The 57,671-nt window shown below is 70.0% G+C and carries 30 protein-coding genes (1 of these 30 running past the window's edge); 21 read left to right on the forward strand and 9 right to left on the reverse strand.

The window, feature by feature from the left end; translation table 11 throughout:
• The first annotated feature begins 6 nt into the window (after positions 1 to 6).
• The 6 genes from EV148_RS15410 to EV148_RS15435 all read left to right on the forward strand — a co-directional run bounded on the left by EV148_RS15410 (position 7) and on the right by EV148_RS15435 (position 12,129).
• Complete coding sequence (locus EV148_RS15410; RefSeq protein WP_277871163.1) at positions 7 to 8,217, forward strand: DUF7507 domain-containing protein; 8,211 nt, start codon at positions 7 to 9, stop codon at positions 8,215 to 8,217.
• A 76-nt stretch (positions 8,218 to 8,293) separates the two neighbouring features.
• The gene (locus EV148_RS15415; protein WP_131999744.1) at positions 8,294 to 8,929 is read left to right on the forward strand and encodes an alpha-ketoglutarate-dependent dioxygenase AlkB family protein; all 636 of its coding nucleotides are present in this window, start codon (positions 8,294 to 8,296) and stop codon (positions 8,927 to 8,929) included.
• A gap of 105 nt (positions 8,930 to 9,034) precedes the next feature.
• Positions 9,035 to 9,718, forward strand: a complete 684-nt coding sequence (locus tag EV148_RS15420; protein ID WP_199222803.1) for a response regulator transcription factor — start codon at positions 9,035 to 9,037, stop codon at positions 9,716 to 9,718.
• Between the two features lie 198 nt (positions 9,719 to 9,916).
• Entirely contained in the window at positions 9,917 to 11,110 is a 1,194-nt protein-coding gene (locus EV148_RS15425) for an ATP-binding protein (RefSeq protein WP_131999861.1), read from the forward strand.
• Between the two features lie 22 nt (positions 11,111 to 11,132).
• Positions 11,133 to 11,651, forward strand: coding sequence for a response regulator (locus EV148_RS15430; RefSeq protein WP_131999745.1), 519 nt, complete (start codon positions 11,133 to 11,135; stop codon positions 11,649 to 11,651).
• A gap of 112 nt (positions 11,652 to 11,763) precedes the next feature.
• Positions 11,764 to 12,129, forward strand: a complete 366-nt coding sequence (locus tag EV148_RS15435) for a hypothetical protein (protein ID WP_131999746.1) — start codon at positions 11,764 to 11,766, stop codon at positions 12,127 to 12,129.
• 356 nt (positions 12,130 to 12,485) lie between these two features.
• On the opposite strand, the gene EV148_RS15440 is transcribed toward EV148_RS15435, so the two are convergent.
• The 6 genes from EV148_RS15440 to EV148_RS15465 form a co-directional block, all read right to left on the reverse strand.
• The gene (locus EV148_RS15440) at positions 12,486 to 16,781 is read right to left on the reverse strand and encodes a PAS domain S-box protein (RefSeq protein ID WP_131999747.1); all 4,296 of its coding nucleotides are present in this window, start codon (positions 16,779 to 16,781) and stop codon (positions 12,486 to 12,488) included.
• A 95-nt stretch (positions 16,782 to 16,876) separates the two neighbouring features.
• The gene (mgtE, locus tag EV148_RS15445) at positions 16,877 to 18,319 is read right to left on the reverse strand and encodes a magnesium transporter (RefSeq protein ID WP_131999748.1); all 1,443 of its coding nucleotides are present in this window, start codon (positions 18,317 to 18,319) and stop codon (positions 16,877 to 16,879) included.
• A 163-nt stretch (positions 18,320 to 18,482) separates the two neighbouring features.
• A complete protein-coding gene (locus tag EV148_RS15450) occupies positions 18,483 to 19,115 on the reverse strand; it encodes an ABC-type transport auxiliary lipoprotein family protein (protein WP_131999749.1) in 633 nt (210 codons plus the stop codon).
• Positions 19,112 to 20,056 carry an MlaD family protein gene (locus EV148_RS15455; RefSeq protein WP_158287497.1) on the reverse strand — a complete coding sequence of 315 codons (945 nt, stop codon included), beginning with the start codon at positions 20,054 to 20,056 and terminating at the stop codon, positions 19,112 to 19,114. Before EV148_RS15455 ends, EV148_RS15450 begins: the two co-directional genes overlap by 4 nt.
• A gap of 4 nt (positions 20,057 to 20,060) precedes the next feature.
• The gene (locus EV148_RS15460; RefSeq protein WP_131999751.1) at positions 20,061 to 20,888 is read right to left on the reverse strand and encodes an ABC transporter ATP-binding protein; all 828 of its coding nucleotides are present in this window, start codon (positions 20,886 to 20,888) and stop codon (positions 20,061 to 20,063) included.
• Positions 20,885 to 21,994, reverse strand: coding sequence for an MlaE family ABC transporter permease (locus tag EV148_RS15465; protein WP_131999752.1), 1,110 nt, complete (start codon positions 21,992 to 21,994; stop codon positions 20,885 to 20,887). Before EV148_RS15465 ends, EV148_RS15460 begins: the two co-directional genes overlap by 4 nt.
• 97 nt (positions 21,995 to 22,091) lie before the next feature.
• Between EV148_RS15465 and EV148_RS15470 the strand changes: the two genes are divergently transcribed.
• Together EV148_RS15470 and EV148_RS15475 are read left to right on the forward strand one after the other, a co-directional pair.
• Positions 22,092 to 23,354, forward strand: coding sequence for a threonine/serine exporter family protein (locus tag EV148_RS15470; RefSeq protein WP_131999753.1), 1,263 nt, complete (start codon positions 22,092 to 22,094; stop codon positions 23,352 to 23,354).
• Positions 23,354 to 24,028 (forward strand): YoaK family protein, encoded by a 675-nt coding sequence (locus tag EV148_RS15475; RefSeq protein ID WP_131999754.1) that lies wholly within the window; start codon positions 23,354 to 23,356, stop codon positions 24,026 to 24,028. The genes EV148_RS15470 and EV148_RS15475 overlap by 1 nt, the downstream gene beginning before the upstream one ends.
• 46 nt (positions 24,029 to 24,074) lie before the next feature.
• Here EV148_RS15475 and EV148_RS15480 read toward each other — a convergent pair whose 3' ends face one another.
• On the reverse strand, positions 24,075 to 24,542 hold the full coding sequence (locus EV148_RS15480) for a Dps family protein (RefSeq protein WP_131999755.1): 468 nt from the start codon (positions 24,540 to 24,542) through the stop codon (positions 24,075 to 24,077).
• A gap of 141 nt (positions 24,543 to 24,683) precedes the next feature.
• Between EV148_RS15480 and hrpA the strand changes: the two genes are divergently transcribed.
• Entirely contained in the window at positions 24,684 to 28,775 is a 4,092-nt protein-coding gene (gene hrpA, locus EV148_RS15485; protein ID WP_131999756.1) for an ATP-dependent RNA helicase HrpA, read from the forward strand.
• Positions 28,776 to 28,914: 139 nt separating this feature from the next.
• Here hrpA and EV148_RS15490 read toward each other — a convergent pair whose 3' ends face one another.
• Positions 28,915 to 29,382 (reverse strand): hypothetical protein, encoded by a 468-nt coding sequence (locus tag EV148_RS15490; protein WP_131999757.1) that lies wholly within the window; start codon positions 29,380 to 29,382, stop codon positions 28,915 to 28,917.
• A gap of 261 nt (positions 29,383 to 29,643) precedes the next feature.
• On the opposite strand from EV148_RS15490, the gene EV148_RS15495 reads away from it, so the two are divergent.
• The 4 genes from EV148_RS15495 to EV148_RS15510 all read left to right on the forward strand — a co-directional run bounded on the left by EV148_RS15495 (position 29,644) and on the right by EV148_RS15510 (position 36,700).
• A complete protein-coding gene (locus tag EV148_RS15495; RefSeq protein WP_131999758.1) occupies positions 29,644 to 30,843 on the forward strand; it encodes a hypothetical protein in 1,200 nt (399 codons plus the stop codon).
• A gap of 45 nt (positions 30,844 to 30,888) precedes the next feature.
• A complete protein-coding gene (locus EV148_RS15500) occupies positions 30,889 to 33,198 on the forward strand; it encodes a RelA/SpoT family protein (protein ID WP_131999759.1) in 2,310 nt (769 codons plus the stop codon).
• A 144-nt stretch (positions 33,199 to 33,342) separates the two neighbouring features.
• On the forward strand, positions 33,343 to 35,904 hold the full coding sequence (locus EV148_RS15505) for a serine/threonine-protein kinase (RefSeq protein ID WP_131999760.1): 2,562 nt from the start codon (positions 33,343 to 33,345) through the stop codon (positions 35,902 to 35,904).
• Positions 35,905 to 35,908: 4 nt separating this feature from the next.
• On the forward strand, positions 35,909 to 36,700 hold the full coding sequence (locus tag EV148_RS15510) for an NRDE family protein (RefSeq protein ID WP_158287498.1): 792 nt from the start codon (positions 35,909 to 35,911) through the stop codon (positions 36,698 to 36,700).
• Positions 36,701 to 36,705: 5 nt separating this feature from the next.
• Here EV148_RS15510 and EV148_RS15515 read toward each other — a convergent pair whose 3' ends face one another.
• Positions 36,706 to 41,091 carry a glycosyltransferase gene (locus EV148_RS15515; protein ID WP_158287499.1) on the reverse strand — a complete coding sequence of 1,462 codons (4,386 nt, stop codon included), beginning with the start codon at positions 41,089 to 41,091 and terminating at the stop codon, positions 36,706 to 36,708.
• 272 nt (positions 41,092 to 41,363) lie between these two features.
• Between EV148_RS15515 and mrcB the strand changes: the two genes are divergently transcribed.
• The 8 genes from mrcB to EV148_RS15555 all read left to right on the forward strand — a co-directional run.
• Positions 41,364 to 43,649 (forward strand): penicillin-binding protein 1B, encoded by a 2,286-nt coding sequence (gene mrcB / locus EV148_RS15520; protein ID WP_131999763.1) that lies wholly within the window; start codon positions 41,364 to 41,366, stop codon positions 43,647 to 43,649.
• 62 nt (positions 43,650 to 43,711) lie between these two features.
• The gene (locus tag EV148_RS15525) at positions 43,712 to 44,227 is read left to right on the forward strand and encodes a tetratricopeptide repeat protein (RefSeq protein WP_131999764.1); all 516 of its coding nucleotides are present in this window, start codon (positions 43,712 to 43,714) and stop codon (positions 44,225 to 44,227) included.
• Between the two features lie 143 nt (positions 44,228 to 44,370).
• Positions 44,371 to 46,278: a DNA repair helicase YoaA gene (yoaA, locus tag EV148_RS15530; RefSeq protein ID WP_131999765.1), complete on the forward strand. Its 1,908-nt coding sequence runs from the start codon at positions 44,371 to 44,373 to the stop codon at positions 46,276 to 46,278.
• 81 nt (positions 46,279 to 46,359) lie between these two features.
• On the forward strand, positions 46,360 to 47,964 hold the full coding sequence (locus EV148_RS15535) for a tetratricopeptide repeat-containing sulfotransferase family protein (protein ID WP_131999766.1): 1,605 nt from the start codon (positions 46,360 to 46,362) through the stop codon (positions 47,962 to 47,964).
• Between the two features lie 243 nt (positions 47,965 to 48,207).
• A complete protein-coding gene (locus EV148_RS15540; RefSeq protein ID WP_158287500.1) occupies positions 48,208 to 51,951 on the forward strand; it encodes a S8 family serine peptidase in 3,744 nt (1,247 codons plus the stop codon).
• A 494-nt stretch (positions 51,952 to 52,445) separates the two neighbouring features.
• Complete coding sequence (locus EV148_RS15545) at positions 52,446 to 54,329, forward strand: hypothetical protein (RefSeq protein WP_131999768.1); 1,884 nt, start codon at positions 52,446 to 52,448, stop codon at positions 54,327 to 54,329.
• 128 nt (positions 54,330 to 54,457) lie between these two features.
• Complete coding sequence (locus tag EV148_RS15550) at positions 54,458 to 55,570, forward strand: hypothetical protein (protein ID WP_131999769.1); 1,113 nt, start codon at positions 54,458 to 54,460, stop codon at positions 55,568 to 55,570.
• A gap of 76 nt (positions 55,571 to 55,646) precedes the next feature.
• On the forward strand, positions 55,647 to 57,671 hold the beginning of the coding sequence (locus tag EV148_RS15555; RefSeq protein ID WP_131999770.1) for an RHS repeat-associated core domain-containing protein. The gene runs 3,126 nt beyond the window's last position; only the first 2,025 of its 5,151 coding nucleotides appear in the window; it begins with the start codon at positions 55,647 to 55,649; the stop codon falls past the right edge of the window.

A 57,671-nucleotide genomic window follows, 5' to 3' on the forward strand; every position in this document is an offset into this window, starting at 1 on the left:
GGCGGGATCGCGGCCGGTGACAGCGTGACGCTGCAGATCGTCGCGACGGTGACGATGCCGGGCGACATCACGAACACGGCGACGGTGGATGCGGATGAGCACGACCCGAACCCGGCGAACAACACCGGCGGCGTGACCTTGAACGGCCAGTCGGCGGACATCCAGGTGCTCAAGGTCGTGAACAACCTGAACCCGGTGCGCGGCGACACGGTGACGTTCACGATCACGGCGACGAACAACGGCCCGAGCAATGCGACGGGCGTGGCGATCGACGACGTGCTGCCGGCGGGCCTCGGCTTCGTCTCGGCGACGCCGAGCCAGGGTACGTACGACAGCGGCACCGGCACGTGGACGATCGGCAACCTCGCCGCGAGCGGCGCGGGCGCGACGGCGACGCTGACGGTCGTGGCTGACATCGATACCGACGCGGGCTTCACCAACACGGCGAGCCTGTCCGCGATCGACCAGACCGACCCGAACCCGGCCAACAACAGCGCAAGCGTCGTCGTCACGCCGATCGCGAGCGCGGACCTGTCGATCACCAAGACCGACGGCAGCGCGAGCGCGACGCCGGGTGCGCCGATCACGTACACGATCGTCGTCGCCAACGCGGGCCCGAGTCCCGCGATCGGGGCGACGGTGCTCGATACCGTGCCTGCGGCCATCGTCGGCGCGAGCTGGACCTGCGCCGCCACCGGCGGCGCGAGCTGCACGTTCCCGAGCGGTGTAGGCGACATCAACGCGCAGGTCGACATCCCGGCAGGCGGCAGCGTCACGTTCACGCTGACGGGCACGGTCGCGTCGAATGCGAGCGGCACGCTCGTCAACACCGCGACGGTGGCGCCGCCAGCGGGCACGACCGATGCCGATCCGGCCAACAACAGCGCGACCGACACGGATGCGTTGAACGCGAGCGCCAACCTCGCGATCAGCAAGAGCGACGGCAGCGGCACCGCGACGCCGGGTGCGCCGATCACCTACACGATCGTGGCGAGCAATGCGGGCCCGAGCGACGCGAACGGCGTGCTCGTCACCGACGCGATCCCGACCGGCATCACGGGTGCGAGCTGGACCTGCGTCGCGAGCGGCACGGCCGCGTGCACGACCACCAGCGGCATCGGCAGCATCAACACGACCGTCGACCTGCCCGCGGGCACGACGGCGACCTTCACGGTCGCCGGCACGGTCGCGCCGGACGCGACCGGCACGCTCGCCAACACCGCGACGATCACGCCGCCGGTCGGCACGAGCGACCCGGATCCCGACGACGACACGTCGACCGACACCGACAACCTCACGCCGGGCGCCGACCTCGCGATCACCAAGACCGACGGCGCGACGAGCGCGACGCCGGGTGCGCCGATCAGCTACACGATCGTCGCGAGCAACGCGGGCCCGAGCACGGCGACGAATGCGACCGTCGTCGATGCGCTGCCGGCAGCGATCCTCGGCGCGACCTGGACCTGCACCGGCAGCTCGGGCGCGACCTGTCCGGCGAGCGGCAACGGCAGCATCAACGCGAACGTGACGATCCCGCCGGGCGCGAGCGTGACGTTCACGGTCACGGGCACGGTCAGCGCAGCCGCGAGCGGCACTCTGGTCAACACGGCGACGGTCACGCCGCCGGCCGGCACGACCGATCCGAACGCAGGCAACAACAGCGCGACCGACAGCGACGCATTGACGGCGAGCGCGGACCTCGCGATCAGCAAGACCGACGGTGCGACGAGCGCGACGCCGGGCGCGCCGATCATCTACACGATCGTCGCCGGCAATGCGGGCCCGAGCGATGCGGTCGGCGCGACCGTCGCCGACGCGATCCCGGCGGGCATCACGGGCGCGGCCTGGACCTGCGTCGGCGCGGGCGGCGCGACCTGTCCGGCCGGCGGCAGCGGCGACATCAATGCGATCGTCGACATCCCGGTCGGCGCGAGCGTGACGTTCACCGTGAGCGGCACGATCGACGCGGCTGCGACCGGCACGCTCGCGAACACCGCGACGGTGGCGCCGCCGGTCGGCACGACCGATCCGGTGCCGGGCGACAACAGTTCGACCGACACCGACAGCCTGGCGCCGAGCGCGAACCTCGCGATCGGCAAGACCGATGGCAGCACGACTGCGACGCCGGGCGCGCCGATCACCTACACGATCGTCGCGAGCAATGCGGGCCCGAGCGCCGCGATCGGCGCCCTCGTCAGCGATGCCTTGCCGGCGAACATCAGCGGCGCAAGCTGGACCTGCGTCGGTGCCGGTGGCGGCGTATGCCCGCCGTCCGGCAGTGGCGGCATCAGCGCAAGCGTCGACCTGCCGGTCGGCGGCACCGCGACGTTCACCCTGAGCGGCACCGTTGCCGCGGCTGCGACCGGTTCGCTGGTCAACACCGCGACGGTCACGCCACCTCCGGGCACGGCCGATCCCACGCCGGGCGACAACAGCGCGACCGACATCGACACGCTGAGCCCGAACGCGGACCTCACCGTCACCAAGACCGACGGCAGCGCGAACGCGACGCCGGGCAGCGCGATCACGTACACGATCGCGGTCGGCAACAACGGCCCGAGTGATGCGGTCGGCGCGACCGTCCTCGACACGATCCCGGCCGCGATCGGCGGCGCGACGTGGAGCGCCGCCTACGCGGGTGGTGCGAGCGGACCCGCGTCGGGCAGCGGCGACATCGCCGCGACGATCGACGTGCCGGTGGGCGGCAGCGCGACGTTCACGGTCAGTGGCATCGTCGGCGCGAGCGCGACGGGCACGTTGTCCAACACCGCGACGGTCCTCGCGCCGGCGGGCACGACCGATCCGGTACTCGCCAACAACAGCGCGACCGACACCGACACGCTCACGCCGAGCGCGAATCTCGCGATCGGCAAGACCGACGGCAGCGCGAGCGCGACGCCGGGTGCGCCGATCACGTACACGATCGTCGCGAGCAACGCCGGACCCAGCGCGGTCACGGGCGCGACCGTCGCGGACGTGGTTCCGGCGAACATCACCGGCGCGACCTGGACCTGCGTCGGAGCAGGTGGCGGCACCTGCCCGCCATCGGGCAGCGGCGCCATCAATGCGAGCGTGAACCTGCCGGTCGGCGGCACCGCGACGTTCACGCTGAGCGGCACCGTTGCCGCGGGCGCGACCGGTACGCTGGTCAACACCGCGACGGTGACGCCGCCGGCGGGCACGACCGATCCGACGCCCGCCGACAACAGCGCGACCGACACCGACACGCTGGCGCCGAATGCGGATCTCGCGATCACCAAGACAGACGGCGCGACGAGCGCGACGCCGGGTGCGCCGATCAGCTACACGATCGTCGCGGGCAATGCGGGCCCGAGCGACGTCACGGGCGCGACGATCGCCGACGTGGTGCCGGCGTCCATCACGGGTGCGACCTGGACGGCCGTCTACACCGGCGGCGCAAGCGGCCCCGCGTCGGGCAGCGGCAACATCGCGGCGACCGTGGACATCCCGGTCGGCGGCACGGCGACGTTCACGCTCGCGGGCACCGTGAGTGCGGGCGCGACCGGCACGCTGTCGAACACGGCGACGATCGCCGCGCCGGCAGGCACGACCGATCCGACGCCGGCCAACAACAGCGCGACCGATACCGACACGCTGAACCCGCAGTCCGATCTCATGGTGAGCAAGACCGACGGCAGCGCGACGGCGACGCCGGGTTCGCCGATCACGTACACGATCGTCGCGAGCAACGCGGGCCCGAGTGCGGTCATCGGTGCGACCGTCGCCGACGCGATCCCGGCGACGATCACGGGCGCGACCTGGACCTGCGTCGGCGGCGGCGGCGCGACCTGCCCGGCGGGCGGCAGCGGCAACATCGCGGCGAGCGTGGACATCCCGGTGGGCGGCAACGCGACGTTCACCGTGACCGGCACGGTCAGCGCGAGCGCGAGCGGCACGCTGTCGAACACGGCGACGATCGCCGCGCCCGCGGGCACGACGGACCCGACCCCGGGCAACAACAGCGCGACCGACACCGACGCGTTGAGTCCGAACGCGGACCTCGCGATCAGCAAGACCGACGGCAGCGCGAGCGCGACGCCGGGTTCGCCGATCACGTACACGATCGTGGCGAGCAACGCGGGCCCGAGTGACGTCACGGCGGCGACGATCGCCGACGTCGTGCCCGCGGCGATCACCGGCGCGAACTGGACGGCCGCCTATGCGGGCGGCGCGAGCGGCCCGGCCTCGGGCAGCGGCAACATCGCCGCGACGGTGGACGTCCCGGTCGGCGGCACCGCGACGTTCACGCTGACCGGCACGGTCGGCGCGGGCGCGACCGGCACGCTCGCGAACACCGCGACGATCGCGGCACCCGCGGGCACGACCGATCCGGTGCCGGGCAACAACAGCGCGACCGACACCGACACGCTGTCCGGCAGCGCCGACATCGAAGCGCACAAGACCGGTCCGGCCAGCGTGACGGCGGGCGCGGCGATCGCGTACAGCGTGGTCGTCACCAACCACGGCCCGAGCGACGCGAACGCGACGACGTTCAGCGACGTGGTGCCCGCCGGCATCACGGCGGTCAGCGCGAGCTGCGGCACGCCGACCGGAGGTGCCGTCTGCGGCACGGTCGGCGTCACCGGCAACAACGTGACGAGCATGATCACGACGCTGCCGGCCGGCGCGAGCGTGACGTTCACGATCGACGGCACGGCGCCGGCGGATCCGGGCACGCTCGCCAACACCGCGACCGCGCAGCCGCCTGCCGGTGTCACCGACCCGGCGCCGGCGAACAACAGCTCGAGCGTGTCGACCGCGGTCGATGCCTCGGCTGACCTCGCGATCGCGAAGACCGGCCCGACGACGCTCGCCTCGGGCGCGTCGATCAGCTACACGCTGGTCGTGTCGAACGCCGGCCCGAGCGCGGCCGACGGCGCGACCTGGGCGGACAGCGTGCCCGCGGCGATCACCGGCGTCACCGCGACCTGCGGATCGGCGACGGGCGGCGCGACCTGCGCGGCGCCGACGATCGCCGGCAACGACGTCACCGGCACCGTGCCGACCCTGCCGGCGGGCGGTTCGGTCACGATCACGATCAGCGGCATCGCACCGTTCGGCGCGCAGTCGTTCACCAACACCGCGACCGTCACGGGACCCGTCGGCGTGCCGGATCCGAATGGCGCGAACGACCAGTCGAGCGTGACGACGTCGATCGGCGCGGCGGCCGACATCATGCTGACCAAGACCGTCGACAACGCCGAGCCGAACGTCGGCCAGACCGTGACGTTCACGATCACCGCGGGCAACGCGGGCCCGAACGACGCGAGCGGCGTCGCGGTGACCGACAGCCTGCCGTTCGGCTTCGGCTTCATCTCGGCGACGCCGTCGGTCGGCACCTATGCGCCGGCGACCGGCCTGTGGACGATCGGCGCGCTCGCCGACGGTGAGACCGCGACCCTGCTCATCGTCGCGAGCGTCGACGTGCCGGGCGCGTTGACCAACACGGTCGCGGTCAGCGCATCCGACCAGCCTGATCCGGACACGAGCAACAACTCGGCGGGTGCCTCGGTCAATGCCGGCGCGAGCGCGGACATCGCGGTCGCGAAGACGGTGGACGACGCGACGCCGAACGTCGGTGCGATGGTCACCTACACGATCACCGCGAGCAATGGCGGTCCGAACGACGCGACCGGCGTCGAGATCACCGACAACCTGCCGGCCGGCACGACGTTCGTTTCCGCGACGCCGTCGCAGGGCACGTACGCGGGTGGCGTGTGGTCGGTCGGGGCGCTCGCCAACGGCGCGAGCGCGACCTTGTCGATCAGCGCGACCGTCGACCAGCCGGGTTCGATCGTCAACACCGCGACGATCACGCACGAGGACCAGTTCGATCCGGTCGGCGCGAACAACCAGACCGGCACGACGATCAACGGCCAGCAGGCCGACCTCGGCGTGACGAAGACCGTCGACGACCCGGCCCCCGATGTCGGCGACAGCGTCACGTTCACGGTCACGGTGCACAACAACGGCCCGTCCGACGCGACCGGCGTCGCGCTCTCCGATGCGCTGCCGCCGGGACTCGTGTTCATCTCGGCGACGCCGTCGCAGGGCAGCTACGACAACATCGCGGGTGTCTGGACCGTCGGCACGCTGGACGCGGCCGGCCCGGGTTCGAGCGCGACGCTGACCGTCGTCGCCGAAGTCGCCGCGGCCGGCGCGATGACCAACACGGCGAGCGTGAGCGCTGCCGACCAGCCCGATCCGAACGGTGCGAACAACAGCGCGAGCGCGTCGCTCAACGGCAATCCGGTCGCCGACCTCGCCGTCACCAAGAGCGGCCCGGCCACGGTCACGCCGGGTGACGACGTCGTCTACACGATCGTCGTCCGCAACGACGGGCCGAGCGATGCGAGCAACGTCGTCGTCGTCGATCCGACGCCGGCCGGGCTCGTGTTCGTGTCGAACGCGGGCGCGTGCACGACGACGTATCCGTGCATGCTCGCCACGCTCGCCAGCGGCGCGAGCGCGACGATCACGACGACCTACACGGTGCCGGCCGACTACGCGGGCGCCAATCCGATCGTCAATACCGCGAGCGTGAGCGCGACCGAGCCCGATCCCGACTCGACCGACAACCAGAGTTCGGCGAGCACGAGCGTCGGTGCGGGCAACGCCAACCTGTCGATCGTCAAGACCGGCCCGGCGACGGTCGCGTCGGGTGGCGCGATCGCCTACACGCTGCTGGTCACCAACAACGGCCCGAGCCCGGCGAACGGCGCGAGCTACAGCGACGACGTGCCCGCCGGCATCGACGCGATCACCGCGGCCTGCGGCGGCGAAGCCGGCGGTGCGGCCTGCGGCACGCAACCGGTCGTGAGCGGCAACACGGTGTCGGGCACGATCGGCAACCTGCCGAGCGGCGGCAGCGTGCTCGTCACGATCGACGGCGTTGCGCCGGCCGGCCCCGTCGCGCTCAGCAATACGGCGAGCGTCGAGCCACCGGCGGGCGTCAACGACCCGGACCTGATCGACAACCGTTCGACCGTGGTCACCGCGGTGGGCGCACCGAGCGCCGACCTCGCGATCGACAAGACCGGCCCGGCGAGTGCGATCGAGGGCGGCAACGTGACGTACACGCTGACCGTGACCAACAACGGTCCCGACGTCGCGACGGCCGCGCAGATCGTCGATCCGGTGCCGGCGGGCCTCGCGTTCGTTGCGGCGAGCCTGCCGTGCGCGGGTGGCTTCCCATGTGCGCTCGGTGATCTCGCGCCGGGCGCGAGCACGATCGTCACGGTCACCTACACGGTCGGCGCGGGCCTCGGCGGTTCGGTCACGAACACGGCGACGGTCACCAGCACCACGGCGGATCCGGACCTGGCGAACAACGAGAGCCGCGTCGTCACGCCGGTCATGCCGGCAGCGACGTCGGCCGACCTCGTGCTCGCCAAGACCGGCCCGGCGAGCGCGACGCCGGGCGGGCAGGTCACGTACACGCTGCACGTGCGGAACGCCGGGCCTGACGCCGCGCTCGACGTCGTGCTCGCCGATCCGACGCCGGCGAACCTCGCCTTCGTCGCGGCGAGTACGCCGTGCGAGGCGGGCTTCCCGTGCCACCTCGGCACGCTCGCGAGCGGCGCCGACACGGTCGTGACCACCACCTACGCGGTCGCCGCGGCGGCGACGGGCGCGATCGTCAACAGCGCGTCGGTGACGGCGACGACGCCCGACCCGGACCTCGGCAACAATGCGAGCAGCGCCAGCACGACGCTGGTCGCCGCGCCGGCGGCCTCGGCGGACCTGCGCATCACCAAGAGCGGTCCGGCACGTGCGACCGCCGGCACCGTGGTGACGTACACGCTGGTCGTGAGCAACGAGGGTCCGGACGCGGTCGCGGATGCGCTACTCACCGACCCGACGCCCGCCGGCCTCGCGTTCGTCGCGGCGAGCGCGCCGTGTGGCAGCGGGTTCCCGTGCACCTTGCCGGCGCTCGCGAGCGGCGCGAGCACGACGCTCACGGTGAGCTACCTCGTGCAGCCGACCTTCGTGGGTCGCGTCACCAACGTTGTCTCGGTCGCGTCGACGACGGTGCCGGACCCGACGCCGAACAACAACGCGAGTGCGGCGACCACCTTCGTCGCGGGTGCTCCGCTCGCGCCGACCCAGGTTCCGGTCGACGCGCGCTGGATGCTCCTGCTGATGTCGGCCCTGCTGCTGCTCGCCGGTTCGGCCGCCGTGCGCCGGCGCCGCTGATCGCTGGCGCGCACCGCCTTGCCTGCGGGCAGGGCGGTGCGACGCCGGTACGGGCACGGCGTGCGATGATCGAGGCATGGTGGCAACCGATCTCTTCGGCACCGGCCTGCCCGCGGATGCGGATCGCCTGCGCACACTCGACCTGCCCGGCGCGGACCTGCGTTACGCGGCCTGCGCCTGGCCTCCGGCGCAGGCGGATGCGCTGCGCGACGCCTTGCTCGATGAAATCCCGTGGGCGCCGCACGTGCTGCGCATCTTCGGCCGCGACGTGCCTACGCCGCGCCTGTCGTGCTGGATGGGCGATGCCGGCGCGGCCTACACCTACTCGGGCGCACGCTTCACGCCCACCCCGTGGACGCCGACCGTCGCGCGCCTGCGCGACGAGCTGCACGAGCGCTACGGACTCGCGTTCAACAGCGTGCTCGCGAACCTCTATCGCGACGGGCGCGACACCGTCGGCTGGCACAGCGACGACGAAGCCGAACTCGGTCCCGAGCCGGTGATCGCCTCGTTGAGCTTCGGCGCGCCGCGCACGTTCCGCCTGCGCGCGCGCCACACGCGCACGCCCGCGCTGTCGATCGAACTCGCGCACGGCAGCCTGCTCGTCATGGAGGGCGCGACGCAGCGCCTGTACCAGCATGCGCTGCCGCGTCGCGCGGGCGTCACCGCGCCACGCATCAATCTCACCTTCCGCCGCATCACCGCAGCCTAGCCGGCCGGTACGGCTCCCGGCCTCGGCCCTCGCGCAGCGCAGCGCCGATTCCACCCGCGCTTGTAAACGGCGTAGCATTTGCCGCATCGAGCACGAGGCGACCTGATGCCCGGACACGCGCCCGGTAGTGAAATGGATGCAGCGGTGGAGGCTGCGCCGATCGTGTTCGTCGTCGACGACGAGGAGCATATGGGGACCGCGCTGCGGCGCCTGTTCGTCTCGGCCGGACTCGCCACCGAGGTCTACGCGACCGGCGAGGCGTTCCTCGCGCGCCCCGGGCTCGACGTGCCCGGCTGCGTCGTGCTCGACGTCGGCATGCCCGGCATGGGCGGGCTCGAAGTGCAGGCGCGCCTGCACGAGCGCGCCCCGGACCTGCCGGTGATCTTCCTCACCGGCGCCGCGGAGGTCCACGTCGCGGTGACCGCGATGCGCGCAGGCGCGGCCGATTTCGTCGAGAAGCCGTTCGACAACGAGGACCTGCTGCGCCGCGTGCAGGCGGCGATCGCGCGCCAGGCGGCGCTGCGCGAAGCAGCGCTGCGACGCCGCGAGTTCGCGCGCCGCCTCGCGACGCTGACGCCGCGCGAAGGCGAAGTGCTCGAGTGGATCGTCGCCGGCAAGACCAGCAAGGAGATCGCGCGCGCGCTCGGCGGCAGCCATCGCACGATCGAGATCCATCGCGGCCGCATCATGGAGAAGACCGCCGCCGCGAGCCTCGCCGACCTGATCCGCATGCGCCTCCTGGTCGGCGCACCGGCGCCGGCGCGCCGCGACGGGGGCGCGGATACGTGAGCCTACCTATACGCAGTCGTGCGCATTACGCGCGCCCGTGCGGTCGCCCTAGCATGGTCCACCCGCTCGCAGGCGGACGTGCCATGCGACGACGCGCCGAGGACGTGCCCCATGCCGATCGCCATAGCTTGCCCCGCGCCGACCGGCGCGGCGAAGGGGGGCGTGCGCGCCGCCCCGGCCCTGGACGCCGGTGACACGATGGAGGCGACGCTGCGCGCGCTGGTCGATGCCACGCCGACGGCGACCCTGCTGTTCGATGCCGGGCAACGCGTGCACTATGCCAACCCGGCCGCGCGGGTGCTCGCGCGCCTGTGCGCGCCGGAGAAGGGCGATCGCCCGCTCGAGCGCGTCGCCGACTGGCATCCGGAGCTGCTGAGTACCGGCGCGTTGCACCTGTGCAGCCTGCACGGCAGCTGGAGCGGCGAAGTCATCCTCGGCATCGGCCGCGGCCAGCACAAGATCCTGCTCGTGCATCTTTCGCGCATCGGCCCGGAACGGTTCGGCATGACGGTGCGCGACATCACCCAGGAGAGCGTGCGCGAATCCGAACTGCATGCACGCAACGCCGAACTCGAGGTGGCCTACGAGAAGCTGCAGGGTGCGCAGGAACAGGTCATGCAGTCGGAAAAGCTCGCCTCGATCGGCCAGCTCGCCGCCGGCGTCGCGCACGAGATCAACAACCCGATCGGCTACGTCAACTCCAACCTGAGCACGCTGCAGCGCTACATCTCGCAGTTGTTCTCCGCGATCCAGTCGTACGAGGCCGCGCTCGCCGAAGGCGCCGGGCCCGCGGCGACGGACGCGATCCGGCAGAAGCTCGACCTCGACTTCCTCGTCGCCGACGTGCCGCAACTTCTCAGCGAATCGCGCGAAGGCATCGACCGCGTCTGCAAGATCGTGCGCGACCTCAAGGATTTCGCGCGCAAGGAGCGTTCGGAGGACTGGGTCAAGGCGGACATCCATCGCGGCCTCGACTCCACCCTCAACATCATCTGGAACGAGCTCAAGTACAAGGCGCAGATCGTCAGGACGTTCGGCGACCTGCCGCCGGTCGAGTGCCTGCCGTCGGAGCTCAACCAGGTGTTCATGAACGTTCTCATGAACGCGGGCCAGGCGATCAAGGACCAGGGCATCATCACCGTGACGACGTCGGTTGCCGGTGGCCGCGTGCGCATCGATATCGGCGATGACGGCGAAGGCATACCGGCCGACGTGCTGCCGCGCGTGTTCGATCCGTTCTTCACGACCAAGCCGGTCGGCAGCGGCACCGGCCTCGGCCTCGCGATCTCGTACGGGATCGTCTCCAAGCACCACGGCACGATCGACGTTTCGAGCACGCCCGGGCAGGGCACGCTGCTGCGCATCGAACTGCCGATCGAGCAACCACGCTGACCCCTCGCACCGGAGGCCTCCCATGTACCGCGTCCTGCTCGTCGACGACGAACCGAACATCCTCAACGCATTGCGGCGGTGCCTCGCGTCGATCGACGTCGGCCAACTCGACGGCGAAGCGCTCAAGGTGGAGGCGTTCACGTCGCCCGAGCGGGCGCTCGAGCGCAGCGAGGAACAGGAATTCGACCTCGTCATCAGCGATTACCGCATGCCCGGCATGGACGGCGTGGAATTCCTTTCGGCGATGATGGAACTGCAACCGGTCGTGCCGCGCGTGATCTGCTCCGGTTTCGCCGATCGCGACGCGATCATCGCCGCGGTCAACGAAGTGCAGCTCGCGCGCTTCATCGGCAAACCGTGGGCCGACGAGGACCTCGCCGCGGCGGTCGTCTCGCTGCTGCAACCGGGTCGCGCGCGCCCCCGCGCCGCGCGCGGAGCGTCGCGACCGCCGGTGTCGTTCGAGGAAGCGAGTGCGCACGTGACGCTGGTCGAGCAGGACGACGACGGCGCGATCGTGCTGCGCAGCGACGATGCGGAATGACGTCTTCGCGGCGCGGTCCATAGGTACGTCTACGCATACGTAGGCGACCGGACTGCCGGCGACGTCCTGCAGGCGTAGCATGGCTCCCGAAGTTCGCGGTAACGGGGTTGGGATGAAGGCTGCGCGCCACGACGGAATCCTGCGCCTGGCGGCGATGCTGCTGGCAGCCGCGGGAGGCGGCGAAGCGCATGCCGGATCGACGACCGCGCAGCTGTCGATGAGCCTGACCATCATCGACGCCTGCACGATATCGACCACCGGCCGCGATGCGGCGACGGGCGTCCGACGCGGCCGTGCTTCCGGCCCCGTGCATGTCGCATGCTCGGGCGGCGCCGCTCCTTCCGTGACATTCGCGCGCGTATCGCGCGCGATGGCCTTCGCCGCCGGCATTGCCCCGCCGGTCGGCGAAGGTGTTTTCAACGTGGAGCGCGAGGCGACCGGTGGTAACGCGGTCGTGCGGGCAACGGTGACGTTCTAGGAAACGCCGCCGTGCGGCGGCGAACAAGCGCCGCATTCCGGCGCAAGCCGGAATCCCGCTCCTCTGCGGGTCGCGCTGCGCAAGGGATTCATTCGCGTCGATGTGGCGCTGTCGCACGGTTCCGCTCGCCTCGGCGGCGAGCGGGTGTCTTCTCTTTGCTTGCCAAAAGAAGGCACCAAGAGAAAGGGCACCCCGCGGCGCCGCCACAATGTCGCGCCCCCGGGCCCGCCCGAACCTATTAGCCGTCCCGGTGAGAGCCGGGACCGGGCGTCTCGCATCGCTACCAGGAACGGGACTGCGGCTTTCGTCCCAATGGCGATGTCCCGTCCGAAGGGGGCGCAGGATGTGCCGCGTTTTCAGGATGACCTGCCCTCGACGCCGGGGCGCGGGCGGTAGCGCTGGAACGCATCGCGTACCTGCTCGCGCAGCAGGTCGTCGTCCCACGGCTTGGTCAGGAAGCGGAACACGGCGCCGCGATTCACCGACTCGGTGACGACGTCGATCTCGGTGTAGCCGGACAGGATGATGCGCATCGTCTCGGGGTAGAGGTCCTTGACCTTGCCGAGGAACTCGGTGCCGGACATGCCCGGCATGCGCTGGTCGGAGATGATCACCTGCACCGCGTTGAGCGAGAGCACGTGCAAGCCTTCATCGCCGCTCGCCGCGGTGAGCACGCGATAGCCGTCGCTGCGCAGCATGCGCGTGAGCGCGGTGCGGATGCCGGGCTCGTCGTCGACGACGAGCACGGTGCGACGCTCCTCGTCGGCGCGAGGCAGAAGGCGGATGCTGCGACCGCCGCGCAGGTAATCCTCGAACATGTCGGCGGAGACGGCCGGGCTGAAGTAATAGCCCTGCATCTCGTCGCAGCCCTGCATCGACAGGTAGTTGAACTGGCCCTGCGTCTCGACGCCCTCGGCGACGACCTTGAGTCCCATGCGGTGGGCGATCGCGATGATCGCCGACGCGATCGCCGCGTCTTCGGCGCTGTGCGTGATGTCGGAGATGAAGGTGCGATCGATCTTCACGCGCGTGAACGGGAAGCGCTTGAGGTAGGCGAGCGAGGAGTGGCCGGTGCCGAAGTCGTCGAGGGCGAGGCCGACGCCGAGTTCGCGCAGGCCGCGCAGCACTTCCGCGGCCGCGTCGGGGTCCTTCATCACCGAGCTCTCGGTGAGTTCCAGGTGCAGGTGGCGGGCGAACAGCGAGTGGCGCGCGAGTGCGTCGCGCACGGTGCGCACGACGTCGCTGCGGTCGAACTGCACCGACGAGATGTTCGCGGCGATCGGCACCATGCCCGCGCCGGCCTCGAGCCAGGCCGCCTGCTGCGCGCAGATCGCATCGATGACCCACGCGCCGATCGGCACGATCAGGCCGGTTTCTTCCGCGAGCGCGATGAATTCCTCGGGCGGCACGAGCCCGCGTTGCGGATGCTCCCAGCGGATCAGCGCCTCGGCGCCGACGACGAGGCCACTCACCATGTCCACGCGCGGCTGGTAGTGCAGCACGAACTGCCCGGCCTCGACCGCCGCCTGCAATGCCGCTTCGGCGTCGAGGCGCGTGGCGATGCGCTGGCTGATCTGCGCCGAATAGAACATCTGGCGCGCGCCGCTCGACTTGGCGAGCTTGAGCGCGGCCTCGGCGTGCTTGAACAGGCTGTCGTCGTCGCCGGCGTCGTCGGGATACAGGCCGATGCCGGCCTGGCCGCTGATCGAGATCGACTGGCCGGCGACATGGAACGGCTCGCGCAGCGCGTCGATCACCTGCTCCAGCAGCTGCGTCGCGACGCGGTCGCCGCTGCCCGGGCGCGCGATCGCGAACGTGTCGGCGCCGATGCGCCCCAGCGCGTAGGGTTCGACGAGACGCTGCTCCAGGCGCTGCGCGACCGCGCGCAGGATCTCGTCGCCGCTTTCGCGGCCGAGGCTCTCGTTCAGATGCGTGAAGTGCTCGAGGTCGAGGATCACCGCGCATACCTTGCCGTGCGTGGTCGCCGCGCTGGCGACGAACTGGCCGAGGCGGTCGCGGAACAGCGCCGCATTGGCGAGGCCGGTGAGCGCGTCGAAGTAGGCGAGGTGCTGCAGCCGCTGCGCGTTGGCGATGTTCTCGAGCGCGTACGAAAGGTCGCTGGTGATCCAGCCGAGCAGGCCGAGTTCGCCGTCGTCGAAGAAGTCGCGTTCGCGCGCCAGCAGCACCAGCGCGGCGACGACGTCGCCGTGGCACGACAGCGGGAACGCCGCGGCGGAACGGCAGCCGTGCGCGACCAGCCGGCTGCGCACGGGCTCGAGCGTGGGGTCGGAGGCACAGTCGTTGATCACGACCGGCCTGCGCGTGGCGAGCGCGCGGACGGCGAAGTGGTCGCCGCCCAGCGCGCGCAGGTTCGCCTCGATGAATCCGCGCGAACCTTCGTCGGCGACGGCGAGGATCACCGGCAGCCCGGCGCCGGGGCAGGGCCCGGCGATCCAGGCGATCTCGAAGATGCCTTCGACCGCGGCGACGCGGCAGGCCTCCTGCAGCAGGGATTCGCGGTCGGGCTGGCGCAGCATCGCCGAATGCAGCGCGCCGACCACCGCGCGGATGCGCGTGAGGCGCGCGATCCTCGCTTCCTGTTCCTTGGCCTCGGTGATGTCCTCGGCGATGCCGGCGACCTGCTGCAGCGAACCGTCCGTGCCGAACACCGGGAAACTGCGTGAATGGATCCAGCGGATCGATCCGTCCGGTCGCGCGATGCGGTACTCGAAGTCCTGTTGCGCGCCGGTGTCGATGGGCCGGCCGTCGCGCAACATGGGATTGGGATCGCCGGGGACGATCGCATCGAGCCACGAGTTCGGCGCGCGGTACACGCTTTCGCAGCTTCGTCCCCAGATGCGCTCGTACGCCGGGCTCACGTACAGGCATTCGCCGCTGCGCGCGTCGGCGAGGAAGAACACCGCCGGGATGTGCTCGGTGATCTGCCGGAAGCGTTTCTCGCTCTCCTCCAGCGCCGTGTGCAGCGCACGGCGCTCGGTGATGTCCTCGAGCATGCCGACGATGAACTGCGGCCGGCCGTCGGCATGGCGCACGAGCGTCGCGGTCAGCAACGCCCACATCTCGCTGCCGTCGCCGCGACGATAGCGCTTCTCCATCCGGTAGCGGTCGATCGCGCCGGCGAGCAGGCGCTGCGACAGCTCGTCCTGCACTTCGAGGTCGGCGGGATGGCTGACGTCGGCGACCGTCAGGCGGCGGAGCGCGTCGAGGTCGTAGCCGAGCATCTCGGCCAGCGCGCGGTTGCAGCGCACGAAACGCCCGTCGTGCGCATCGACGAGGGTGATGCCGACGCCTGCCTGTTCGAAGATCGCGCGGAAGCGGTCCTCGCTGCGCCGCAGCTCCTCTTCGGCGCGCCGGCGCTCGGTCACGTCGCGCAGCATGCCGAGCAGGTTGCCGTCCGGCATCAGCGTCGCGATCACTTCCGCCGGGAAGATCGTGCCGTCCTTGCGGCGCAGCGACCATTCGCGATGGTGCGCGACGTGGCCGCGGATGGCATCGATCGTCGGCGCGACCTGCTCCCGCTCGACCGGCGCGACGATGTCGCCGGCACGCAGGCCGACGATCTCGTGCCGTTCGTAGCCGAGCATGCGGCAGGCGCTTTCGTTCGCCTCGAGGTAGGCGCCGTGCGGGTCGGAGACGAGGATGCCGTCGGGAGCGTAGTCGAACAGCGTGCGGAAGCGCCGTTCGCTCGTCTCCTGCTCGCGCTCGGCGTGCACGCGTTCGGCGACATCGATGCCGATGCATACCACGCAACGCTGGCCGTCGAACTCGATGCGCTTGCCGGTGAAGAAGTACGGTATCTCGCGGCCGTCCTGGGTCGACAGCGGCGCCTCGAACGACGAGGTGCCGAAGGCGAGCACTTCGGCGATGTTCGCTTCCAGCGACATGCGTTGCGCGGGCGGGAAGAACGCGCGTGGATGCATGCGCGCGATGTCGAGCGTGCCGTAGCCGGTCACCTGTTCGAAGTGGCGGTTCCAGCGCAGGAAGCGGCCGCGCGCGTCGTGCAGGTAGAGGATGCCGGGCATGCTCTCGACGAGCGCTTCGGCGAAGCGCCGCTCCAGCCGCATCGCGTCCGCCTGGCGCGTGGCCTCGGCGGAGGGGCGCACGATCGCGGCGAGCCGCGGTGCGTCGTCGCCGCGCGCGGGGGCGTCGCCGCGCGCCGACGGGTCGTTGCGGCGGCCGAGGTCGCGCTGCAGCGCGAACTGGCGGCAGGCGAGTTCGCGCAGGCTGGCGAGCGCGCGCACGGCGACCGCGTGCCGGCAGCGGAAATCGAACACGCCGACGAGGCCGAGCGGATCGTACTCGCCGGCCGGCAGCATCGCCGCCGCGACGCGCCGGAAAGTGCCCGCGTCCGGCAAGTCCGCGACCGCGACGTCTTCGGTGCCGGCGACGGCGGCGGGACCGGCCTGCGCGGCGATGCGTTCGAGCAGCAGCGGGATCGCCTCGCGCCATTCCGCTTCGGCCAGTTCGCCCGTGTTCGCGACGAGCAAGCCGCGTTCGGGCCAGGCCACGAAACCGACCGCGCCGTCGCAGGCCGCCGCGGCCGCCTCGGCGAGCTCGCGCAGTGCCTCCTGTGGCGCCGGCGGCGACCAGCCGTCGCGGCGGCGGTCGATCGATGTGAAGGTCTGGGCCATGGCTCGCGATCGCGCTCCCGGGGCCGGTCGATGTCGAGAGTGCTACGAGATCGCGACGGCGTCCAGCGGCATGCGCGCGCGCCTTCGGCGAAGCTTCAGATGAGGAACAGGGTGGCGAGGCCTAGGAAGATGAAGAAGCCGCCACTGTCGGTGATCGCGGTGATCATCACGCTCGAGCCCATCGCCGGGTCGCGGTCGAACTTGAGCAGGGTCATCGGGATCAGCACGCCCATCAGGGCCGCGAGCAGCAGGTTGAGCGTCATCGCCGCGGTCATCACGAGGCCGAGCGGGACGTTGCGGTAGAGCAGCCAGGCGACGAAGCCGATCACGCCGCCCCAGATCAGCCCGTTCAGCAGGGCCACGCCGAGCTCCTTGCGCAGCAGCCTTTTCGCACTGGTCGAGCTGATCTGGTCGAGCGCGAGCGCGCGCACGATCATCGTGATGGTCTGGTTGCCCGAGTTGCCGCCGATGCCGGCGACGATCGGCATCAGGGTCGCGAGCGCGACGAGCTTCTGGATCGAGCCTTCGAACAGGCCGATCACGCGCGAGGCGACGAACGCGGTGACGAGGTTGATCGCGAGCCATGCCCAGCGGTTGCGCAGCGACTTCCACACCGAGGCGAAGATGTCCTCGTCCTCGCGCAGGCCGAAGCGCTCGCGCACCTCGGCGTCGCTCTCCTCGCGGATGACGTCGACCATCGCGTCGATCGTGACGCGGCCGATGAGCTTGCCATGGGCGTCGACGACGGGCGCGGTGACGAGGTCGTAGCGCTCGAACGCCTGCGCGGTCTCGGCGACGTCGTCCTCGGGGTGGAACGTGTTGGCGTCGGTCGCCATCACTTCCGCCACCTCCTTGGCGGGGTCGTTGACGAGCAGCCAGCGGATCGGCAGCACGCCGGTCAGCACGGTGTCGTGGTTGACGACGAACAGCTTGTCGGTGTGCTCGGGCAGTTCCTTCAGGCGGCGCAGGTAACGCAGCACGGTCTCCAGCGTGACGTCCTCGCGGATCGTCACCATGTCGAAGTCCATGATCGCGCCGACCTGATCGTCCTCCCACGACATCGCCGACTGCACGCGCTCGCGCTGCTGCGCGTTGAGGCGGTGCATGAGCTCCTGCAGCACGTCCTCGGGCAGGTCCTCGGCGAGGTCGGCGATTTCCTCGGCGTCGAGCTGCTCGGCCGCGGCGATCAGCTCGGGCTTGTCCATGTCCGCGAGCAGCGACTCGCGCACGGCATCGGACACTTCGAGCAGGATCTCGCCGTCGCGGTCGGCCTTGACGAGGTGCCAGACCGCGAGGCGTTCTTCCGGCGGCAGCGCCTCGAGGATGTAGGCGATGTCGGCCGGATGCAACGCGTCGATCTCGCGCTGCAGCTCGGCCGCGTGCTGGCGGTGGACGAGGTCCTCGACGAGGTCGGGCCGATCGCCCTGCTGGCGCTGCGCGAGGTCATCGCCCAGGTGCTGGCGACGCAGCAGCTCGGCGACGCGCGCGAGCTGGCCCTGCAACTGGCTGTGCGGATTGCGGGTTTCGACTTCGCTCATGGCCGGCGCGGCAGCAGGTGCACGCCCGGCCAGGCCGGTCGTGCAGGGGACGGATGCGGGCAGGGAACGCGTGTCCCCGAGGCGCTATTGTCGCCGTTGCGGCGCGCGAGGGGAACCGGGCGGTGCGCCCCCGGCCCGGCCCGCGTGACCGGCCGTGCCCGGCTTACTCCTTCCTGTTTGCGTGCATCGCCTCGCCCTCGCGCAGCGTCCATGCGACGACGCCGGGCACGAGCTGGTTCAGCGCGGCCTCGAACGCGGCGAACGCGGTCGCGGCATCGCTACCGCGCGCCGGCGTCTCGGCGTCGAACGCCTGCGCGGCGAGCACGCGGTTGGTGGTGTAGTCGAGCAGGCGTGCCTGCAGGCGGATCACGGCGCGCGTGCCGCCGTCGATCTCGAGCTGGAAATCGTGCAGCGTGATCGCGAGCGCGTAGTCGGCGCGCAGGCCCGAAGCGGCGCTGCCGACGCCGGTGATGCGCTGCGAATTCTCGAAGCCCTGCACGACGAGGTTGCGCAGCAGCGCCGGCGCGCTGTCGCTCCAGCGTGCGCCGGGGAACACCTCGATCACGCCGGGCCGCGGCATCACGACGATGCGCACGGTGTCGAGCGCATCGCTCGCGAGCGGTGTTTCGACCGCGAGCTGCCAGTCGACGCGCATCGGCGGCGCATCCGTGGCCGCGGTCGCGGCGAGCCTGGGCGAGTAGATCGTGAACGGGGTGCGTTGCACGTTGAAGAGCGACGAGCACGCGGCGAGCGGCAGCGCGAGCAGCAAGGCGTGGAGGCGGAAGCGGGCGTTCATTGCGGCTGGAACTCCTTGGGCTGGTCGCGGCCGAGCAGCAGGCTGTCCGAGGCGCCGAGCTTGTCGGAGAGCTGCTTGAGCGAGCGCAGCGTCTCGCGCAGCTCGAGCACGGTCGGTCCGATCTGGCGCAGCCCCTGGTTGCTGAACGCGCCGATCGCGGCGCGATTGTCATCGACGAGCAGGCCGGCCGATTCGGCCATCTTGTTGACCGAAGCGAGCGCGGCGTCGGCGGTCTGGATCAGTTTGCGCGCGTCGTCGCGCACGAGCGCATTGGTCGAATTCGCCACCGTGTCGATCGTCGCGAGCGTCTTCTTCATCGCCGCGGTCGCCTCGGCAAGCTGGTGCACCGCGGTGGCGATGTCGCCGCGTTGCTCGGCGAGCGCGCCGCTGAGCGCGTCGAGGTGTTCCAGCGTCGCCGAAATGCGGTCGACGTTGTCCGCCGACAGGATCTCGCCCATGCGCAGCAGCAGGTCATTGGCGGTGACGACGATGTCCGAGCCCGAGGCGAGCAGCTTCGACAGCGCCGATTCCTCCGACGGAATCACCGGCACCGGGTGTTCGCGCGTCGGCAGCAGCGGCGGGCTGCCCGGCGCGCCGCCGGAGAGCTGGATGAAGGACAGTCCGGTCACGCCCTGCAGCGCGAGCTTCGCGCGCGTGTCTTCCTTCACCGGTGCCGCCGCATCGAGGCGCACGCGCGCGACCACCTTGCGCGGGTCGTCGGCGGCGAGGTGCAGCTCGCGCACTTCGCCGACCTTGATGCCGTTGTATTGCACGAGGCCGCCGACCGAGAGGCCGCTGACCGCCTCGGTGAAGACGATGTCGTAGTCGGCGTAGCGCTGGTCGACGCCGGTCTTGGACATCCACAGCACGAACGCGAGCGCGAGCACGAAGGCGCCGATCGTGAAGGCGCCGATGAGGACGTGGTGGGCGCGGGTTTCCATGCGGTCAGTTCCTGGTGGGGGCGGCATACGCCGCGATGCGCTTGGAAGACGAAACCGCGCGCTCGGCCGCGCGTCCACGCGGGCCCTGGAAATACTCCTGCACCCAGGCGTCGTCGCAGCGTTCGACCTTGTCGAGCGTGTCGGCGACGAGCACGCGCTTCTGCGAAAGCACGGCGACGCGGTCGCAGATCGTGTAGAGGGTGTCGAGGTCGTGCGTGATAAGGAACACGGTGAGGCCGAGGCTCTCGCGCAGGGTCAGGATCAGCTGGTCGAACGCCGCCGCGCCGATCGGGTCGAGGCCGGCGGTCGGCTCGTCGAGGAACAGGATGTCCGGGTCGAGCGCGATCGCGCGCGCGAGCGCCGCGCGCTTGACCATGCCGCCGGAGAGCTGCGCCGGGAATTTCGCGCCCGCGTCGGGCGGCAGGCCGGCGAGGGCGATCTTCAGCGCCGCGAAGCGCTGCATCAGCGCGAGCGGCAGGTCGTGGTGCTCGCGCATCGGCACCATCACGTTGTCGGCGACCGACAGCGAGGAGAACAGCGCACCGTTCTGGAACAGCACGCCGCAGCGGCGCTCGACCGCGATGCGCTCCTCGTCGCCCGCCTTCATCATGTCGGTGCCGAGCAGCCTCACGCTGCCGGCAGCGGGCCGGTTGAGGCCGATGATCGAGCGCAGCAGCACCGACTTGCCGCTGCCCGAACCGCCGACGACGCCGACGATCTCGCCGCGGCGTACGTCGAGGTCGAGGCCCTCGTGCACGACCTGCGCGCCGAACTGGTTGCGCAGGCCGCGCACCTCGATGACGCGGTCGGATCCGTTCGCCGGCGCGTTCATACGTCGATCTCCATGTAGAAGATCGCGGCGAGCGCATCGACGAGGATCGCGACGAAAATCGACTGCACCACGCTCGAGGTCGTGTGCGTGCCGACCGACTCGGCGCTGCCGGACACCTTGAAGCCTTCGAGGCAGCCGATCGAGGCGATCAGGAACGCGAAGATCGGCGCCTTGCTCATGCCGACCCAGAAGTGGCGCGTCGCGGCGAGGTCGTGGAAGCGCGTCACGAACATCGTCGGCGAGATGTCCATGCTCAGCGCGCAGACCAGCGCGCCGCCGACGATGCCCGAGAGCATCGCGATGAACGCGAGCGCCGGCAGCGCGACGAGCAGGGCGAGCAGGCGCGGCAGCACGAGCACTTCGACCGGATCGAGGCCGAGCGTGCGGATCGCATCGATCTCCTCGCGCGATTTCATCGAGCCGATCTGCGCGGTGAACGCGCTGCCCGAGCGGCCGGCGATGAGGATCGCGGTGAGCAGCACGCCGAACTCGCGCAGGAACGAATAGCCGATCAGCTCGACCGTGAAGACGGTGGCGCCGAAGTCCTTGAGCACGGTCGCGCCGAGGAAGGCAACGACCGCGCCGACGAGGAAGTTGAGCAGCACGACGATCGGCACCGCGTCGAGGCCGGTCTGTTCGAGATGGAACGCGAGCGAGGTGAGGCGCCAGCGGCGCGGAACGAACAGGCACCGCGCGAGCGTCGCGAGCACGAGGCCGATGAAGCCGAGCAGCTGCGAGGCATCGCGCGCGACCTGTTCGGCCGCGGCGCCGGTACGCGCGAGCAGCGCGACCAGGCCGCCGTCGGCGGGTGGCGGCCCCTTCACGGCGACGTCGGCTTCGGCCACGGCGTCGACGAGCGCGCGGCGCGTCGCGTCGAGGCCGTCGACGCCGCGCTCGCCGGCGAGGTCGAGCAGGAGGCGCGCGCCGGAGGTGTCAAGCCGGGCGATTCCGCTCGCGTCCACGCGCAGGGATCGTCCATGCCTGCGCGCGAGCGCGGCGACCTCGGCGGCGAGCACGGGCGCGGCGGCGATGGTCCAGTCGCCCGCCGCGACGACGACGTCGCCGTCCTGGCCGTGGCGGAGTGTGGCAGTCCCTGCAGCGCTCATCGCGCAAGGCTAACAGGCTGGCCGATGATCGCAAACGCGCCTCGGCCGCGAACGTGAACGCTCGCCAACGAGCGTGCCCGCACGGCATCATTGCGCGATGGAAAGGGCAGGTTTCACGCAGCGAGCCGGTGGCGACGCCGAACTGAAGACGCGCATCGGCTTCGTCGTCGAGCTGTCGCGGCGCCTGCATGAATACGGCACCACCGCACCGCGTCTCGAGGACGTCGTCAACCTCGTCAGCGCGCGCCTCGGCCTCGCCTGCAACGTGCTGTCGACGCCGACTTCGATCGTGATGTCGTTCTCCGACCCCTCGCGCGGCGACGACCTCGCCGAGACGACCCAGGTCGTGCGCGTGCCCCCCGGCGAGGTGAACCTCAAGCGCCTGTGCCAGGTCGACGAGATCGCCGACCGCGTGATCGCCGGCGAACTCGATTTCGTCGAAGGACGCCGCCAGCTGCGCGCGATCGGCGAGCGCCCGCCGAGCCGCAGCAGCGACATGGCCGGCGTGCTCAGCTTCGGCGTGTCGTCGGCGGCGATCGCGGCGATCCTGCACACCGGCTGGCGCGAAGCCGCCGTCGCCGGGCTCAACGGCCTGCTGATCGGCGCGATCTCGCTCGCGCCGCGGCGCTGGCCGTCATTCGCGCCCGCCCTCGAAGCCGCCGCGGCGCTGCTGTGCACGATCGTCGCGATCGTGGTCGCGCAATGGGTGGCGCCGATCTCGTTGCGGCCGGTCGTGCTGGCGAGCCTGATCGTGCTGCTGCCGGGCATGACCTTGACCACGGCGGTGCGCGAGCTGTCGAGCCAGCACCTCATCTCCGGCACCGCGCGCATGATGGGCGCGGCGACGACCCTGCTCAAGCTCATCTTCGGCACCGCCGCGGCGCTGCAGCTCGGTGCATTGCTCGGCATCGTGCCGCCGACCGCCGATTCGGCGCCGTTGCCCGCGTGGGCCGGGCCGTGCGGCGTGATCGCCGCGGCGTTCTCGTTCGCCGTGCTGTTCAAGAGCCCGCTGCGCTTCTACCCGGTGGTGATCGCCGCGCCGATCCTCGGCTACGCCTGCACGCAGATCGGCGGGGCGCACGTGCCGCCCGCGTTCGGTACCTTCCTCGGCAGCCTCGTCGTCGGCGCCGCGAGCAACCTGTTCGCGCGCGTGATGCAGCGCCCCGGCGCGCTCGTGCGCGAGACCGGCATCATCCTGCTCGTGCCGGGCAGCGTCGGTTTCCGCAGCCTCAGCTACGTGCTCGACCGCGAGGTACTGCTCGGCATCGACACGGCGATCACGATGGCCGCGCTGCTCACCGCGATCGTCGCCGGCCTGCTGTTCGGCGACTTCCTCGTCACGCCGCGGCGCAAGCTGTGATGTTCGCGAGGCTTCCGCGCTGGGTGCTGGGCGGCGGCGCGCTGCTCGCGTTCGTCGCCGGCATCGTCAATGCGAGCGGCTTCCTCGGCGTGCAGCACCAGGGCATCACGCACCTGACCGGCACGACGACGATGCTCGGCATCGCGCTCGGCGGGCGCGACATGGCCGGCATGCTCCACTTCGCCGCGCTGATCGGCGCGTTCATGGCCGGCTGCGTCGCGAGCGGCATGATCGTGCAGGATTCGACCCTGCGCCTCGGTCGCCGCTACGGCGTCGTGCTGGTGATCGAGGGCGCGCTGCTCGCCCTGGCGGTGCCGTTGCTCGTGCGTGGCGACGTCGCCGGCGAATACCTCGCCTCGGCCGCGTGCGGCCTGCAGAACGCGATGGCGAGCACCTACAGCGGCGCGGTGCTGCGCACGACGCATTTCTCCGGCACGCTCACGGACCTCGGCATCTTCATCGGCCACCGGCTGCGCGGCCTGCCGGTCGACGCGCGCCGCGTGCGCCTGCTGCTCGCGCTCGTGCTCGCCTTCCTCTGCGGCGCGGTCGCGGGGACGTGGCTGTTCGGCCGCCTCGGATACGCCGCGCTGTACGTGCCGGCTGCCGCGACGGCGACGATCGGTTCCGTCTACGGCATCTACCAGCACCTGCGCGCGCGCCGCGCAGGTGGCTGAGGCAGCGCCGGCCGACGCGTGCGCGGCGGCCGGCGGGGCGCGGGGCTCACTTCAGCAGCGAGCGCAGCATCCACGCGGTCTTCTCGTGCTCCTGCATGCGCTGGGTCGCGAGGTCGGCGGTCGGCTGGTCGTCGGCCTTGTCGGCGACGCGGAACACGTCGCGCGCGGTGCGGGCGACCGTCTCGTGGCCCTCGACGAGCTGCTGCACCATACCCTTCCAGTCCGGCACGCCGGTCTCCTCGGCGATCGCGGTGAGCTTGCCGAACTGCGTGTACGAACCGGGCGCGTAGACGTCGAGCGCGCGGATGCGCTCGGCGATCGCGTCGGCCGCGGTCCACAACGCGTTGTATTGCGTCTCGAACATGAGGTGCAGCGTGTTGAACATCGTGCCGGTCACGTTCCAGTGGAAGCTGTGCGTCTTGAGGTACAGCGAATACGTGTCGGCGAGCAGGCGCGACAGGTTCTTCGCGATGCTTTCCCGGTCCTTCTTGGCGATGCCGATGTCGATGGCCATGGGTGCACTCCGGTGTGGAGCATCTAGGCTAGCGCGTCCGCCTGCCGGGGGGAAATCGAAACGCGCGATCGGTGCGATAGCCGCCGGATATGGCCGCCACGGGCGCTCGCATCGCGCGCGCGCATCGCCGACAATTCGCCGATGTCCGATTTGAAGTCCCTGCGCGACGCGCTCGATACGGTGATGGCGCGCGACGCCGGCCGCCTGCTCGCGCGCTGGCGGCGCGTGTCCGCTCGCCCGGAAGAACGCGACGTTGCCGCATTGCGCGAGGCGATCGCCGCGTCCGCGGCCGAGCGTGCCGCGCGCGCGGCGCGCGTGCCGGACATCGCGCTCGATGCCTCGTTACCCATCAGCGCGCGCGCCGACGAGATCGTCGCGCTGATCCGCAAGCACCAGGTGCTCGTGCTCGCCGGCGAAACAGGCTCGGGCAAGACCACGCAACTGCCCAAGCTCTGCCTCGCCGCGGGCCGCGGTACCGCCGGCCTGATCGGCTGCACGCAGCCGCGGCGCATCGCTGCGCGCAGCGTTGCGCGGCGCGTCGCCGCCGAGCTCGGCAGCGAGGTCGGGCGGCTGGTCGGCTTCCAGGTTCGCTTCGCCGACCAGGTGTCGGACCAGACGCTGGTCAAGTTCATGACCGACGGCATCCTGCTCGCCGAGACGCAGGGCGACCCCTGGCTCGGTGCGTACGACACGATCATCCTCGACGAGGCGCACGAGCGCAGCCTCAACATCGACTTCCTGCTCGGCTACCTCAAGCGCCTGCTCGCGAAGCGGCGCGACCTCAAGCTCGTGGTGACGTCGGCGACGATCGATACCGCGCGCTTCGCGCGCCATTTCGGCGATGCGCCAGTGGTCGAGGTGGAAGGCCGCACCTATCCGGTCGAGGTGCGCTGGCGGAAATGGGGTCAGGTTCATTCGTCGTCCGACGAACCTGCGGACCGCGCGCGCAGTCCGAAGAATGAACCTGACCCCATTTCCCTCGCCGAGCAGGTCGTCGCCGTCGCCGACGAGATCACGCGCGAGGATCCGCGCGGCGACGTGCTCGTGTTCCTGCCCGGCGAGCGCGAGATCCGCGACGTGCACCTCGCGCTGTCGCGGCGCAAGTACCGCGAGACGGAAGTGCTCGCGCTGTATGCGCGCCTGTCCGCGGCCGAGCAGGACCGCGTGTTCAGGCCGGGGCCGCAGCGGCGCATCGTACTCGCGACCAACGTCGCCGAGACCTCGCTCACGGTGCCGCGCATCCGCTACGTGATCGATGCCGGCACCGCGCGCGTGAAGCGCTACAGCCCGCGCAACCAGCTCGAGCGCCTGCACGTTGAGCCGATCTCGCAGGCCGCGGCGGACCAGCGCAAGGGACGTTGCGGCCGCGTCGGCCCGGGCATCTGCTACCGCCTCTACGACGAGCAGGACTACCTGCAGCGCGCGCGCTACACCGATCCGGAGATCCTGCGCTCGTCGCTCGCCGGCGTGATCCTGCGCATGCTCGCGCTCAGGCTCGGCGACCCGGCGGATTTCCCGTTCGTCGAAGCGCCGTCGGAGCGCGCGATCGGCGACGGCTATCGCCGCCTCGCCGAACTCGGCGCGATCGAGGACGCGGCGATGCGGACGCCGGCAGGCGCGGACGATCGCAACGCCGGCCACGCTCCCCGTGCAGGACGGAAGCAACCCGGCTGGAGGCTGACGGCGATCGGCCAGGCCCTCGCCCGGCTGCCGGTCGACGTCTCCCTCGGACGCATGCTGGTCGAGGCCGAAAAGCGCGGCGTGCTGCGCGAATTGCTCGTGCTCGCTTCGTTCCTCAGCGTGCAGGACCCACGCCAGCGGCCGGCCGAGGCGCGACAGCAGGCCGACGCGGCGCATGCCCAGTTCGCCGACGCGAAGTCGGACTTCAACGCGGTGCTGCGGTTGTGGGCGGCCTACGGCGCGGCGCACGAGGAACTCACGCAGTCGAAGCTGCGCGACTGGTGCGAGGCGCGCTTCCTGTCGTTCCTGCGCATGCGGGAATGGCGCGAACTGCATCGCCAGCTGCTGCTCGCGTATGCCACCGATGGCGACCGGCTCGCCGACGAGGGCGTCGCGCCCGCGTCGCGCCCGCGCGGTGGTCCTGCCGGGCGGGCGCAGGGCGCGTCGCCGGGATCGGCGCCGATCGACGTGGAGGCCGCGACCGCCGACCGCTACGAAGCCGTGCATCGCTGCCTGCTCTCGGGTTGGCCGACCCAGGTCGGCCGCAAGGACGAACGCGGCCAGTACCGCGGCACGCGCGAGCGCAAGTTCTCGATCTTCCCGGGCTCGGCGCTCGCGAAATCGGCGCCGCAGTGGCTGCTCGCGGGACAGATCCTCGACCTGCAGAAGGTCTATGCGATGTCCTGCGCGAAGGTCGAACCCGCGTGGATCGAGCAGCAGGCGGCGCATCTCGTGCGCAAGAGCTGGCGCGACGCGCACTGGTCGCGCAAGCGCGGCGCGGTCGTCGCGCACGAGCAGGTGACGCTGTTCGGGCTCGTGCTCGCCGACCAGCGCACAGTGATGTTCGGTCGGCAGGATCCGCCACTCGCGCACGCGATCTTCGCGCGCGAAGCGCTCGCGCGCTGCGAGATCGACGCGCGCGCCGACTTCGTGCGCGCGAATGCGCGCGTGCTCGCGCAGGCGCGCGAGATCGAGGCGAAGCGCCGGCGGTCCGGATTGATCCGGGGCGAGGACGAGCTCGCCGCGTTCTTCGCCGGCAAACTGCCCGCCGACATCAGCACATCCGCTGCGCTCGATGCGTGGTACCGGCGCGCCACGCCGACGGAGCAGGCCGCCTTGCACTGGTCGCTCGCCGACGTGCTCGCCGAAGAGGCAGGCGCGGGCGCGCGCGACTTCCCGGCGCGCCTCGACGTCGCCGGGCACGCGTTGCGCCTCGCCTATCGCTTCGTGCCGGGCGACGCCGCCGACGGCGTGACGCTGCATGTACCGCTCGCCCTCGTCAACGCGGTGCCCGCGGCACGCTGCGAGTGGCTCGTGCCCGGGCTGCTCGCCGGGAAGGTCGCCGAGGCGATCCGTGGCCTGCCCAAGGCGCTGCGCCGCAACTTCGTCCCAGCGCCGGATTTCGCCCGCGCATTCGTCGAAGCCGAGCCGCCGCGCGACGAGCCGTTGTACGCGGTGCTCGCGCGCTACCTGCAGCGCGTCACCGGCGTGGCGGTTTCCGCCACGGACTTCGCCGGCGTCGAGCTGCCCGCCCATCTCGCGATGAACTTCCGCATCGAGGACGAGCAGGGCCGGGTGCTGGTCGAAAGCCGCGACCTCGCCGCGATCCAGGCGCAATGGACCGGCGCCGCGCGCGTCGCCTTCTCGCGCCGCGCGGACGTCGAACTCACGCGCGAGGACGTCACCGGCTTCGACCTCGACGACATTCCCGACAGCGTCGTCTCCAGCGGCGGGCTGACCGCCTTCCCGGCGCTCGTCGATCTCGGCGAAAGCGTCGCGCTGCGCGTGTTCGAGCGGCGTGACGAGGCGCTCATGCAGCACCGCCGCGGCGTCGAGCGCCTGCTGCGGCGCGCGCTCGCCGACCGCGTCCGCCAGGCGCAGCGCCAGCTGCCGCTGAAGAACGAGCTGCTGTTGAGGAGCGGCCGCTTTTCGTTTTCCGCGAGCGAAGGCCGCGGTAACAGGACCGGTATCGCGGACGCGGTGCGTGCGGACATCGTCGAAGGCGCGTTGCGCGAACAGCTCGCCGCCGTCGACCTCGACGTACGCACGCGCAGCGCGTTCGCCACGCTGCGCGATGCGCTCGCGCGCGGCCTCTTCGCCGCCGCGGTCGAACGCCTCGCCCTGGCCGAAGCGGTCCTCGCCGCGCTGGCGGAACTGCGTCCGCTGCTGCAGCCGCCGCTGCTCGGCTTCGCGCGTGCGAACTACGACGACCTCGAGGAGCAGCTCGGCGAACTGCTCGCGCCGGGCTTCCTGCGCGACGTCGGGTCGACGCGGCTCGCGCAGTTCCCGCGCTACCTCAAGGCGATGCGCCTGCGCGCGGAGCGCCTGCGCCAGGATCCCGCGCGCGACCAGGCGCGCATGCTCGCGGTGCAGTTGTACTGGCGCGACTATCTCAAGCTGCGTGCCGCGCATGCGGACGATGCGCGGCTGGACGAGTTGCGCTGGCTGGTGGAGGAACTGCGCGTGTCGACGTTCGCGCAGGAACTGCGCACGGCGGAGCCGGTGTCGCCGAAGCGGCTTGCGAAGCTGGTGGAGGCGTTGCGCGGGACGTGACGCTGGATAGCGGACCAGTGGAGGTCGGAGTGCTCGCCACGCGCTGGATCACCGATCAGCGGAGGTCCGCGTCACCTTCAGGGGCCGGATCCCGGATCAGCGTACATCCGCGTACTGTCCGGGATGAGCCATCCTGGACTCACTTGACGCGTTTGACGCGGACGCTGCAGCCGCAGCCGTCGACGTACATGAGCCAGCTGCCGAGCAGCATCGGCTTGATCTTGACCTTGGGATTGTTGAACTTGCCGGTGTCGCGCGAACCCGATTCGGCCTGGGCCCACTGCTGGCCGTTCTCGAGCGTGAAGACGGTGTGCCCGCGCCAGCCTTCGAACGTTCCGACGATGCTCGATTCGATGTTCTCGCGCGCGCTGTCGTCCGGATAGAACACCGGCGCGCCACTCGAGGACACGTATTTGACGTTGCCGCCGCCGTGCGCCTCGATCCAGGCGTTGAGCCGGGCGAGCTCCTCCGGCGACAGCTTGTCGAGACCCGCGGCATGGAACTCCGCCTGCGACATGCGCTCCTCGAGCGTCGGCGCCTGCGTCTGCGCGCCGGCCACCGAGGCAGCAACGGTTAAGGTGAGGGCGAGGCTCGGGATCAGGCGCATAGTTTCGTCGGCAGGTGGGCAGTCTGTGACCGCAACCGCAAAAATCCTTGACTTACGGGAACTTAACACGTGCACTTGAGCGCGCATCTGGATACAATGCGGCGGGCCCAAGTGTAGCATGAGCCGTTCGGATTTGGTCCGGCGACTCCAGTCGGGTGTGGTCGAACGAAGCCGTTCATGGTTCGTATAAGCGACGTGGTGGCGGCAAGCGGATTGCGCCGAGAACCAGAAACTCCGTTCCAGGTGAGAGTGAACATAGAGATGTCCTTGAAGAACGCGTGTCCTGCTGCAACGGTCGCTGCACTGCTCCTGTCGACCACTGCCGCCGCTTCACCGACGCTGATCATCAACGATGGCGCCGCCGTCGACGTGCAGACGTTCAGCTATGCGGGCGGCGCTGTCGGCGCGATGCTCGACGTGACCACCGAGGGTTACGCGATCTGCGCCAACGTCGGCCAGGCCCTGGCGACGCCGGTGTCGATGCAGGCGCATCACCCGCGCTGGACCATGCCGGTCGCGAACGACGTGCGCAACGTCACCTATACGAACGGCGTGCTGCGTGTGAACAAGGGCGTTTCCACGTTTTCTCCCGAAGGTTCGCTCGCCTGCCAGATGCGCGGGGCCAGCGGCGAGGTGTCCGCGCCGTTCAGCGGCTACGGCGACGGCCTTTTCCGCGACGGCTGGGAAGGCTATTCGTCTGTGCAGTTCGGCAACCTCGTGAACTGGCTGCCGGTCGACGACTTCTCCTGGTCCTCGCCGGACTGGCGCGTCGTGCCGAACGATGCCTGCACGTGGGACATGAATCCGAATACGCCGGCCGTGGCGGAAAGCGCGGTCTGCGCCGCCGCGACCGGCGTGCGGCCCGTCGACGGCGGCTCGCAGAACGATGCCCGCTTCGGCGACCGCGCGCCGACGATGTGGACGGCGACCACGGCCAGCAGCTTCATCTACCTGGCGCGCATCGACGCGCGTTTCGGTCCGCCGGACGGCGCGCCGAACAGCCATTTCCCGATCGGTACGCCGCAGCGGCCGGACCAGGCGCAGTCGAGTTCCGTCGACGTCGTGATCCGCGACGCGTACGACTCGAACTATCTCCAGGCGAACGGTTCCTACTGCCTGCTGCGCAAGCTGCCGGCCGTGCTCGACGAGAACGTCTGCGCGAGCGAAGACGTCTATTACTCGCACGGGTTGAGCGGCACGAACAATCCGGACGGCATGCTCAATGAACGCATCCCGCTCGTGGCCGGCTTCAACACCGCGGCGTCGCTGTACGTCGCGGTCGTGCGCCAGAAGCGTGCCGGCGGCACCTCGGCGGGCTCGTGCCAGCCCTACAGCGCGATCGCCACGATCATCGACCCGGGCGTGGCGCGCAACGAGAACGGCGACGAGTTCATCGGCGACGACGTCGTGTTCGGCTTCCGCAACTCCGACAGCTTCGAGTGGATGGGCTGCGTTCCCTGATCGGCGACATTCGCACAAGCCTCGCATCGGCGCCTGCGGGCGCCGATGTCTTTTTCGAGGCTCGCCGAAACGCGGGACCGGGCGCGGGTCGTGAATACGTCGATTGAATCCACAACGTCGCTCGCGACGTGGGCGGCGCAGCTCGAGCGGAGCGGCACCGACGGGGTCGCGCTGCGCGCGTGCCGCCTCGCCTCCTCGCGCGCGCCGACGCCGGCATGGAACGCCGTGCAGGCCGAACTGCTCGCGACGATCGTGCTGCTCGGCGAACTCGGCGTCGGCGAGGAGGCACAGGCGGCCTGCGTGCTGCACACGCTGATGCTCGCCGATCCCGCGTTCGACGCGGGCGCGCTCGCGGATTTTCCCGCCGGCACGCGGGCGCTCGTCGAGGGGCAACAGGCCGCCGAACGCGTCTGGGCTCTCTACGCGGCGCATGGCACGGTCGGCGGCAGCGAGGGCCTGCGGCGCCTGCTGCTCGCGATCATCCGCGACCCGCGCGTGGTCTTCATCCTGCTCGCGCGCCAGCTCGTGCGCATGCGCGCGGCGACGCGCGCGCCCGAGGCCGAACAGCGCGCGCTCGCGCGCCTCAGCGCGGACATCCATGCGCCGCTCGCCAACCGCCTCGGCATCTGGCAGATCAAGTGGGAACTGGAGGACCTCGCGTTCCGCTTCCTGCAGCCGGACGTGTACCGGCGCATCGCGCGCCTGCTCGACGAGCGGCGCGGCGACCGCGAGGCATGGATCAGCGACGCCAAGGCGCGGCTCGGCGAGGCGTTGCGCAACGCCGGCATCGAGGCGGACATCGCGGGGCGGCCGAAGCACATCTACTCCATCTGGCGCAAGATGCAGCGCAAGGGCGTCGAGTTCTCCGAGCTCTACGACGTGCGCGCGCTGCGCCTGCTCGTGAAGGACGTCGCCGCGTGCTACGCCGCGCTCGGCGTCGTCCACACGCTGTGGCCGTACATCCCGGGCGAATTCGACGACTACATCGCCAACCCGAAGGGCAACCATTACCAGTCGCTGCACACCGCGGTGATCGGCCCGGGCGGCCGCACGCTCGAGGTGCAGATCCGCTCGCACGACATGCACCGGCATGCGGAACTCGGCGTCGCGGCGCACTGGCGTTACAAGGAAAGCACGGCCGGTCCGGTTTCCCTCACCCCATCGTCCGCTTTGCGGACGGTCCCCCCCTCTCCCGCTGCGCGGGCGAGGGACGGAGGCCAGCGGCCGCTGGCCGCCGGGTCTTCGATGGGGGCCGATACGAGCTTCGAGCGCAAGATCGCCTGGATGCGCCAGCTGCTCGAGGCGCGCGATGCTTCCGACGACGATGCGGCCCTGCTCGCGGGCTTCCGCACCGAAGTGGTCGAGGATCGCGTCTACCTGCTCACGCCGAAGGGACAGGTCGTCGACCTGCCGCGCGGCGCGACGGTGCTCGATTTCGCCTATTCGATCCACACCGACGTCGGCCACCGCTGCCGCGGCGCGAAGGTCAACGGGCGCATCGTGCCGCTGTCGTTCCAGCCGGCGAGCGGCGACCGCATCGAGATCCTCACCGGCAAGGTGATCGAGCCCAAGCGCGACTGGCTGGCCGCGCAGCACGGCTACCTCAACACGCATCGCGCGCGGGAAAAGGTGCGCACCTGGTTCAAGCGCGTCGACCTCGCGCAGAACCTGGCCGCCGGCCGTGCGCTGCTCGAACGTGAACTCAAGCGCCTCGCGCTGCAGCCGGCGAGCCTCGACGGCCTGCCCGAGCGCTTCCATCTCGGGACCCACGACGAACTGCTCGAGGCGCTCGCCCTCGGCGACGTCAGCACCGGCCAGCTCGCGCGCGCGCTGCACGAGCTCAGCGCGCCGCCGGATCCGGCGCCGGTGCAGGCGCCGCATCCGGCGCAGCGGCCCGCCGCGGACAGTGGCGCGATCGTCATCGAGGGCATCGGCAACCTGCTCAACCAGCTCGCGCGTTGCTGCCAGCCGTTGCCCGGCGACGTCATCGCCGGCTACATCACGCGCGGGCGTGGCGTGTCGGTGCATCGCGCCGACTGCGCCCAGCTCGCCAAGCTGCGCGAGCGCGACGCGAGCCGCGTCATCGCGGTCGAGTGGGGGCGCCGGCGCGAGGCGAGCTACGAGGTCGACGTCGTCGTCAAGGGCTACGACCGCAAGTGGCTGCACAAGGACGTCACCAACGTGATCGCGGCCGCGAACGCGCACGTGATCGCGGTCGACGCGCGCGTCGACGAGCGCCGTGGCATCGTGGAGATGAACTATGCCCTCAAGGTCACCGGCTTCGACCAGTTGAGCGCCTTGTTGAGCCAGCTGCTCGCGGTGCCGAACGTGATCGAGGCGCGCCGGATCGCGTGACGGCGGCCTCGTTCCGGCGGCCCTGCACGGTGTCGGCGCCCGCATGCGCGCCGCCGCGCCTGCTGATATGCTCGGGCGCCCGCCTGATGCGCGTTTGCGAGCCCCGCCAGCGTGGCCGGGCGCCGCAGCGGAAGTGACGCGACCGTGATCGAGATCCCCGGATACCGCATCCTGCGCCAGCTCGGCCGTGGCGGCATGGCCACGGTCTACCTGGCGACGCAGGAGTCGGTCGAGCGCGACGTCGCGCTCAAGGTGATGTCGCCGGCGCTGCTGGTCGATCCGAATTTCGGCGAGCGTTTCCTGCGCGAGGCGCGCATCGCGGCCAAGCTGCACCATCGCCACGTGGTCGGCATCCACGACGTCGGCCACGCCGGCGACTGCCACTACATCGCGATGGAATACCTCGCCGGTGGCGCGGTGCTGGCGAAGGACGGCAGCACGCGCGAACCCGCGTTCGCGCTGCGCGTCGCGCGCGAGATCGCCAGCGCGCTCAACTACGCGCACGAGAAGGGCTTCGTGCACCGCGACGTGAAGCCCGACAACATCCTGCTGCGGGACGACGATTCGGCGGTGCTGACCGACTTCGGCATCGCGCGCGCGTTCGATTCGAGCCTGCGCATGACCAAGACCGGCGCGATCGTCGGCACGCCGCACTACATGAGCCCCGAGCAGGCCCGCGGTCGCCCGATCGACGGCCGCGCCGACCTGTACAGCCTCGGCATCGTGCTCTACGAGATGCTCGTCGGGCGCGTGCCTTACCACGCCGACGACTCGCTCGCGGTCGGCATCAAGCACATCACCGAGCCGGTGCCGCGCTTGCCGCGCGCGCTCGAGATGCTGCAACCGTTGCTCGACCGCCTGCTCGCGAAGGAGCCGGAGGAGCGTTACCAGACCGGCAACGACGTCGCCGCGGCGATCGCCGAGTTCGAGCGACGCACGCCGATGGTGGTGCTGCGCGCGACCGCGGCCGGCGTCGACGACGATGCCTTGCCGTCGATGCGCCCGTACAGCGACACGCCCGCGCCCACGCCGATGCCCGCGTTCGCCGTCGACCCGCCCGAGCGCGGCGAGCGCGCCGACCGCCACGAGCGCCATGAGCGCAACGAGCCGGCGATCGGGCGCATCGACCAGATCGTCGCGGCGCTCGACGCCGAGCCGATGCGTGCCGACCGCGAAGCACCGGCCGCACGCGCCGCCCGCAAGCCGCGGCGCCGACGCGGCGTCGGCACGCTCGTCGCGCTCGCCGTGATCTGCGTGGCCGGTTTCGCCGCCTGGCACTGGCAGGACTCGCTGCGCCGGCTGCTGCCGCGCACGGAATTCAACGACACGCTTGCGCGCGCGCAGCGCGCGCTCGAGGCGGGCCGCCTCACCGGCAACCAGGGCGACAGCGCGCGCGAACTGTTCCTCGCCGCGCGCGCGCAGGACCCCGACAACGACACGGCGCGACGCGGCCTCGACACGGTCGGGCGCAAACTGCTCGAACAGGGCGAAGCGGCGCTCGCGCAGGGCGACGTCGCCGCCGCGCAGGCGGCGCTCGACGCCGCCCGCGACCTGCTCGGTGGCGGCGCCGGCGTCGACCGCCTCGCGCAAGCGCTCAAGGAACGCGACGCGAAGGGCGACGAGACGGCGCAGGCGCTCGAGCGCGCGGCCGCCGCGGTCGACGCGGGGCGGCTGTCCGGCGCCGACGGCGCCGCGGCGCTTTACCAGCGCGTGCTCGACGGCGACCCCGGCAATGCCCTCGCCCAGGCGGGGCTGCGCAAGGTCGCCGATGCACTCGCGGCGCAGGCGCGCGCCGCGCTCGCGGCGAAGGACCTGGCCACCGCCGCCGCGCGCAGCGCCGAGATCTCGCGCGTGCTGCCGTCATGGCCCGGCCTGCCGCAGCTCAATGGTGAACTCGCGCAGGCGCGCGAAGCCGCGCGTGCGGCGCTCGAAGGCACGCTCGATCGCGCCGATGCGCAGGTGCGCGCGGGCGTGCTCGCGGGCAGCGAGGATTCCGCGCTCGAGCTCTATCGCGCCGTGCTCGAGGAGGATCCGGCGAGCGCCCGCGCGAAACAGGGCCTGCGCGCGGTCGCGCAGGCGTTCGTCGTACAGGCGAACGCGGCGATCGACGACGACAACGCGGACGAAGCCGGCCGCCTGCTCGACCAGGCGACGCGCCTCGCCGCCGACCTGCCCGACCTGCGCGCCGCGCGCGTGAACCTGCGTGAATTGCGCGAGAGGCTCGACATCGCCGCCGAGCGTCCGCCGATCACGCCCGCGCAGAGCGCGCAGATCCAGCGCCTGCTCGCCGACGCGACGCGCGCCGCCGCGGCCGGCAACCTGATCCTGCCGCCGGGCGACAGCGCCTACGACAAGTACCGCGCGGCGCTCGCGATCGACCGCGACAACCGCGACGCGCAGGCCGGCCTTGCGCGCCTGCCGATCCACGCCAAGGAACTGTTCGCGCAGGCGCTCACCGACGGCGCGCCGCAGCGCGCGCGCACGCAGCTCGACGCCGTGCGGCAGATCGCGCCCGAGGACGCCGCGATCGCCGGCATGAGCGAGAAGCTCGCGAACGCGTTCCTCGACCAGGCCGATGCGCGCATCGGCGAAGGGCGTCGCGCCGACGCGACGCGCGCGCTCGACGCCGCGCGCCAGCTCAGCCCCGCCAACCCGCGCATCGCGCCGCTCGAAGCGCGCCTGCGCGCGATGGACGCGAGGGGCTGACGCCATGTGCCTGCTGCTCGTCGCCGTCGACGCCGCGCCCGGACTGCCGCTGCTCGTGCTCGGCAACCGCGACGAATACCACGGCCGCGACAGCGCGCCGGCCGCGTGCTGGGACGAGGACAAGCGCGTCGTCGGCGGGCGCGACCTCGTCGCCGGCGGCTCCTGGCTCGCGCTGCGCAACGATGGCCGCTTCGCCGCGGTGACGAACCTGCGCACGGGCGTGCCCGCGACCGCGCCGAAATCGCGTGGTTCGCTGGTACGCAATTTCATGCTCGGCGACGCGACGCCGGTGGTCTACCTCGACCTGCTGCGCACGCAGATCGGCGACTACGGCCCGTTCAACCTCGTCGTCGGCGATCGCGATGGCGTGTTCGCGCTCGGCAGCTCCGAAGGCTTCGTGCGCCCGCTGCGGCGCGGCGTGCACGTGATCAGCAACGGCGCGATCGGCGTGCATTGGCCGAAGACCGAGCGCCTGCAGCGTCGCTTCGGCGAGCTCGTGCGCAACGGCGTCGTCAACGACGAGGCGAGCGTGCTCGACCTGCTGCTCGACGAGACGGCCCCGGCCGACGAGGAACTGCCCGACACCGGCGTCGGCCTCGACCTCGAACGCCGCCTCGCGCCGATCTTCATCCGCGGCGACCGCTACGGCACGCGCGCGGGCAGCCTGCTCGTGCGCCACCAGGACGGTTCGGTCGCGTTGCGCGAGCGCCGCTTCGGGCCGGACGGGCGCGCCGACGGCGAGGATCGCTGGGCCGCGCTGGCGAACGCCGCGTTCGAGCCCACCGCGGCGTTCTGACCGCTTCAGCGATCGAACAGCTTCTGCACCGCGGCGCGCGCCGCGGCGAACGAGAAGTGGCGTTCGACATTGGCCAGGCCGTTCGCGGACAGCGTGTTCCACAGCGACTCGTCGCCGTACAGCCGCACGATCGCGGCCGCGAACGCGGCGGGCTCGTCGGCGACGAGCACGTCCTCGCCCCCGCGCACGTGCATGCCTTCGACCGCGGCCGAGGTCGCGACCACGGGCAGGCCGCAGCTCATCGCCATGTTGACCTTGCCCTTGACGCCGGCGCCGTAGCGCAGGGGCGCGATCGAGACGCGGCAGCCGTCCATGTACGGCAGGATGTCCTCGACGAAACCGTGCACGATCACCTGATCGTCGGCGAGCGCGCGGATCGATTCGGGCACGCGGCTGCCGATCACGTGCACGCGCACGTCCGGCAGCGCGGCGCGCACGTGCGGGAACACCTCGCGGACGAACCACGTCACCGCATCGGTGTTCGGCGGATGCTGGAAGCCGCCGACGAAGACGAGGTCGCGACGGTCGCCGAACGGGCGGCGGCAGCCGTACACCTCGTGCACGTTCGACAGCACCTCGACGCGCGCGCCGGGTGCGTCCTGCGCGAGCAGGGCCTGCTCGACCGGGCTGACCACGAGCGTGACGTCGCATTCGCGGATGAGCCTCAGCTCCTGCGCGCGCGTCGCGGCGGCGTGGCGCGCGAGCGCGCCGTCGCCGGACAGTTCCGCCGCGCGCTGCTCGCGCAGGTAGTGCAGGTCGACCGTGTCGAAGGCGACGCGCGCCTGCGGCGCGTGCAGGCGCACGAGGCCGAGGTAGGACGCGGCGACGTAATGGCGCGAGAGGATCACGAGGTCGAACTCGCGGCCGCGCTCGCGCAGCAGCTTGAGCGGATCCTGCGCGTACGGCGCATACAACGCCTCGACCCCGAGCTCCTGCAGCGCGGGCGTGTAGCGTTCGACCCAGAGGCGGTTTTCCGGCAGGAAACTCGTCTGGCAGCCGAGGTCGGCGAGCACGCGCATGAGGTTGACCATGCGCAGCGAGCCCGAGTCATGATCGGGCATCGGCGTGGTCGCGTCGACGACGAGCACGCGGTGCCGGGCGCGATGGGTGGCGGCGACGGTGATCGGCGTACCGGGCCTGGGCTGGCGCGCGAGCGCATCCTTCCATTTCAGGACGAACTTCTCGCGGTTGACGACCTGGTAGCGCTTGGTGCCGCTCGCGGTGTCGGTGCCGGAAGTGACGCCCTCGAAGTGGATGACGACCGACGCGGGTTCGACGTGCACCTCGAGCCCGGCCGCGCGCACCGCGAACGCGAGATCGGTGTCCTCGTAGTAGGCGGGCGCATAACGCGTGTCGAACCGGCCGAGCCGATCGAACAGCTCGCGCCGGAGCAGGATCGCCGCGCCGGAACAGTAGTCCACTTCACGCCTGAACGAATAACGCGGGTCGTCCGGGTCGCCGAAGCGGCCGACGTTCCAGCCCGACCCGTCGTCGAACACGATGCCGCCCGCTTCCTGCAGGCGGCCGTCCGGATAGACGAGCTTCGATCCGACCATGCCGCAGCGCGGCGTGCCCTCGATGCAGCGCACGAGCGCGTCGAGCCAACCCGCGGTGACGACCGTGTCGTTGTTGAGGAACAGCACGTATTCGCCGCGGGCTTCGGCCGCGCCGGCGTTGCACGAGCCGATGAAGCCGAGGTTGTGCGCGTTGCGGATCGCGCGGATGCCGCCGACGCCGGCGAGCCGCTGCGGCGTCGCGTCGCCCGAGCCGTCGTCGACGACGATGACCTCGAACGGCGTCTCGCCCGCGTGCTCGCCGAGCGAGCGCAGGCAGGCGAGCGTATAGGCGACCTTGTTGTAGACCGGGATCACGATCGACACGCGCGGCGCGTCGCTGGTCGGCAGCGCGAACGGCGTCGCGTCGTCCTTCGGCTCGGCATAAGTCGCGCGCGGGCGCGCCGGACCGCTGCCGCGCAGCTCCTGCAGGATGCGCGCGAGCGTGCCGGCGAGGCCGCGCTGGGCGAGGCTGCCGCGCGTGCGCGCGAACGCGCTGCGCGTGCGCGCGAGGCGGAACGCGAGCGATTCGCGCAAGCCGCGCACGCGTGCGTTCGCGCGGCGCAGCGGTGCGGTGATGCGCCACGACGTGCTTGCGAGCACCTGCTCGTGGACCGGCTTGATCGCCTGCAACTCCTCGTCGAGCGCGAGCGCCCAGCGCGTGCGGTCGTCGAACTCGCGCCGCAGCTGCGCAAGCTCGCGATCGAGCGCATGGCCCCAGTCGCCGCGGCGTTCGCTTTCCCTGCTCGCCTCGCGCAGCTGCGTCGCGAGCGTGTCGGCCCTTGCGCGCGAGCGGCGCAACGCGTCCGCCTCGACCGCGGCCTCGAGCAGGGCGGCATCGGCCTCGCCGAGCGGGTAGCGCAACGGACGCCGTGGCGGCAACGCGAGTACGCGCTGGTAGGCCGCGGCCATGTCCTCGATCGTGTCGGCGGCAGGCGCCCGTGCGCGCACGCGCGCGAGCGCGGCGCGGTCGTTGGCGAGCGCGCCGATGCGCGCGACGAGCGCGTCGGCATTGGCTTCGACGAGGAAACCGTCGCGACCGTCCTCGATGCGCTCGGCCAGCGCGCCGACGCGCGTCGCGACGACCGGGATGCCGAGGCTGCGCAGTTCCGACAGCGCATAGCTGAAGGTCTCGGCGACGGTCGGCAGCAGCAGCGCCGCGTCCGGCTGCAGCCGCGCGAGCAGCGCGGGCAACTCGTCGCGGCGGTAGTCGAGCAGCACGTGCACGCCGCGTTCGCCGAACAGCGCGTGTGCGTCGGCGCCGGCGCCGAGCAGGAACAGCTCCGCGTGTTCACGCAATGCGGGCAGGGCGGCGGCGAGCAGTTGCGCACCCTTGCCCTTGCGCACGCGGCCGGCCATGACGAGGCGGAGGCGTTCGCGCGCGGGCGGCGCGCCCACGCGGGGGCTGTCATCCGGCCATGCGGCGAGGCCGTGCGCGATCACGTGCGAAGGGAGCGCGGCGAGTTCGGGCGCGAGGCGCAACTGGTTCGCGAGTGCCGATCTGCTCGGCGCGACGAGCGTCGCGCGCGCGCCGAGCGCGGCGGCGACGAAGGCGTCGCGCACGTGGCGCCAGTGCGCGGGATCACGGTTCGCGAATTCGCCGTCGTCGCCCTGCGCGGCGAGGTCGTCGGCGCGCTGCGCGTCGTCGAAGCGCAGCGCCGCGTCGCCGAAGTCGCGATGCAGGGTCGGCCAGAGCGGGTAGTGGTCGTGCACGACGCAGGTGGTCGGCAGGCCGGTGCGCAGCGCGTCGAGGCTGTGGCCGATCAGCGAGGAGACGAACACCGCGTCGATGCAATGGGTGCGCACCACCTCGCCCAGCAGCTCGCGATACGTGCGGTCGGCGAGCGCGGTGTCGGCGATCGGGCGCGGCAGCGGCCAACGGCGCAGCGGCGGCCCCGCCATCGAACCGTCGAGCAGCTCGAGCCATTCGCCGTGGCGACGGCGCGCGAAGCTGCCGCGCGCGACGAGCACGAGGTGGTGTGCGTGCGTGTCCGCCCTGGCGAAGTCGCGCACCCAGCGCTCGGCGCCGCCGCCCCAGCCGTGCAGCACGTGCAGGATCACCGGCTTCGCGTCGAGGCCCGGCCGGACCGGCTCCACCGTCGTCGCGAGCGCGGCGGCGATGCGCTCGCGCAGCGGATCGAGGGGCGAGGGTGGCGGCTGATCACGTGGATCGTTCTCGTCCTGGCGCGCGCGAGGCGTCGCGGCGCCGCCGCCGACATGGAGATGGTCGAGCACGACGATGCGCAGGCCTGCCGCATCGAGCGCGTCGCGGTCGGCGACGTCCGCGGCACCGAGGCGCGCGAGGCGTTCGCCGTGCCAGGCGGAGATCGGGCTGCTCGCGGATGGCAGCGGGTCGTCGAGGAGTGCCTTTTGCGAATGCGCGAAGCACAGCGCATCGATGCGCGCGGGCGTCGCGTCGGTGGTCGTTCCGCGGGGGAGCGGCCGACGCCCGGCGTCGTCGAGCGGTCGTGCGCCGACGACATCGGCGGCATCGAGCGCGCGCAGCAGGCGTTCGCAGGCGAAGTCGGGCAGCACCGCGTGCGCATCGACGAGCACGAGATGCTCATTGGCGAAGCGCCGGCGCGCTTCGCGGAGGATGTCGCTTTCGGTCGCGTATTCGCCGATCTCCGGCACGCGCTCGATGTCGTTCCACTCGACCGCCGTCGCGCAGGCGCCGAACAGGGCGATGCGCGCGCGTGCGGGCAGGCGGTCGCGCAGCGCGTCCAGCCGCGCCGCCGACGTGGCCGCGCGCGCATGGATGCACACGCGCAGCGGCGCCTCGCGCAGCGCCGGTTCGTCGTTCGCGGATGGCGCGGCGGCAAACGGGCTGGCAGGCATCAAGGCTCCGGGATGAATGGGTGGCGAGGCGGGATTATCGCCGATCCCGACTGATCGCCGGGGGAGGCCCAGTGGGAGCAGGAGCATCGCGGATTGCGCCGCTCCCGCAGAAATACCCATCCGGTCGCCCGGGGCCGGAGCGCCATTGCCCTCGACGCCCGCAGGGCGCGGAGATCGCGGTCCCCGCAAGCATTTGCCGCTCCCCGCCGCAGCGTCGCGCGGCTAAACTGCGCCAGGTCCCCTGCGACTTTGTCGCCCGTCGGTAGACACGCTTGTCCTTCCTCTCGAGTTCGCTCAACTTCTTGTACGCCGCCTGGCGCATCGCGCGCATCCCGTTCCTGGTCGGCGTCGGATTGGCGATCGGCTTCCTCGTGCCGTACGCCTGGTACCTCGACAGCGAGGTGCGCAGCCGCTTCGACGACCTGTCGTGGGACCTGCCGAGCCGCGTCTATGCGCGCCCGCTGACGCTCGCGCCGGGCGTGCCGATGAACGCCGACATGCTCGGCGCCGAACTCGCTGCGGCGCGCTACGACGAGGATGCGCAGGCGCAGGCGCCGGGCACCTTCCATCGCGACGGCGCGCGCTGGACGATCAAGCGGCGCACCTTCATCTACCTCGACGGCCGTGAACGCGAGAAGCGCATCGCCCTCACGCTCGCCAATGGCCGTGTCGCCGACCTCGTCGATGCCGACAGCGGCGCCGCGCTCGAACGCGTGCGGCTCGACCCCGCGCGCATCGCCACGCTGTACGGCGCGCAGCAGGAGGACCGCCGCTACGTCACGCTCGGCGAGATCCCGCCGCTGCTGCTGTCCGGCCTGCAGGCGGTCGAGGACCGCGACTTCAAGCATCATCACGGCATCAACGTCGGCGCCATCGTGCGCGCGGCCTGGGCCAACCTCGTCGCCGGCCACGTGGTGCAGGGTGGTTCGACGCTGACCCAGCAACTGGTCAAGAACCTGTTCCTCGATCGCGGCCAGCGCTTCTCGCGCAAGTTCAACGAGGCACTGCTGTCGCTCATCATCGAGGCGCGCTACGACAAGAAGCGCATCCTCGAGGCCTATGTCAACGAAGTGTTCCTCGGCCAGCAGGGCGCTCAGGCCGTGCACGGCTTCGCCGCGGCGAGCGAGTTCTATTTCGGTCGCGACCTGCGCTCGCTCGGCGCCGCCGACATCGCGTTGCTGGTCGGCATGGTGCAGGGGCCGAGCCTGTACGATCCGCGCCGCAACCCGGAGCGCGCGCTCGGCCGGCGCAATGTCGTGCTCGGCGTGTTCCGCGACACCGGCCTGCTCGACGATGCCGCGTACGCCGCGGCGAGCAGGCAGCCGATCGGCACCGCCGCGAACGCGACCCTGCCGCGCGACCGCTACCCGGCGTTCCTCGAACTCGTGCGCCGGCAGATCCGCGAAGGCTTTCCCGATGCCGAACTCAACAGCGCCGGCCTGTCGATCCATACCACGCTCGCGCCGTCGGTGCAGGCACTCGGCGAGGCCGCGATCGACAAGGCGCTGGCCGGGCTCGGCAAGCGCGGCGACGCGGTCGAGGCCGCGCTCGTCGTCACCGGCGCGCGTGACGGCGAAGTGCAGGCGGTGATCGGCAGCCGCGACGTCGACGCCCCGGGTTTCAACCGCGCGCTCGACGCGCTGCGACCGATCGGCTCGCTGGTGAAGCCGTTCGTCAACCTCGTAGCGCTGGCCCAGCCGCAGCGCTATTCGCTCGCGACCCTGCTCGACGACGGGCCGATCGACCTGCCGCAACCGGGCGGCGGCCGCTGGCGGCCGGAGAACGACGACCACCAGAGCCACGGCGAGGTGCTGCTCGTCGATGCGCTGATGCAGAGCTGGAACCTCGCGACGATCAATCTGGGCCAGCGCATCGGCGTCGATCGCGTGCGCGGCTTCCTCGAGTCGTTCCGCCTCGGTCGCGCGATCAACCCGAATCCGTCGATGCTGCTCGGCGCGATCGACCTCAGCCCGTTCGACGTCGCGCGCCTGTACCAGTACCTCGCCGCGGACGGCCACGCGCTGCCGCTGCGCGCGGTGCGAGGCGTGCTCGATGCGAAGGGCAGGCCGTTGTCGCGCTACGAAGTGAAGGTCGGCGGCGGCGACTACACCACGGCGTCGCGACTGGTCACCTGGGCGATGCAACAGGTCGCGATCGGCGGGACCGCCCATGCGATCACCGACTCGGGCCTCGGCTGGCTGCACGCGGCCGGCAAGACCGGCACCAGCGACACGCAGCGCGATTCCTGGTTCGCCGGCTTCACCGGCGACACGCTCGCGGTCGCCTGGGTCGGCCGCGACGACAACAAGCCGACCGGCCTGTTCGGTTCCACCGGCGGCCTGCGCATCTGGATCGAACTCATGAAGCGGCTGCCGGGCGCGCCGCTGGTCGTGCCGCAGGACGGCATCGAGCGCGCCTACGTCGCGCCATCCGGCAAGCGCACCGACGCGGTCTGCGCGGGTGCGCGCGAGCTGCCGTTCGCGCTGGGCTATGCGCCGACCGAGGAGGAGCATTGCCCGATGGACCAGTTGCGCAATTTCTTCGGCAGCGGCGGTTAAGGGCGGCGTGCGAGAATGTGCAGTCCCATGAACACCGACCGGCACGTCCTGTCCTCGATCGCATGAAGTCGCATCGCCTCGTTCCCGCCACCCTCACGCTCGTCCTCGCCGCCTGCGCCCAGCCCGGTCCGCCTCCGCCGCCTCCGCCGCCACCGGTGGACACGGCCGCCGCGTTGCGCGCGATCCGCGCCGCCGGCGACGGGCTCGATTCCGCGGTGCAGGTGCAGCCGCTGCGCGATGCCGCGATCGAGGGCTTCATGAAGCGCGCGCACGAGGCCGAAGCCCGCCAGGACTACGCCGCCGCCGCGAGCGCCGCCGACGACGCGCTCAAGCTCGCGCCGGACGCGCCTGATCTCCTGCAGTACCGCGCCGAGATCGACATCGCCCTCGCTCAGTGGAGCGAAGCCGAGCGCCTCGCGCTGCGGAGCCACCAGCTCGGCCCGAAATCAGGCAGCCTGTGCGCGCGCAACTGGCAGACGGTGGTCGAGGCGCGCACCGCGCTCGGCGACGCACCGACGGTGGAAGCCGCGCGCGAGCGCCTGAAGGAATGCCGGATCAAGCCGTTGTTGCGGATGTGATTGGGGATTGGCGCTTCGGGATTCGCAAGAGCGGTCAGTCGCCTGCTTGAAGTACGATGGAAAGCCGCCGCCCGGCACTTTCTACGCCCGCACCCGCTGCCGGCCACCGTTCACGAATCACCAATCACGAATCACGAATCGCCATGCATAGCGCCGCCGAACTCCTCGGCCCCGAAGGCCCGTTCGCGCGCGAAGTGCCCGGCTTCGCGCCGCGCGAAGCACAGCAGGCGATGGCGGCTGCGGTCGAGGAAGCGATCGCCGACCGGCAGATGCTCGTCGCGGAGGCAGGCACGGGCACGGGCAAGACCTACGCCTACCTCGTGCCGGCGCTCATGTCGGGCAAGCGCGTGATCGTTTCGACCGGCACCAAGGCGCTGCAGGACCAGTTGTTCCATCGCGACCTGCCGCGCGTGCGCGCGGTGCTCGGCGCGCGCCTGTCGGCGGCGTTGCTCAAGGGACGCGCGAACTACCTCTGCCTGCATCGGCTCGACCAGGCACACAAGGAAGGCCGCTTCGCGAGCCGCGAGCAGGCCGCGCAGCTGCAGGCGATCCACGCGTGGTCGCGGCGCACGCTGGCCGGCGATCGCGCCGAGCTCGCCGAGGTCGCGGAGGACTCGCCGCTCTGGCCGCGCGTGACATCGACCGCGGAGAACTGCCTCGGCGCCGACTGCCCGATGTTCAACGACTGCTTCGTCGTGAAGGCGCGCCGCGCGGCGCAGGAAGCGGACCTCGTCGTCGTCAACCACCACCTGCTGTTCGCCGATCTCGCGATCAGGCAGGAAGGCTTCGGCGAAATCCTCCCCGGCGCGCATGCGTTCGTGCTCGACGAGGCGCACCAGATTCCCGAACTCGCCGGGCAGTTCTTCTCGGTCACCTTGTCGGCGCGCCAGCTCACCGAACTCGTCGCCGACGTGCAGGCCGAATGCGCCAACGTGTCGGGCGCATTCGCGGTGTTGCAGCCGGCGCTGGAACCCCTGAGCGCGGCTATCAAGCGCGTGCGCCTCGCACTCGACCGCTTTCCGCAGAAGGGCGCGTTCGTGCAGATCGAGCGCGACGCCGAGGTCGAACGCGAACTCGCCGGACTCGCCGGCGCGCTCGGCACGCTCGCCGAAGCGCTCGACAAGCATTCGGCGCGCAGCCGCGGCCTCGCCAGCGTGGCCGAGCGCGCGACCGAGCACACGGCACGACTCGCCCATCTCACCGACGGTGGCGTGGGCGACGCGGTGCACTGGTACGAACTGAGCGCGCACGGGTTCGCCTTCCACGCGACGCCGCTCGACATCGCCGGGCCACTGCGCGAACTGCGCGCGCAGAGCCACGCGGCGTGGATCTTCACCTCGGCGACGCTCGCGGTGGGCGGGCGCTTCACGCATTTCTCGCGCCAGGTCGGGCTGTGGGATCCGGTCGAGTTGCGCGTGGACAGCCCATTCGACTACGCACGCCAGGCGCTCGCCTACCTGCCGCAGGGATTGCCCGATCCGGCCGCCGAGGACTACGTCGAGCGCGTCGTCGACGCCGCGGTACCCGTGCTCGAGGCGTCGAACGGGCGCGCATTCCTGCTGTTCACGTCGCATCGCGCCCTGCGCCGCGCCGCCGAGCTCCTGCCTTCGCGCGTGCCGTATCCGCTGTTCGTACAGGGCACGGCGCCGCGCAACCTGCTGCTCGAAGCATTTCGCGGCTCCGGCAACGGCGTGCTGCTCGGCGCGGCGAGTTTCTGGGAAGGTGTCGACGTCGCGGGCGATGCGCTGAGCCTCGTCGTCATCGACAAGCTGCCGTTCGCCGCGCCCGACGATCCCGTGCTCGTCGCGCGCCTCGAGGCGCTGCGCGAATCCGGCGGCAATCCGTTCGCCGACTGGCAGGTGCCGAATGCGGTGATCGCGCTGCGCCAGGGCGCGGGGCGGCTGATTCGCGACGTGCACGACCGCGGCGTGCTCATGCTGTGCGACCCGCGCCTGACCACGCGTGGCTACGGCAAGCTGTTCCTCGCCAGCCTGCCGCCATTGCCGCGCACGGCTTCGCTCGCCGACGTGCAGCGCTTCTTCGCCGGCTGAACGACGATCGGCGAGGCGCGCGTTTCGACGCGAGCGCCGCGGCTGTGCTAGAACGCCCGGGTCGCCACGTCTCGCTCGCCCATGTCCGGCCGCTTCCTGCACCCCGATCGCCGCTTCGCCGGATTGCCCATCCATCTCACCGTCAGTGCCGAGCAGGCGCAACGCGCGCTCGAACGCGGTGACGCCGCGCGCGCGCTGCGCGAGATCGAGCGCGCCCTGCACGAGGCGCCCCGGCATCCGGAGCTGCTGCGCCTCGAGGCCCTCGCACTGCTGCAGCTCGGCCGGCACGCGCATGCGCTCGAGGTGCTGCACGAGGCCGTGGAACGCGCGCCGGATGATGCGCTGATCACCTGCCAGTTCGGCGCGGCGCTCGCGCAGAACGGCGACATGGCCGGAGCGGAAGAGGCGTTCCGCCGCGCGATCGCGCAGGATCCGGCGCTCGTCGACGCCTGGTACAACCTCGCCCATGCGCTCGACCGGCGCGGTGACGCGCATGGCGCGAACCAGGCCTACGAGCGCGTGCTCGCGCTGCGCCCCGGCCACGCCGCCGCACGCGTGCAGCGCGCGGAAATGCTCAAGATGCTCGGTCGCCTCGACGAAGCGGAAGCGGAGCTGCGCGCGGTGCTCGCGGCCGAGCCCGGCTCGGTATCGGCGTGGGTCGGTTTGTCGAACCTCAAGACGTTCCGCCCCGACGACGCCGAACTGGAGCGACTGCTCGCATTGCAGGCGGGTGGCGCGGTGCCGGAACACCGCCGCGTCGACTTCGACTTCGCCTGCGCGGCGCTGCTCGAGGCGCGCGGGCGCTACGCGGAGGCGTATCCGCTGTTCGTGCGCGCGAACGCGGGCAAGCGGCGCAGCGTGCGCTGGAACGCCGCCGCGGTCAGCCGCCTCGTCGACGAGATCATCGAGCGCTTCGCCCGCCTGCCACCCGCGCCCGCCGATGCACGCGGCAGCGACGTGATCTTCCTCGTCGGCATGCCGCGCTCGGGCTCGACCCTCGTCGAACAGATCCTCGCGAGCCATCCGCTGGTGCAGGGTGGCGGCGAGCGCAACGAGATCGTGCAGGTGCTGCAGGCCGAATCGCAGCGGCGGGGGCAGCCGTTTCCATCGTGGGTCGAGGACGCGACCGACGAGGACTGGCGTCGCCTCGGCGAGGACTACCTCGCGCGCGGCCGCGTCTGGCGCGACTCACGGCGGCGCTTCACGGACAAGACACTGGCGAACTGGCAGGCACTCGCGGCGATCCGTCGCATGCTGCCGGGCGCACGGGTCATCCATTGCCGGCGTGATCCGCTCGAGACGCTGTGGAGCTGCTACAAGCACCACTTCAGCGAAGCGCAGTCCTTCAGCTACGACCTCGATGAACTGGTCGCGTTCTGGCGCGACTGCGAGCGCGCGATGGCCGCGTGGTCGCGCCTCCTTCCCGGGTGGATCCATCCATTCGTCCACGAGGAACTGCTGCGCGAGCCGGAAGCGTCGGTCCGCTCGCTCGTCGGTGCACTCGGTCTCCCGTTCGATCCGGCCTGCCTCGCGTTCCATGAGACCGCGCGCGTGGTGCAGACCTCCAGCGCCAGCCAGGTGCGCCAGCCTTTGCGGCGCGACCTCGCGGTCGCCAGTCACTACGGCGCCCTGCTCGATCCACTACGCCGGCGTATGGCCGCGTCCACGGCCGGCGCGGAGCCCTGAAAGGGCGTGCCAGCACTTCTTTACGTCTGCGGCACATTGCCGCGGACGATGGGACGTGGTATCAAACCCGGATGCCGTGGGTTCTGGGCCTGCGCAGTGGCATGCGCAGGAAGGTCACGCGGCTGATGCTCCGCCTCCCCGGCGGGGTGTACCAATAATTGATTATTTGGGGAGTCGTACATGAAGTTGGCAAACGTAACAGCCTTGGCGTCCGCGGTCGGGATCGCCTTGGTCGGAGCGGGCATGTCTTCCAGCCTGGAAGCAAGTTCGCCGGGAAGTGACCTCGTTGCGCAGGCGGGCCAGACCGACAGCGCAAGCGGTCGCTACATCATCACGTTCAGCGAACAGGGTTTGGTCGCCTACAAGGGTGACGTCGCGGGCCTCGCGCGCACCGCTCCGGATGACCGCCTGGTCATGTCCGGTGCTTCCCGCAAGTTCGACGCGAACTCGTCGGCTGCGCGCGCCTACAAGGCATTCCTCGAGAGCAAGCGCGCCGAGCACATCACGGCGATCGAGCAGGCGCTGGGCCGCCCGCTCTCGATCCAGTACACGTACGACGTCACGCGCAACGCGATTTCCGCGGCTATGAGCCCGGCGGAAGCCGCCATGGTCGCGCGCCTCGACGGCGTGACTTCGGTCGCTCCCGTGATGAGCAAGCGCGTCAACACGTTCCGCGGCCCGACCTTCATCGGTGCGGACACGATCTGGAGCGGCGCTTCCGTCCCGGGCGGTGCCGGCACGCGTGGCCAGGGCGTCAAGGTTGGCGTGATCGACACCGGCACCAACATCGGCCACCCGTCGTTCACCGACGACGCGTCGTGCGGCTTCACCGCGGCGAACCCGAAGCTGTTCCCGCGTGACTGCAACAGCAACAACGGCACCATTTGCACGGGCACCAACCCGAACGCCTTCGACGGCCAGGGCCACGGCGTGCACACGAGCAGCACCGCCGCCGGCAACACGATCGACAACACGGTCACGCCGGCGCCGCTGCTGCCGGACGGCGTGTCGATGTCGGGCGTCGCGCCGTGCGCGAGCCTGTACACGTACAAGGTCGCCAATTCGAGCGGCGGCATCACCGACGACGCGATCACCGCGGCGATCCAGAACGCGATCGTCGACCAGGTCGACGTGGTCAACTTCTCGATCGGCCCGACCTGCGGCGGCGGCAATCCTTGGGCCGACAGCCTCGACTTCCTCGAGGCCGAAGCCGCGGACGTGTTCGTCGCCGCTTCGGCGGGCAACACGCGCGCCTCGTGCACGGACCCGACCGGCCTCGTCGCGAACAACGGCCCGTGGATGCTCACGGTCGCCGCATCGACGCAGGACCAGATCGCCGCTCCGGTGCTTTCCGCCACCGGCCCCGGCACGCCGCCGGCGGCGACGCAGAACATCGCCCTGATCGCAGGCAACACGACGCTGCAGGTCGACGACACCGAAGACTTCGACGGCATGGCGCTGCGCACCTATCCGACGAACATCGACGGCTGCAGCGCGACCGGCACGTTCCCGGCCGGTTACTTCAACAACGCGGTCGCGATCATCCAGCGCGGTAACTGCAACTTCTCCGAAAAGATCACCAACGCCTACAACGCCGGCGCGCGCGTGGTCATAATCACGAACAACCAGCCCGGTGCCATCAACATGGACACCACGGGTTCGCCGACCGACGTGGCTGCGTTCAGCACGTACAAGGGCCCCGGCGACGCGCTGATCGCGTTCGTCAATGCCAACCTCGGTCCGATTCCTCTGGCCGACCAGGTGTTCGCGGACGGCTTCGACGGCCCCGCCGGCGCCGTCGGCCAGTACCGCAAGATCGCGATCGGCCAGGTGCCGGGCGACATCCTCGCCAAGTTCAGCTTCCGCGGCCCGACGCAGGCGCCGTACGACAACCTGACCAAGCCGGACATCACCGGTCCGGGCGTCAACATCTACGCCGCGTTCGACACGGCTTCGGGCAGCTACGGCCTCGACAGTGGCACGTCGATGTCGTCGCCGCACCTGGCCGGTGCCGCTGCGCTCGTGCGCGCGGCGCACCCGGACTGGACGCCGATGGAAGTGAAGTCGGCCCTGCAGACCACCGCCAAGCTCGAAGGCCTGAAGGACGACGAAGTGACGCCGTGGAACGTCGACGACGTCGGCAGCGGTCGCGTCGATCTGTCGAAGGCGGCGCTGGCCGGCCTGACGCTGGACGAGACCGCCGCCAACTTCGAGGCTGCGAACCCGAACGGCGGCACGATCGACCAGACGCAACTGAACCTCGCGTCGCTGCGCCAGGTGCGTTGCAACGGCACCTGCTCGTGGACGCGCACGTTCAAGAACCGCCTCGGCACGACCGGCAACTGGTCGCTCTCCGCGACGAACCCGACGGGCTACACGATGTCGTTCAGCCCGTCCTCGTTCACGCTCGCTCCGGGCGCGACGCAGACGGTCACGGTCACGGCGACCGGTACGTCGGCGAACATCGCGTTCGGCGAAGTCACCTTGCACGAGGCGGCCAACCAGTCGCCGGACCAGCACCTCACCGTCGCGGTGAAGGGCGCGGTGCCGACGATCTCGGTCACGCCGACGTCGCTGACGCAGTCGCAAGCTGCCGACACGACCACGACGTTGCCGCTCACCGTCGCGAACACGGGCGGCGGCACGCTGACCTGGAACGTCTCGGCGACCGGCGTCGGTTCCGTCTGGAACCAGCCGAAGAACTCCACCGGCGGCATCGTTTCGGACTACTCGACGAGCGACAACGGCGGCGGGTTCACGGCGGCCGACTTCACCGTCAGCGGCGCCTCGACGGCGATCACGAAGATCACGACGTTCGGCTTCGACAACACGAACGCCCTGCTCTCGCAGCCGACGATCTCGTGGCGCATCTACAGCGACGCGCCCGGCATGCCGTCCGGCAATCCGGATACGGGCGCGGGTACGCCGGTGTGGCAGTTCGACACCGCCCCGACGGGTGCGGGCGTGACCATTGCGGGCTCGGGTGACATCACGCTCGACCTCGCGGCGGCCGGCCAGACGCTCAACCTGCCGGCCGGCACGTACTGGCTGTCGGTGTTCCCGACCTACACCGGTCCAATCGGCCCGGCGGGGAGCTCGCGCTGGAACTGGAGCCAGGCCCTGCTGCAGGGCGGCCCGGGCATGCTGACCGGTAACCTGTTCGGCGTTGCGAACTGGACGGCGCTGCAAGGCCTCGTCGGCTGGCCGGACGTGGCGTTCAACCTGCAGGGCACCATCAACTGCGGTGCGCCGTGGCTCTCGCTGGCCCCGACCAGCGGCAGCGCCGCGGGCGGTACTTCGAACCCGGTGACGGTCACGTTCAACAGCACGGGCCTCGCCGCCGGTACCTACACGGCGAACGCGTGCATCGCGAGCAACGACGTGGCGCATCCGATCACGATGGTTCCAGTGACGCTCACGGTGACCTCCGGTGGTTCGACCTGCTCCCCGACGCAGCTGTTCGGGGACCCGAGCCTTGAAAACGGCGGCGCGCCGTGGACCGGCACCGACAGCGTCTTCGGTTCGCCGTTCTGCGACTCCACCTGTGACGACAGCGGTACGGTCACCGCGCACACGGGCGAAGGCTTCGTGTGGTTCGGCGGCACGACGACGGCGGGCACGGGCAGCTTGAGCCAAGCGGTCGTGTTCCCGAGTGGCCAGCCGCGCTGGCTCAACTACTGGTTCATCAACCAGCTCGGCGGTGCCACGGGCACGAACGCGACGTTCACGATCAAGATCGATGGCAACACCGTTGGTACCGTGGCCCCGGGCGCCGTGAGCTCGGCGTACGAGCCCATGACGCTGGAGATCCCGGCGCAGTACCTCGACGGCAACTCGCATACGGTGCGCTTCGATTACGCGAAGACAGGCACCGCCCTGCGTGGCGCGATGATCGACGACATCACGCTCGACTGCTCGGCGCAGTCGACGTCGGCCCCGGCGAGGCCCGTCGGTCCGGTCTCGGCGGCCCTGCGCAGCATGCATTGATCGCCATCCGTAACAGGTGATCGAGAGGCCTCCTCCGGGAGGCCTCTTTTTTTCCTCATGGGAAGATGCGAAGCAGTTGCTTCTCCCGTCTGTCGTTGTTCCGGCGAAAGCCGGGATCCAGCTCTTGCACGGGCGGGAGCGTCTCGTCCCGCGGCGCAAGTGGTGGCTTCCCGGTGGCTGCCGTCATTCCCGCGAACGCGGGAATCCATCTTGCTCTTGCTCTTGATATCCAACGGCAACGGAAGGCGCCGGTAGCCGCGCATGGCTTCTTTCGCCGGAATGCGGATCTTCCAGATCAAGGGTTGGCAGGTCATGAAACGGGCCGTGGGCAGTCGGCTACGGGTGGAGGCGAAGACGTCGGCGGCGCCTGGCTCATTCGAGCTTCACGGATTGCGCAGGATCGGATGACGTTGGCGGAATCGTTCTCGCGAGCCGTTCCAGCGGGGTGTCGGTGCGTGCAGGGGAACAAAATGTGTCGGTGGAAATTGAAGTTGATGTTGAGCTTGTCGATCCTCGGTGCGGGGGTGACCGACGATTGCATGGCAAGGCCTCGATCGCGCGAATTGCCTCGACCGCTGGAAGCGACGAGGCAAGATGTAGAGCTTCTGGTGCATTGGAATCGCGAGCTGCTCGGTAACCTTGGTGTGCGCGTTTCCGAACCGATCGATTCCGCCGGGCCGCCGAGTGCGGGCTTCGATCGCTTTCGGATCGCATCGACCTCCTTGACCCCGCGCGTGTCTGGAACGAGTGCCGTCGGACTTGCCAGCGGAGAAATCCGGGTCGTCGGTGGCTACAGGCTTTCGATCGGCACGCGCCTGATCGAGTTGAAAGATTTCGTTCTCCGGCTGCACGACGCGGCTCAATCGCAGCTCGATGTCATCTCGTCGAACGGCGAGATCCTGTTTCGTGCCGATCGTGCGATGGTCGAGTCGAGCAATGGGAAGTCCATCCAGATCAGCGCAATGGACTTGCGCCTTTCGCGCCGGTTGGCGGAGGAGATAGGCCGCCCAAGCGCCACGGATTGGCAGGTGGCGGCTGCGAGGATCTGGAACGCCCATACGAGCGTGAGGACGGAGCCTCGGATCGAATGCCCCGCGAGTGATCGATGGCCCGGTCGACCGGTCCCGGAGCATCCGGGAGAAACCTATCAGGTCGATGTGCTCATGGCGGGGCTCTGGGCGCAATTGACAGGTTGCAGCGACTGCACCGGTCCAGGCGGAAGTGGCCGCATCAAGGTGACGCCCACCACGGCGCTTCGCAACAACGTTAATCTCGGCACACTGGTGTCAACCGTCCTCGCTGATTCGAATGGAACGAGCGCGGTACGCTTTGCGGCCGATATTCCTTGGCGTGCGAAATTCAGCGCGAACTGCCCTCCATACCACAATGATCAGCACCCGATGCTGGTCTGGAATCTCTATCGCCTGGATGCCGATGGTGGACTGCGGCAAGTCGCCCGTTCCGGTGCAAAACACGCGCACGTCGCTGCGAATGCCTTGTGCGTGGAGAACCCGGGGAGCAACCATGTGCTCGGTCGCGGATGTCAGGATGTTTATGGTCCCGGTGACAATGACGCGCCCGATACGCTGGGTCCGCGCTCGGAAGTCATCCCTTCGCGCGGCATCTGGGCCCGATGCGGATCCATCTACGACCCAGAGTGCAGCGGAGAGCCGCAGAAATTCCGGGGTTATGACGCTTACACCTATCGCGCCGTGGTCCCGGAGCGCGAGTTCGCTGCGCATCGGGGGGGGCGTCATGTCCTGGAAGCATGGTATGTCGTCAGGGACGACGTGAATCCTTACAACACGATGATGCACAAGGACATCGTCGCTGTTTGGCAACCGGAGCAGCATCTATGGACGATCGACGATCGCGCGGCTCCGGTCATCGGTCCCGTCATTGATTCCTGGGTCGATCCCCGCGCCCCGCATCAGGACGAGGCAAACAGCGAAATCTCCACGCCGAGCGGGCGACTCAAGGCGGCCGTGCGAGTGGTTCGCGAGGAAGACGGGCGTTATCGATACGATTACGCGATCATGAATGTCGATTTCGCGGCCGTGAAGACGTCCGGTAAGGAGCCCGATCTTCGAATGATCGCGAGTCACGGCATTGAAACATTCGAAGTGGAAACGAGCCGGGGCGCGAAAATCGACGCAATGTCATTCGTCGGCGTAGGTGACGCCTACGAGCCGTGGCTTTCGACGTCGACTTCATCGAGCGCACGATGGCGCGCCCCGAGTGGCGACAGCCTCACGTGGGGAACGCTCTATCGCTTTCGCCTGGTTTCAACAGCAAGCCCGACCAAGCGGCATGGCCGGATTTCCAGTGATCGAAGTGGGCGAAGTGTTTCCTACGTGTTCGATACCATCGGTCCTTGATTGAGTCGCGCTGTGAAAACAGTCGAAGTATCAATCGAGCGCTGGTTGTCATTTGGTCCTTGCGCGATGGTCCGGCGTAGGTAATTCTGTCGATTGAATCGGGCGGGCGAACGTACAGGGGAGATGAAATGAGGTATGCCTTCGGGTTCGTGGTCATTGCGCTTTTTTTTCTCGATGCCCACGCTCAATTCGCGCCCGGCTATCTCCCCGCGTATCTCCCCGCGAATTCGCAGATCTCGATGACGCTGTGTGACGCCGCCGCGTCGAGTACGGCGTACCCGCACTATTTCCACCTGGCGTTCTCCATGCACGCGGGAGAGACGCGCGACTATTCGCCTAAGCCTCCGGTCTTCGGCGGCGGCGTGGTGGATGGCGATACGCCGAACCTGGCCGCGGGTACGCAATGCCAGCCAGTCACGATCAGCACATCAGGCGTGACGTCGACATCGACGTCTTCGGTGATCACCAGTTCCTGTTACGACTACACGTCGACCGGGGGAGGGCGTGCATGCTCTTCGGCACTCGGGCTCTACACGTTCAGGACACCCGTCGCTCCCAGCGTCACTAAGGCGCCGGCATCTGTGGGCGTGAGTTTCTCGGGGCCGACGACGGTAGCCGAGACGATCACGCTCAACCCGAACTTCGCTACGTTGACGATCGCTCCCAGCTGCACGCAGCAGAATGGCGCCGTCATCACGGTGCAGCCCCATTCGGCCGGAAGCAATATCACGGGCGACGCGGGCACCGCGCAGTTCGACGTCACCACGAACATAGGCACGCCTGTTCCGGGCCAGGCGCCGTCCGGCAATTGCATCTTCAGCGTGCCGGCGTCGTCCAATGGCGCGAATGTATCGCTACCCGTGATTGGAAGCGTGTATCAGCCATCGCTGGCGATCATTTCGCCGACCCTGCCGATCAATCATCCAGGCTCGACGACGATCACCACCAAGGTTTCTCCTTCCTTCGGCGGCGTCCAGATCGATCAGTCCTGCTCGGTGTCCGGCGGCACGACCATAACCCCGATGACGGCGAACAAGCTAACGTCGAGTAGCGGGCAGGCAGCCTTCACGATAAACGTGCAGAACCTCGCCGTGGTGAACCCCAATACGTCCGTCACGCCGACGGCCAGCTGTACCTTTACGGTCCACTCGGGTACGGGTACGGCAATTGCATCGTTCTCCACCGGCAATGCCTGTGCATATGGATTGCAGCCGGCACCGCCTGGCTGCGGCAATCCGTAGCGGCGGTTTCGAAAGCTCCTTATGCGCCGACCTCTACCAGTGATCGGCAAGGCCAGGAAATTCAGGGGATGTACACATGAGGATCTTCATGCGCGGCGCGAACTGCGGCCTGTTCGTCTTCTTGGCGCTGGGTGCGGGCCAAGCGTTTTCACAGACCTGCCCGACCGTGCCCGCGTCCCTGAACTACGGGTACAAGCCGGATACGTCCACCTGCAGGTTCAAGACGCTGGAGGAAGCAGAAGCCACTCTGCATGCCAGTCCAGCGGGAAGCCCGGCGTCGGGACTTGCATTCACCATTACGCCGAATTTCTTCGCGAGCCCGAACGCCGGCGCATCATGGGACTATCGACCCAACGGCGCGGTGACGGGAAGCTCAAGCGTGCTCAGGGGGGCGGCGGCGGCCGTTTCTTCGTCGTACTCGCTGTTCGTTCGTGATTGGACATCTTCGTCCGCTTCGCTTTCCGACCAAGTCACCCAAGCACAAAGCCAGTTCGACGCGACATATGCCGTTCACCCGCAATACTCCTGGACGCGCATGGGGGCCGCCACATCGACCAACAATATTTCCGGGCCGCCTTCGCAGGTAACGGGCGTAGGCACCAATCAAGGGTCGCTCATATACCGACCGGCTTCGAGTACGGCATCGGGCTGGGGTGCGACGGTCAGCATCAACGCTACACAAAACGCGGCGATCCTGTCGGGAGACGAAGGCAGGGATGGCGCGTCGGTCGAAACGACACAGTCGTTCATCTGGAACGTGCAGCGCACGGACGACATCACGTGTCCGGCCGGCGCGAATGTCTTGCAGGGCGCCACATCCTCCAATGACGCGTGCGGGACTCCATTCATCAAGAATTTCATTTCGGGGCCTGGTTTCAATCAGACCTCGGGGTCATGTGGCATCGGTGACCCCTGCTATCCGTCGAATGGCAATAACCTCGTCGTGGAGAAGGTGTTCACGTACGGCCGCATTCCCTTCGAGCTCTACTACAACTCCCTCCGCCAGACGCGCCCCTACAGTTTTATCGATCGCAACTGGTCGCATTCGCTCTCCAAGCGGGTAATAACCGAATGGTTCACGGACAACCACATCAGTGGAATCGGCGCCGACAATGCGTCTCCGCAGTCCACCACTTTCGTGACCGTGCAGGATGAGCAGGCGCACCAGGAGGTATTTGCCAAGATCACGGATCCGAACTTCCCGTTGGCCGCCGGCACCTATGCATTTCGCTCGACCAATACGCTCGGTAATGTCCTCATCTTCCAGCCAGCGTCAGGCAACACCCCGCATTTCTGGGAGCTCGACCGTGCCGATGGCGCTATCGAGATTTACGATAGGACAGGCCGTCTTGCGCAAATCCTCTACCCCGACGACCCGCGTGGGAACCTGACCCTCACGTACCTGGGGCCTCCGCTGCCTACCGTTCCCGTGTACAACTCATCGGCAGTGCCGACGGACGAGGCATTCTGGCGCCTTGGCCAGGTGACCGACGGCACAGGCCGCTATGTCACTTTCACGTACTCGAACGATCAATATCTGTGGTTGACGGACGTCACTGCCGACGATGGAACGGCACTGGCGCATTTCGACTACGACAGCGCCCATCGCCTGAACAAGCTGACGTTCGCGGATCTCAGCTTTCGCCAGTACTTGTACAACGAGGCAGCGAATATCTTCGGCGGCGCCACGCCCCCTGCAGGCATCGTCGGCTACTGGTTGACCGGTACGCTGGACGAAATGGGGCGGCGCTTCAGCACGTACAAGTACGACGACTGGGGACGCGTCGTCGCCAACTGGCATGGCCCGAACGCCGAGAAGGTGACGCTGTCCTATTCGTCCGACGCGACCGATTCGAGTGCCACCGCGACATTGGCGAGTGGGCGCCAGGTGACTTACAACTATCTGGCAGGAGCACCCTATCGCCACATGGCGAGCCGCACGGATACCAGCGGCGCATCGGAATCCTTCGCCTACTACGATGTCGCCAATGCGGCGGCGTTCACCCGCTTGCGCCAGAAGACGGATCGCAACGGCAATATCACGAAGTTCGAGTATGACGCGGCGGCGGTTCACGTGAGTGCCCGCGTCCAGGCCTACAAC

Source organism: Dokdonella fugitiva, assembly GCF_004342425.1.
In the GTDB taxonomy this organism is placed as follows: domain Bacteria; phylum Pseudomonadota; class Gammaproteobacteria; order Xanthomonadales; family Rhodanobacteraceae; genus Dokdonella_A; species Dokdonella_A fugitiva.

Coding starts and splice junctions, on each gene's coding strand:
- EV148_RS15495 (WP_131999758.1), top strand. CDS start 29,644: ATGTCCTTGAAGAACGCGTGTCCTGCTGCAACGGTCGCTGCACTGCTC.
- EV148_RS15515 (WP_158287499.1), bottom strand. CDS start 41,091: ATGCCTGCCAGCCCGTTTGCCGCCGCGCCATCCGCGAACGACGAACCG.
- EV148_RS15490 (WP_131999757.1), bottom strand. CDS start 29,382: ATGCGCCTGATCCCGAGCCTCGCCCTCACCTTAACCGTTGCTGCCTCG.
- EV148_RS15545 (WP_131999768.1), top strand. CDS start 52,446: ATGTTGAGCTTGTCGATCCTCGGTGCGGGGGTGACCGACGATTGCATG.
- EV148_RS15550 (WP_131999769.1), top strand. CDS start 54,458: ATGAGGTATGCCTTCGGGTTCGTGGTCATTGCGCTTTTTTTTCTCGAT.
- EV148_RS15480 (WP_131999755.1), bottom strand. CDS start 24,542: ATGGCCATCGACATCGGCATCGCCAAGAAGGACCGGGAAAGCATCGCG.
- EV148_RS15455 (WP_158287497.1), bottom strand. CDS start 20,056: ATGGAAACCCGCGCCCACCACGTCCTCATCGGCGCCTTCACGATCGGC.
- EV148_RS15460 (WP_131999751.1), bottom strand. CDS start 20,888: ATGAACGCGCCGGCGAACGGATCCGACCGCGTCATCGAGGTGCGCGGC.
- EV148_RS15430 (WP_131999745.1), top strand. CDS start 11,133: ATGTACCGCGTCCTGCTCGTCGACGACGAACCGAACATCCTCAACGCA.
- EV148_RS15415 (WP_131999744.1), top strand. CDS start 8,294: ATGGTGGCAACCGATCTCTTCGGCACCGGCCTGCCCGCGGATGCGGAT.
- EV148_RS15525 (WP_131999764.1), top strand. CDS start 43,712: ATGAAGTCGCATCGCCTCGTTCCCGCCACCCTCACGCTCGTCCTCGCC.
- EV148_RS15420 (WP_199222803.1), top strand. CDS start 9,035: ATGCCCGGACACGCGCCCGGTAGTGAAATGGATGCAGCGGTGGAGGCT.
- EV148_RS15535 (WP_131999766.1), top strand. CDS start 46,360: ATGTCCGGCCGCTTCCTGCACCCCGATCGCCGCTTCGCCGGATTGCCC.
- EV148_RS15425 (WP_131999861.1), top strand. CDS start 9,917: ATGGAGGCGACGCTGCGCGCGCTGGTCGATGCCACGCCGACGGCGACC.
- EV148_RS15465 (WP_131999752.1), bottom strand. CDS start 21,994: ATGAGCGCTGCAGGGACTGCCACACTCCGCCACGGCCAGGACGGCGAC.
- EV148_RS15540 (WP_158287500.1), top strand. CDS start 48,208: ATGTCTTCCAGCCTGGAAGCAAGTTCGCCGGGAAGTGACCTCGTTGCG.
- EV148_RS15470 (WP_131999753.1), top strand. CDS start 22,092: ATGGAAAGGGCAGGTTTCACGCAGCGAGCCGGTGGCGACGCCGAACTG.
- yoaA (WP_131999765.1), top strand. CDS start 44,371: ATGCATAGCGCCGCCGAACTCCTCGGCCCCGAAGGCCCGTTCGCGCGC.
- mgtE (WP_131999748.1), bottom strand. CDS start 18,319: ATGAGCGAAGTCGAAACCCGCAATCCGCACAGCCAGTTGCAGGGCCAG.
- EV148_RS15475 (WP_131999754.1), top strand. CDS start 23,354: ATGTTCGCGAGGCTTCCGCGCTGGGTGCTGGGCGGCGGCGCGCTGCTC.
- EV148_RS15450 (WP_131999749.1), bottom strand. CDS start 19,115: ATGAACGCCCGCTTCCGCCTCCACGCCTTGCTGCTCGCGCTGCCGCTC.
- EV148_RS15435 (WP_131999746.1), top strand. CDS start 11,764: ATGAAGGCTGCGCGCCACGACGGAATCCTGCGCCTGGCGGCGATGCTG.
- EV148_RS15510 (WP_158287498.1), top strand. CDS start 35,909: ATGTGCCTGCTGCTCGTCGCCGTCGACGCCGCGCCCGGACTGCCGCTG.
- EV148_RS15440 (WP_131999747.1), bottom strand. CDS start 16,781: ATGGCCCAGACCTTCACATCGATCGACCGCCGCCGCGACGGCTGGTCG.
- EV148_RS15500 (WP_131999759.1), top strand. CDS start 30,889: ATGTCTTTTTCGAGGCTCGCCGAAACGCGGGACCGGGCGCGGGTCGTG.
- hrpA (WP_131999756.1), top strand. CDS start 24,684: ATGTCCGATTTGAAGTCCCTGCGCGACGCGCTCGATACGGTGATGGCG.